This window comes from Stenotrophomonas maltophilia group sp. Smal32 (assembly GCF_030237085.1).
In the GTDB taxonomy this organism is placed as follows: domain Bacteria; phylum Pseudomonadota; class Gammaproteobacteria; order Xanthomonadales; family Xanthomonadaceae; genus Stenotrophomonas; species Stenotrophomonas maltophilia_Q.
The window spans coordinates 1-54,536 of sequence record NZ_JASJSI010000023.1 but is presented as its reverse complement, the minus strand read 5'-3'; the positions used below and the strand labels follow the sequence as shown (position 1 = coordinate 54,536).

Here is a 54,536-nt window from a genome sequence, read left to right as displayed (position 1 = left end):
CTGTTGCTTCGGCTGTTGCTTCGGCTGTTGCTTCGGCTGTTGCTTCGGCTGTTGGTTCGGCAGGTGCCGGGCGCAGCCCGGCCGGACCATCTCCGCAGGTTGCAGCAGCAACCGAAAAAATTGGCCATGATCAGGCGACCCCCACGTCGTACGGCCCGCCCGTTCCGCCAGCCATGCCCGAATATCGTTCCCGCACCTCCACCGCAGGCCGCAACATGGCCGGCGCCCGCGCCCTGTGGCGTGCCACCGGTATGAAGGATGGCGACTTCCACAAGCCGATCATCGCCATCGCCAACTCCTTCACCCAGTTCGTGCCCGGCCACGTACACCTGAAGGACCTCGGCCAGCTGGTCGCGCGCGAGATCGAACAGGTCGGCGGCGTCGCCAAGGAATTCAACACCATCGCCGTGGACGACGGCATCGCGATGGGCCACGACGGCATGCTGTACTCGCTGCCCAGCCGCGAGATCATCGCCGACTCGGTCGAATACATGGTCAACGCGCACTGCGCCGACGCACTGGTGTGCATCAGCAACTGCGACAAGATCACGCCCGGCATGCTGATGGCCGCGCTGCGCCTCAACATCCCGGTGGTGTTCGTCTCTGGCGGCCCGATGGAAGCGGGCAAGACCAGACTGTCCGAGCACAAGCTGGACCTGGTCGATGCGATGGTGGTGGCCGCCGATGACAGCGCCTCCGACGAGAAGGTCGCGGCGTTCGAGCGCAGCGCCTGCCCCACCTGCGGCTCCTGCTCGGGCATGTTCACCGCCAACTCGATGAACTGCCTGACCGAAGCACTGGGCCTGTCGCTGCCCGGCAACGGCACCACGCTGGCGACCCATGCCGATCGCGAGGCGCTGTTCCGCCGCGCCGGCCGCCTCATCGTCGAACTCTGCCATCGCTGGTATGGCGGCGAAGACCCGAGCGCGCTGCCGCGCGGCATCGCCACCCAGGCGGCGTTCGCCAACGCGATGGCCCTGGATATCGCCATGGGCGGTTCCACCAACACCATCCTGCATCTGCTGGCCGCGGCGCAGGAGGCAGAGGTGGACTTCGACCTGACCCACATCGACGCGCTGTCGCGGCGCGTGCCGCAGCTGTGCAAGGTGGCGCCGAACACGCCGAAGTACCACGTCGAGGACGTGCATCGCGCTGGCGGCGTGTTCGGCATCCTCGGCGAGCTGGACCGCGCCGGCCTGCTCGATACCTCGGTACCGACCGTGCACAGCACCAGCCTGGCCGACGCGCTGGAACGCTGGGACGTGGTGCGCAGTGACAACGACACCCTGCATACCTTCTTCAAGGCCGGCCCGGCCGGCATTCCCACCCAGGAGGCCTTCAGCCAGGCCACGCGCTGGCCGACGCTGGACATCGACCGCGCCGAAGGCTGCATCCGTTCGCTGCAGCACGCGTATTCGCTGGAAGGCGGCCTGGCCGTGCTGCGCGGCAACCTCGCGCTGGATGGCTGCGTGGTCAAGACCGCAGGCGTGGACGAGTCGATCCACGTGTTCGAGGGCCCCGCGCGCGTCTACGAAAGCCAGGACGCCGCCGTCGCCGGCATCCTCGCCGACGAAGTGCAGCCGGGCGAGGTGGTGGTGATCCGCTACGAAGGCCCGAAGGGTGGGCCGGGCATGCAGGAAATGCTGTACCCGACCAGCTACCTGAAATCGAAGGGACTGGGCAAGCAGTGCGCGCTGCTCACCGATGGCCGCTTCTCCGGTGGCACCTCGGGCCTGTCGATCGGCCACGTCTCGCCGGAAGCCGCCAGCGGCGGTGTCATCGGCCTGGTGGAAGACGGCGACCGCATCCGCATCGACATCCCCACCCGCCGCATTGATCTGTTGCTGGATGAGGCCACGCTGGCCCAGCGCCGCGCCGGCGCCGACGCGCGTGGCTGGAAACCGCGCGCACCGCGCCCGCGCAAGGTCACCAGTGCGCTGAAGGCTTACGCGCTGCTCGCCACCAGCGCCGACAAGGGCGCCGTGCGCAATACCGCCCTGCTCGGCGATTGATCCCGATGCGGTAGTGCCGGCCGCTGGCCGGCATCTGGGCGCATCATGTGCAACCCTGTACATGGACGTCACGATGCGCTTCGGCCTGATGCTTTTCTCATGGGTGATCGCCGCACCTGTACTCGCCGGCGAATGCCAGTTCGACAATCGCGCCGAACTGCTGGCGATGCCACCCGATGCATTCAATCAAGGGCCCGGGGAGGGCTGGGACGCACTTGTCGAGCGCGCAGGCTGCCAGTTGGAACTGGCTGACCTGTTCGCCGCATACCGGCGCCAGGCCAAGGCAAGCGGCCACCCAGAGCTGGCCTGGCACGAGGCGCAACTGCGTGCCTACGAGGGGCAACGCGATCCCGCCAGCGCACTGATGCGGTTGACGTACAAGCCTGCCGACGCCGATCCGGAGGGTTGGAACCTCTACGTGGATGCGACCATCGCCTTTCTGGATGACGACCTGCCGGCACTACGACGTGCGCGCGCGCGCTTGGCCGCCCTGCCGCTGCCACCCGGTACCACGCTCAGGGAAGGGATGGTCGAGATGCGTAGCGCGCAGGGCCTGCAGCACGTCGCATGGCCACCGCGGCTGAAGGCGGTGGACGACCTGATCCGCTGCATGTACCAGCCCTACGCACTGGCGTCCGACTCATGCCCGCAGTCGCAGGACTGAAAGGCGAAACGACCCTGCTCGCGCGACGGGGTCAGAGCCCTTCCGGCGGAAGGGATCTGACCCCGCTCCTCAGCCGATGGTGCGCTTGAACGGCGGCAGCGCGTCGATGATGCGCTTGCCGTAGCGGCGGGTCAGCAGCCGCGAATCGAGGATGACCACGCGGCCGGTATCGGTGGAGGTGCGGATCAGACGGCCGGCGAACTGGGTCAGCGTGCGCAGGGCGTGCGGAATGGCGATCAGGTTGAACGCATTGAGCCCGCGTCCCTCGAACCATTCGCTGAGCGTGGCGGTCTGCGGGTCGGTCGGCACCGCGAACGGCACCTGGGTGATCACCACCGTGGTGCAGGCCTCACCCGGCAGGTCGAGGCCTTCGCCGAAGGAGTTCAGGCCGAACAGCACCGAGCCCTCGCCCGCCGCGACGCGGCGCAGGTGTTCGTCGATCAACCGGGTCTTGGACATCTCGCCCTGCACCAGCACCTGCTTGCGGCGCGCGGCCGACATCAGGCCGGCTACCTTCTCCATCTTCCAGCGCGAGGTGAACAGCACCATCGAGCCCTTGGCCCAGTCCAGTTCGGTGTCGAGATAGCGCGCCACTTCGCGTGGATGGCCCTCGCGGTCGTCCGGGGTGACCGGGAATTTCGGCACGATCAGCTCGGCCTGGTTGGGCAGGTCGAACGGCGAGGACAGCGAGACCATCTCGGCGTCTTCGGGAATGCCGTTGTCGATCGCCAGTGACTGGAAATCGCCACCACCGGTCAACGTCGCCGAGGTCATCACCACCGAGTCCACTTCATCCCACAGCAGCTTGCGCAGCACGTGCGCGGCCGACACCGGCGAACCGTGCAGCACCAGGTCGCCGTCGCGGGTGGCGGTGACCCAGCGCGCCATCGGCGGCGCACCGTCCTTGTCCTCGCGACGCCAGGCCTGCCACAGGTTGTACTGCTGCTCGATCATCTCCAGCGCCATGCCCAGGTTGCGCTGCAGGCGCTCGCGCGCGGCGTCGTCCGGCTTGCCCTTGGCCACCTGCGCGGTAGCCGCATGCGCCCAGTTGTAGAGACTGCGGGTATCGTCGGCCAGTGCTTCGATCGGCTCGCGCCAGGCCTCGGGCAGGCGACCGTTGGCGGCGCGCCACATCGGCTCCTCGTCGGCCGGCGCCGGCATCCACACCCGCTCGATGTGGTCACGGAACGCGCGCAACTGCTTGGCCACGTTGCTGGCCACTTCGATCGCTTCGTTCGGCAGCAGGTTGCCGAGGCGATCCTTGTCGACCGCGCGGTAGGCACCAGCGATCAGGATCTGCAGGCGGCCGGTGCGCTTGGCCATTTCATCCAGCGCCAGGCTTGCCGCGCCCTGGTCGATCGCCACGCTGCCGATGTGATGGCCTTCGTCCAGCACCAGCAGCATGTCCGACGGCGGCGCGATCAACGGCTGGCCGTTGTCGCTGTCGCCGATCGACAGTGCCGACAGCAGCAGCGCGTGGTTGGTGACCACGATCTGCGCATCACGCACGGTATTGCGCGACCGCAGCACCGCGCATTGCGCCGAGTAGGCGCAGCGGCGCCCGGCGCAGCCCGAGGCCGGCGTGGTGATGCGGCTGCGCAGGCCGGGACTGATGGTTTCCGGGGCGTTGTCGATGTCACCATCCCAGCTGCCGCCGGTGAAGGCATCGGTCAGGCGCTTGGCGATGTCCATCTCGATCGGCGCCAGTGGCCGGTCGAACAGCGGCGCGTCGTCCTCGAACATGCCGCCCTGCGAGCCCTCGCCCTGCGCCTCGGCGGCATTGCGCGTGCACAGGTAGCGGGTACGGCCCTTGGCCAGCGCCACGGTCGCTTCCAGGCCGGTGGCCTTGAGGAAGTTGGGAATGTCGCGCTCGACCAACTGCGACTGCAGCGCCACGGTGCCGGTGCTGATCACCAGCTTCTTCTTGCTGGCCAGCGCGATCGGCACGCCCGCGGTGAGGTAGCCCAGGCTCTTGCCGACGCCGGTCGGCGCCTCGACCACGCCGACGCCGCCACTTTTGGACAGCGCACGCGACACCACGCCGATCATCTGGCTCTGCGAGCGGCGGGTGGAAAAGCCGGGCGTATTGGCCTGCAGCGTCGTGTACGCCTTGCGGATCGCGTCCTTCAAGGAGTCATCGAGCGCGCGCGGAGCGGCGACGGTTTCGGTCACGCCGGGAATTACCGTAGCTGGATCAGGCCGGGCATTGTCGCACGGCCGGCCGCATTCACCGCCGCTGGCACCCTGAACGGGCCAGCGACGACGCGCGCTGGCGGTCACGGTCCGGTGGCCGGACCGTCCCAGGGGCAGATACGCCGGGCATGACCCGGCGCGACCGGTCAGGCGGCCGGGAGCGTACGGGTACGCAGCAGGCGCACCAGCGCCCACACCACCAGCACCACGCCGATGGCCTCGACCATCGCCAGCGCGAAATGCAGCACGCCGAGGATGGCGCTCAGGCTCGACACAGCACTGAAATCACCGCTGCGCACCATCCACATCGGCAGGATGCCCGCCGCCATGCCGCCAAGGCTGGCCAACAGCAACAGCAGCAGGCCGACCAGGGCACCGGTGCGGGTGGCATCGCGCGGTGCGCCGACCACCCAGACCAGGCCCACGCACAGCGCGATCAGCACCGGCAGGCGCACGCCCACCATGCTCAGCACCGTGACCAGCAGGGTTGCGTTGTCCATCGATCAGTCCTCGCCGGCCAGCACGGCCGAGCCCTGGCGCAGCGACTGGTAGACCTCGTCGGTCTGCGGGCGCACACCGTGCCACTGCAGGAAGCTCTCGGCGGCCTGCTCGACCAGCATGCCCAGGCCATCGACCGTATTACGGCACTCCGCGGCGCGCGCCCAGGCCAGGAAGGCGATGGCCGCCTCGCCGTAGTTCAGGTCGACGGCAGTGGTCATCGAGTTGACCAGCGACAGCGGCAGCTTGAACTCGACGTCGCGGTCGCGGCCGGCCGAGGTGGCGTTGACGATCAGTTCGAAGTCGCCCAGCTCGCGCAGGTCTTCCCAGTAGCGGCTGATCGCGCGGCCCGGCTCGCCCATGGCATCGATCAGCTCATCGGCGCGTTCCGGCGTGCGGTTGACCACCACCAGCTCGGTGATGCCGGCATCGAGCAGCGCCGGGGCGACGCTGCGTGCCGAACCACCGGCGCCGATCAGCAGCATGCGGCGGCCGCGCAGGTCCAGGCCATGGCGATCGGTCAGGTCACGCACCAGGCCGATGCCGTCGGTGGTGTCACCGTGCCAACGGTCGCCCTTGCGCAGCAGCGTGTTGACCGAGCCGGCGCGGCGCGCGCGCGCGGTCAGCGTGGTGCACACCGAGAACGCGGCTTCCTTGTGCGGCGAGGTGACGTTGGCGCCGACACCGCCCTCGGCGGCGAAGGCTTCCAGACCGCCCAGGAACGCATCCGGAGCCAGGTCGATCGCGCGGTAGTCGATGCTGATGCCTTCCTGGCGACCGAACACCGCGTGGATCTGCGGCGACTTCGAGTGGGCAACGGGGTGTCCGAAGACGGCGTAACGGTCGGTCATGGAATCCTCAAGCTGGCTAGACTGATGCTCTTTCGTGCACGGACCCGGATGATGCGCATCACCCCGCCCCTGCTGGTGCTTGCCGCCAGTCTACTCTCTGCCCCCGTGGCAATGGCGTTGAACGAGTACGGCATCGAAGGCATGGGCGTGGTCTCGACCCGTGCCGACGAAGGCCGCGCCACGATCAGCGCCGACGGCCAGCGCATCGTGTTCGCGCGCCGCGGCGAGGCCGGCTGGGGCCTGTGGCAGGCACGCGTGGTCGATGGCCGCTGGCAGCAGGCGCAGGCGCTGCCGGTGGGCGTGGCCGGCGAGGCCCGCGATCCCTACTTCAGCCGTGATGGCCGCTGGCTGCTGTTCGCGGCCGGCCGCGAGGGCGCGCTGGCGCTGTACCGCGCCACGGTGGAAGCCGACGGCCAGCTCGGCAAGGCGCAGACCTTGGCGGGCGATGGTGGACGCCGGGAAGAGCGCGGACCGGCCCTGAGCGCGGATGGGCGACGACTGTTGTTTGCCCGCCAGCAGGGCCGGGGCGCCGGCTGGAATCTGTTCGTGTCGACGCTGGATGCCCAGGGCCAGCGCGGACCGGCCACTGCACTGAGCGCGTTGAACAGCGCCGACGACGAGACCGACGGCGACTGGCTGGGCCAGGACGGCGCCGTGGTGTTCAGCCGCGGCAGCGGCACCACCGCACAGGTGTGGAGCAGCGGTTGTGCGTGGACCGGCGTGGCCCTGCAGCCGTTGGGGCTGTCATTCAACCAGACGGGTGGCTGGACCGGCGCGCCGGTGGTCGACAACGCCAAGCCGGGCGAGATGATGGTCGCCAGCAGCGCGGCCAAGGCACCGCGTGCCGGTGGCGTGGACGTGTACCGGTTGGCGGTACCAAAGGTGGCGGCGGTGGCGGGGTGCGTGCGGTAGATCCACGCCACGCGTGGATGGCGCCCGCGAAGGGGTCAGAGCCCTTTCCTGCGGAAAGGGATCCGACCCCGGGCATTGCCCGTCAGCGCGACAACACCCTGGCGCGCTGCTGCTCGTACTCGACCTCGCTCAGCTGGCCATTGTCCTTGCGCTGGTTCAGCGCGGCCAGCTCGGCCTGCACGCTCTCCGGCAGGGCCTGCTCACGGGCCACGTGGCGGGCAGCGGAGAGCTGCTCCGGCGGGCGCTTGCCGGCCCGCCAGGCGGCGATGAAGACACCGACGATGATGGCGCCGAAAACCAGCGTACCGATGCCCCAGATCAGCCATTGCATCCATCCCAGTTCGGGCCCCATCGCGCATTCCTCCGTCTATCGTGGCGCTATTGTCAGCGCTCGCGCAGCCATCGCGCCACCTGCGGCGCGAAATAGGTCAGCACGCCATCGGCGCCGGCCCGCTTGAAGCCCAGCAGCGACTCCAGCACGCAGGCGCGCTCGTCCAGCCAGCCGTTGGCGAAGGCGGCCTTCATCATCGCGTACTCGCCACTGACCTGGTAGGCGAAGGTCGGCACGCCGAAGGTCTCCTTCACCCGGCGCACCAGGTCCAGGTACGGCATGCCCGGCTTGACCATCACCATGTCGGCGCCCTCTTCCAGGTCCAGCGCGATCTCGCGCAGGGCCTCGTCGCCGTTGGCCGGGTCCATCTGGTAGGTCTTCTTGTCGGCCTTGCCGAGGCTGGCTGCGCTGCCCACCGCATCACGGAACGGACCATAGAACGCCGAAGCGTACTTGGCCGAGTAGGCCATGATGCGCACGTTGATGTGGTTGCCGGCATCCAGCGCGCGGCGGATCGCACCGATGCGGCCGTCCATCATGTCCGACGGCGAGACGATGTCCGCACCGGCCTCGGCATGCGACACCGACTGCTTGACCAGCGCGTCGACGGTGATGTCGTTCAGCACATAGCCCTTGTCATCGATGATGCCGTCCTGGCCATGGGTGGTGTACGGGTCCAGCGCCACGTCGGTCATCACTCCCAGTTCCGGGAAGCGCGACTTCAGCGCGCGGATCGCCCGCTGCGCCAGGCCGTCTTCGGACCAGGCGGCCGATGCGTCCAGCGACTTCAGCGACGGGTCGATCACCGGGAACAGGTCGATCACCGGAATGCCCAGCTCCAGCGCCTCTTCGGCCACCTTCAGCAGCTCTTCGATCGACAGCCGTTCAACGCCCGGCATCGACGGCACCGCGGTGCGGCCGGCCTGTTCGTGCACGAACACCGGGTAGATCAGGTCGTCGGTGGTCAGCGTGTTCTCGCGCATCAGGCGGCGCGAGAACTCGTCGTGGCGCATGCGGCGCGGGCGGTACAGCGGGTGGGACATGGCAGGCTCCGAGGAGTGGCTATTGCAACAGGTAGCCCTGCGGCAGCAGGGGTTCGGGCAACGGGCGTTCGCCTAGCGCATCGAGCTGGTCGATCTCGATCGTGCGCACCAGCGCGTCCAGCGGCAGGTCGTTCGGCTCCAGGCCGAACGGGTCTTCCATTTCTTCGCCCAACTGGTCCAGGCCGAAGAAGGCATAGGCAAGCACCGCAGACAGTACCGGCGTGCCCCAGCCCAGCGAACTGGCCAGGCCGAACGGCAGCAGCACGCAGAACATCCACGCGCAGCGATGCAGCAGCAGGGTGTAGGCGAACGGCAGCGGCGTGGTGAGGATGCGCTCGCAGCCGGCCTGGATCGACGACATCGCGTGCAGGCGCTCTTCAAGCTGGGTATAGAGGATGGGGTCGAGCTGGCCGGCGCGCAGCGCCTGCGCCAGTTCGGCCGCGATCATCGCCAGCAGTGCATCGGGCACGTTCTCGCGCTGGCCCAGCTGTTCGCGCTGGCGCTTGTCCAGCCACGGTAGTGCCGCCAGGGCGACGATGCGGCCACGCAGTCGCGCCGCCAGCGCATGGGCGAACGCAGTGGTGAGGTAGGCGACGCGACGACGACGGCCCGCGTCGTCGGCCAGCAGCAGGTTCACCTGGCGCGCCAGCGAACGCGATTCGTAGACCAGCTGGCCCCACAGCTTGCGGCCTTCCCACCAGCGGTCGTAGCAGGCGCTGTTGCGGAAGCTCAGGAAGATCGACAGCACCAGGCCAAGCAGGGTGAACGGCGTGACCGAAACGCGTTCGATGCCGGTGGGCGGCGCCAGTTCCACCACCGCGGCCACGGCGATGGACAGGATCAGGATGGCCAGCACCTTCGGCGCGATCGCTTTGACGATCGAGCCGCGCAGGATGTACAGCAGTTGCCAGCCGTGGGGACGGGGTCGGATGATCATGGGGCAGCCGCGCGGGGCGCGGATTCACAGGCACGCGGGGGGCTCGCGCAGCCATTCATTGTACGCCCCCGCCCGGCCATCGGCCGTGTGCCTGCGACGCCCGGTCGCACCCGGGACCGGGCTCAGACCACGCCGCCACCTAGGCCAAGGCGCAGGATGCCGACCACCACCACGATGCCGTTCAGGACCAGGCCGGCCCAGGCCCGGCCACGCTTGCTCGGGTGGGTGAACAGGATGCCCAGCGCGGCGATCACCGCGCCCACCGCAGCGAACGGGATCAGGAACCAGTTGCCCCAGCCGAGCAGTGGAATCAGCGCCAGGATCATCCACAACAGCGCCAGTACGCCCCACAACAGACTGATCACACCCATGTCGCTCTCCCGCAGTTGGTTCCTGCCCCAACCATAGACGTTCCCGCTGCCGCCGCCTACTGCCATTGGCGGAGCTGTCACCCGCACCGTGCTAGCGTGCTGCCGTGCGTGCCCTGGCCCGGGTGTTGGCGCCGATTCAGAGTGGCCCGCCGATGATCGCAACCAGTCCTACAGGGGTCGTGCCATGAACATCCGTTGGGCCGCGTTGGCGGCCATCCTGCTGGTCGCCGCTGGCTGTGCCAGCACCTCCAAGGTGATGCTGGGCCGCGCCCGCGCACCGATCGATCCGGCGCTGGTGCAGATCTATTCGACGCCACCGGCCGGCTCCCAGGAAATCGCCCAGCTGGAATCGGCTTCAGCCGTCGGCTTCGGCACCCAGGGCCAGACCGATGCCGCCGTGGCCCGCCTGAAGCGTGAAGCCGCGGCGCTCGGCGCCAACGGCGTGGTGCTGATGGGCGTGGGCAGCAGCGGTTCGCCGGTAGGCATGTCGGTGGGCGCGGGCACGTTCGGCTCGCACGTCGGTGGCGGCGTCGGCATCGGTATTCCGACGACGCAGAAGCGCGCCGCGGGCGTTGCCATCTGGGTGCCGAATCCGGCACCGCCGGCGCGGTTGCCGACACAGGTGATCACGCCGCAACCGCAGCGGTGATGCGGCACTACCGCTGCAACCGACGCATCGCTCTGGTGGGTGCCAACCTTGGTTGGCACGACCCCACAGCGCCGACCAAGGTCGGCATCTACCCACACCGGTTGCCGGCCAGCGGCCGGCACTACCGGGTGGGATTCAGCGCTTGTACTTCGGCACGAACACCTTGTTCACTGCGTCAGCCAGCTGGTCCGGCGGCAGCAGGCCCTGGTCGAGCAGGAAGTTGTTGAACGCCAGGCGGTCGAACTTCGCGCCCAGCGCCAGCTCGGTCTGCATGCGCAGTTCCAGGATGCGGGTATAGCCGTAGAAGTAGCTGCCGGCCTGGCCCGGCATGCGCACCATGTAGCGGTCCAGTTCCTGGGTGGCCATCGCCTTGGACAGGCCGACCTGCTCCATCAGCACGCGCTCGCCGTTGGCACGGTCGGTCAGGCCGAGGTTGAGCATCGGGTCGAGCATCGCGCGCGCAGCGCGCAGCAGGCGGAACTGCAGGGCGATCATCTGCCCGTCCAGCGGCTCGTACGGCACCATCTCGGCTTCGGCATACAGCGCCCAGCCTTCCACGTTCACCGAATTGAACGCGAACATGGTGCGCGCCAGCGACACGCCGCGCTCGACCATTGCGGTGAACTGCAGCTCGTGCCCCGGGCGGCCTTCGTGCGCGCTCAGCGTCCATGCCGCCGCACCGAAGTTGAAGTCGTCGTACTGCGCGCCCGGGCCCGCGGCCGGGTTGCCCAGCGGCAGCACGAAGGTGCCCTGCTGCCCGGTGTTGTTGACCAGCGGGGCCGGCAGGAAGTGCGGCGCCGGGCTGGCCGCGCTCTCGGCGGCCGAGCCCAGGCGCATCTGCATGGCGCGCTTGGGTACGTCGACGATGGCGTGTTCACGGATCAGCGGATCGATCGCATCGATCACCTTGCGGTAGTGGCCTTCCAGGTGATCGTCGGCGATCTTGTCGGCCTTCAGCGCCCGGATCACCGCCACCGGGTCGCTCGGATCAGCCACCTTCAGGCCCTTGTCCTTCACCACCAGCGGTGCCAGCTGCTGCATCGCCGAGCGGGTTTCCATGAACTCCAGCTGCGCGCGCTGCATCAGCAGCTTCGGGTCGATGTCGATGCCGACCTGCTTGAGCTGGTAGGCGTACAGCGGCGCCGGCAGGCGTGCGTCGGCACGTGCTTTCGGCAGCACCTCCCTGCGCGTCCAGGCGGCGTAGTCCTTCATCTGCCCGGCCAGGGTCTTCATCGCCTCGTCGGCGCCGGCGATCTGGTACTTCTTCAGCAGCGACTCGATGCCGGTGACGTAGGTCTCGACGTTGTCCAGCGACTGCTGCACTTCGATCTTCGTCGGCTGCAGCAGGCTGCCGTCCTTCAGCCGCTCTTCGTAGCGCTGGCGGGCCAGCGTGGTGAAGGCGGTGCCACCCGGCTGCAGGCCGGCATAGGCTTTGAGGCGATCGATCGCCTTGGCCCGGCGCTCGGCCGGCACCTGGTCGGACAGCAGCAGGTTGAGGCCGCTGAACACGGTCTGCGGTGCGTCGCTCCACGGCAGCAGGTACTTCTCGTTGAGCTCGCTGCCTTCGATGTTCTGGTTGGCGGCGTGGATCATGATCTCCAGGTCCTGGCGGACGTTGGGATCCTTTTCGGCGGCCAGCTTTGCTTTCAGTTCGTCGCGTGCCTTGGCCATGGCAGCGCGGTAGCGCTTGGCGTTGTCCGGGCCGAGGTCGGCCACCTTGTCGTCATAGCCGGGCACGCCGAAGAAGCCGGTTTCCTCCGGCTGGAACGGGCCCTGCGCATCCAGCAGGAGCTGCGCCAGCGCATTGCTGCGGGCGACCCAGGCCGGGCTGGCCGGGGTAGCGGCCTTGGCGGCGGGTGCCGCCAGCGCCGGCGGTGCGGACAGCAGCGGTGCGGCGCTCAGCGCCAGGGCAACGGCCAACGCGATCGGCTTCATGGTGCACTCCAGGACAGGGTTGCCCGCACCCTACGCGCTCACGGCGATGGCGACAATCGGCCGGAGGTCACAACGCGGCGGTCAGCGGGCATTCGCCGCGATCGCGGCAGGCCTGCAGTTCGCATTCGCGTGCAGCCTCATCATCATCCAGCGCCGTCAGGTCGAAGGTCTGCTTGTCCTCGCCCAGCACGTACATCACCGGGTAGTCCCACACGTCATCGCGACGGGTGCCCTGCACGAACAACCGCCCATGCGCGTGCGGTCCTTCCAGGGCCACGGTCAGGCCGACATCACGCTGGCCGTTGATCGCGGTCTGCATGCTGCCCAGCGGCATCGACTCGATGTTCAGCGGCTCACCGAACGCTTCCACCAGTTCGATACTGCAACCGGCGCGCCGCAGCGCCTCGCGCATCGGCGGGCTCTCGCGTGCCGCCTCGCTCCAGCGCAGCACGCTCCAGGTCACCACACCCCCTGCCCCACCCAGCACCAGCACCACCACCAACGGCATGGCCCAGCGCCAGTGGCGGCACCACCAACCGGCGGATGCCGGGTCATGGCCGGGAATCGGCGGTGGCTGGGTCATCGGCGGGCTCCTTCCCGTGCTGGATCAGGGTTTCAGGCAACGTCCCAGGAAGGCTTCGGCCACGCGGTAGCGATGCAGTGCATCGGCGCCGGACAGGCCATGCTTGGCACCCGGGTAGGTCATCAGTTCGAACGGCTGGGCACGCTTCTGCAGCGCGCTCATCAGGCTGGTCGAATTGGTGAACAGTACGTTGTCGTCCGCCATGCCGTGGATCAGCAGCAGCGGCGAACGCAGGCCATCGATATGGGTCAGCACGCGCGCTTCGCGGTAGCCGGCTTCATTGCGCGCCGGCAGGTCCATGTAGCGCTCGGTGTAGTGGCTGTCGTACAGGCCCCAGTCGGTCACCGGCGCACCGGCCACGCCACAGGCGTAGCTGTCGGAGGCCTTGGCCAGCAGCATCAGGGTCATGTAGCCGCCATTCGACCAGCCCTGCACGCCGATGCGCGCCGGGTCCACCCATGGCTGCTGCTTCAGCCAGGCCACGCCACGCAGCTGGTCGGTCACTTCCACCGTACCCTGCTTGCCGTACAGCGCACCGCCGAAGTCGCGGCCACGGCGCGGGGTGCCACGGTTGTCCAGCGAGAACACCACGTAGCCCTGCTGGGCCAGGTACTGGTTGAACAGATGGTCGCCGCGGCCGGGCCAGCTGTCGGTGACGGTCTGGCTGGCCGGGCCGCCGTAGACATACACCGCCACCGGGTAGCGCTTGGACGGATCGAAGCCGGCCGGCTTGATCAGGCTGTAGTTCAACGGGGTCTTGCCGTCGGCAGCCATCAACGTGCCGAACTCGACCGGGCGCTGCGCATCGCGGTAGCGCGCATACGGGTGCTTGGGATCGGTCAGGTCGTTCTCGACCAGCGTGGCGATCTTCTCGCCGTTGGCGCGGAACAGTTCGATCTGCGGCGGCGTGCTGCTGTTGGACCAGCTGTCGACGTAGACGCTGGCGTTGCGCGCAAAGCTGGCGCTGTGCATGCCCGGCGCCTTCGACAGGCGCTGCGGCTCGTCGCCCTGCAGCGACACTGCGTAGATCTGGCTTTCGCGCGAGGTTTCGATGCCAGCGCGGAAGTAGGCCTTGCCGGCCTTCTCATCGACTGCCAGCAGTTCGTCCACCGGCCAGTTGCCGTGGGTCAGTGCAGTGGCCTTGCCCTTGCTGTCGATGCGGTACAGGTGCTGGAAGCCGGTGCGTTCGGACGACCACAGCACGCTGCCGTCGTCGAGGAAGCGCAGGCTGTTGTGCAGCGGCACCCAGGTCGGGCTGGTCTCGTGGGCGAGCACGCGCTGGCGGTTGGAATCGAGCGCCACTTCCACCAGGTCCAGCTGCTTCTGGTCACGCGACTGGCGCTGGAAACTCAGGTGCTGCGCATCGCGCCAGTCGACGCGGGCCAGGTAGATGTCCTGTTCCTTGCCGAGGTCGACCCAGCGCGGCTGCGCATCGGCGGCCGGTGCGATCACGCCCAGCTGCACGCGCACGTTGGCATCGCCGGCGGCCGGGTAACGCTGTTCGATCACATCAGTGCGGTCGGCATAGACCTCGTAGCGCTTCTGCACCGGTACCGGCGATTCGTCGATGCGGGCAAAGGCGATCGCAGAATCATCCGGCGCCCACCAGTATCCGGTGTGGCGGTCCATTTCCTCGTCGGCGACGAATTCGGCCACGCCGTTGCCGATAGTGGTGCTGCCGTCGCGGGTCAGCTGCAGCTGCTTGTCGCTGGCCAGGTCGATCACCCACAGGTTGCGGCCGCGGATGAAGCTGACGAAGCCGCCCTTGGGCGACAGCTTGGCATCGGTGGCGAAACCTTCACCGTGGGTCAGCTGGCGTACCGCCGCCTGACCCTGCTGCTTGAGGTCGTACAGGTACAGCTCGCCGCCCAGCGGGAACAGCAGGCGCTGCGCGTCCGGCGACCACTGGTAATCGACGATGCCGGTCATCGCGGCGATGCGCTGGCGCTCGCGGCGCGCCTTTTCCTCGTCACTGAGGGTCTCGGTGCCGGGCAGCACCACCTTGGAATCGACCAGCAGCCGGGTCTGGCCACTGCCGATGTCGTAGGTCCACAGGTCCAGCTGGTTGCGGTCGCTGTCCTTGCCACGCAGGAAGCTGACCTGCGATCCGTCCGGCGCCACCTTGGGCTTCATCAGGGTCGGGCCGGACAGCGGCAGCGGGCCGGTGATGGCTTCCAGGGTCAGCTTTTCAGCGTGGGCGGCGGTTGTGGTGGCGAGCATGAGGGCGAGCGAAGCGAACAGGTGGCGCATGGAGGATCCCGGCAAACGGCAGGTCCGCCCCCGCGATGGACGCGGAGCGGTCGTCCCCCATCCTAACCAAGCCTGTGCGGGAAGGCAGCATGACCTTCTGCCCATGGCCGGGTGCTGGGGTCAGAGCCCTTTGCGCTGCAAAGGGATCCGACCCCGAGGCGGTCAGCGCTGGCCGAACAGGTGCTTGCGCTCCTCGTCGCTGAGCGGCTTGCCGGCGTTCGGGTTCACCTGCTGGCGCAGGGCATAGGCACGCTGGGTGGCCGGGCGTGCGGCAATGGTTTCATGCCAGCGCTTGAGGTTCGGGAACGCGGTGAAATCCACCGGCAGCTTGTCGTAGGCGCCGATCCACGGGTAGCTGGCCATGTCAGCGATGGTGTACGCGTCGCCGGCCAGGAACGCGTGCTGGGCCAGGCGCTTGTCCATCACTACGTGCAGGCGACGCACTTCGTTGTCGTAGCGCTCGATGGCATACGGGATCTTTTCCGGCGCGTACACGTTGAAGTGGCCCATCTGGCCACTCATCGGGCCCAGGCCGGCCATCTGCCAGAACAGCCACTCCAGGGTGGTGACGCGGCCGCGGGGGTCGCTGGGCAGGAAGCGGCCGGTCTTCTCGGCCAGGTACAGCAGGATCGCGCCAGACTCGAACACGCTCTGGGGAGCACCGCCATCGGCCGGGGCCTGGTCGACGATGGCCGGCATCTTGTTGTTCGGCGAGATCGCGAGGAATTCCGGCTTGAACTGGTCGCCCGAGCCGATGTTGACCGGGTGGATGCGGTACTCCAGGCCGGCTTCTTCCAGCAGCAGGGTCACTTTGTGGCCGTTCGGGGTGGGCCAGTAATACAGGTCGATCATGGCGGCGGCTCGGGGTGCGGAAAGGAACCTGAAGTCTAGTGCGTGAGTTGGCTTGGCACCGTCATGGCGGGCCGGTAACCTCGCCTCTCCCCCGCAACGCAGCATCCCTCGCATGAGTGCAAACCGCCCGCCGCTCTCCCCCTTGTCCACGCTGATCTTCGCCTCGCGCTGGCTGCAGCTGCCGCTGTACCTGGGCCTGATCGTGGCGCAGTGCGTCTACGTGTTCCTGTTCGGCAAGGAACTGTGGCACCTGATCTCGCACTCGGTGTCGATGGGCGAGCAGCAGATCATGCTGATCGTGCTGGGCCTGATCGACGTGGTGATGATCTCCAACCTGCTGGTGATGGTGATCGTCGGCGGCTACGAGACCTTCGTCTCGCGCCTGCGCCTGGAAGGCCACCCGGACCAGCCGGAATGGCTGAGCCACGTCAACGCCAGCGTGCTCAAGGTGAAGCTGGCGATGGCGATCATCGGCATCTCCTCGATCCACCTGCTGAAGACCTTCATCGCCAGCGGTGCGCTGGGCGGCATCCCGCTGTGCACGCCGGAGCAGATGAGCGTCGCCGCTGCCAACATCGGTGTCGCCCGCTGCTCGATGCTGACCCAGGATGGCGTGCTGTGGCAGACCATCATCCACTGCGTGTTCATCCTGTCGGCGATCGGCATCGCCTGGACCGACAAGCTGATGTCAAACAGCCACAGCAAGCCCCACGACAAGTCGCACGACCACTGATGCGACAACCGGCAGCGGCCCTTCGCCGCTGCCCCTTCCCGGCCCCTGCCCCTTGTACGCGGCGGTGGCCGGGATGCTAGATTGCACCCTCGCCGTTGCCGGCGGTGGCGTCGGGAAACGTCACCCTGCCGCGCCCGGACCGCAGGTCCCGGCCATGCATATCAATGATTTACGTCACGTCGTCTTCTAGAGGGGAGCAGGATGTCGCACGTCTCAACGATCACCGCCGCGCGCCGGTGGCTGCCGGTTGCCCTGGCACTGGCCCTGGCCGCCTGCTCGGGCAAGGAAGAATCCGCAGCGCCTGCTGCCGCCACGGCGCCTGCCGCTGCCGCACCCGCCGCACCGGCGGTTGCTGCCAAGGTGCAGTCCATGGGCACCGAGCAGCTGCGCGAGTCGGCCAGCCAGGCGCTGCGCGAGAACCGCATGTATGCACCGGCCGGCGACAACGCCATCGAGTACTACCTCGCCCTGCGTGACAAGACGCCGGACGACGCCTCGGTGAAGAGCGCACTGACCGACCTGCTGCCGTACACCCTGATCGCCGCCGAGCAACACCTGAGCCGCGAGGACTACACCGAAGCGCAGCGCCTGGTGGCACTGATCGAGAAGGTGGATGCCTCCGCGCCGGCCCTGCCGCGCCTGAAGGACGGCCTGGCCAAGGGCGTGCAGAACGCAGCCAAGCGCACCGAAGCGGAAGCCGAGAAGGCCAAGAAGGATGCCGAGGACCGCAGCAAGCAGCAGACTGAGCAGCAGCGCCTGAGCGAGCAGCGCGCCAAGGAAGCCGACGCCGCCAAGCAGATTGCCGCGCAGCAGGATGCCGCGCGCCGCGACAACGAGCGCCAGGAAGCCGAGCGCCAGGCCGCCGCCCGCCGCGAGGCTGAGCAGAAGCAGCAGCAGGCTGCCGCCCAGCAGGCCAGCGCCGCACGCCAGGCCGCCGCACCGGCAGCGCCCACCCTGCGCCCGGTCAGCACACCGGCGCCGCGCTATCCGGGCGAAGCCCTGCGTTCGGGAACCTCCGGCGAAGTGCTGGTGGAGATCACCGTCGGCACCGATGGCTCGGTGGTGAATGCTCGCGTGCTGCGCGCGACGCCGGGACGCGTGTTCGACCGTGAAGCCCTGAACGCGGTCAAGCGTTGGCGCTTCGAGCCGGTCAGCGCGCCGGTGACCACCCGCCGTACGCTGGTGTTCGCGCCGGGCAACAACTGAGGCACGTCGAGGTAGCGCCGGGCCACGCCCGGCGACAATGGATCAAGGCCCGGCATGTCCGGGCCTTGTCCGTGTCAGGCCGCTCCATCGATCAGGTGTTGCAGTGCCGGATCGCGCGCTGTCAGCACCTGGAACAGGCCCAGCGCATGCAGGCCCGGCAGCAGCGCACGCAGATCCGCTTCGGCCGTGGCCCGGGTGGCGGGATCGCCGGCAGGATCCTGCCAGTCGCGGACGCTGGCGAGGAAAGCCCCGACACTGCCCTTGCGCACGGTCACGCCGTTCACCTGCACGTCGTTCTGATGGTCGGGGAGGATGTCGTGTGGCTGCATGGAGGATGCTCCTGTGGGATCGGAGCCCAGTGTGGCGCCCGCCGGCTGGCGTTTCTGCCGTATAACTGCCAATGGATATGGTAGATCAGACATTCATCGCGTTGATCGATCCCACCCTGGCGGACGCCGGCGATGGTCCCGCGGTGCTGTCGTCGCAACTGCGCGCAACCGGACGACGCCGTACAGCACGCCACCGGCATGTGCGCGGCCAGCTGCTGGGTGCCCACCACGGCGTGCTGCGCATCGAAGCGGGGGATCTGCAGTGGCTGCTTCCTGCGGGGCACGTCGCATGGATACCGCCCTCGCTGCCCCACGCACTGGCGGAGGCAGAGGAGTTCGATGGCTGGAGCCTGTACTTCAGCGCTGCGGCCTGCGTGGAACTACCAGCGATACCACGTATTTTCCAGCCCAGCACGCTGCTGCAGGCGGCGACGGCGCGGGCGCTGCAATGGCCCCATGCGCCACTGGATGCTGCGCAGGCACGCCTGGCCGGCGTGATCGCCGATGAGATTGCCGCCAGCACGCCGCTGCCGCTGGCCCTGCCACAACCGCGTGACCGGCGCCTGCGCCAGATCGCCGCCGCGCTGGCTCGCGCGCCGCACGACAACCGCACCGTCGAGGCCTGGGCCGCCAGCAGTGGCCTGTCGGGCCGTAGCCTGGCCCGCCACTGGCTGGCCGAGACCGGCATGACGCTGGGCCAGTGGCGACAGCGACTGCGTGTGCTGCTGGCGCTGCCACGCCTGCTGGTAGGTGATCCGGTGATCGGTGTTGCGCTGTCGATGGGGTACGACACGCCCAGCGCCTTCATCGCCGTGTTCAAGCGCGAGATGGGGGTGACGCCTGCGCGGTATGGGGAGGGGTGAGGTGTCCAACACTCCCGCTGTCTGCACTTGCGATTGGCGCCGGTGATCGCCCAGCGTTTCGCCACTTGGCAGGCAACGCGGTCCTGAAAACAACGAAGCCCGGAATGACCGGGCCTCGTTCGAAATCCGCCGGGCATGGCCCGGCGCTACCAGGTGGTCAACCGGAGATCGCCAGGCGTTCGTTGTGGTAGCGGCGCACGGCGGCGAACCACAGCACGGCGGCCAGGCCGAGGCTGGCGCCGAGGTAGATCGCCCACACCGAGGGGGTGATGGTCTCGTGGCGGATCACCTTCAGCAACATCTGGTTCTGCGACAGGAACGGTACTGCGTACTGCCACGGCTGGCTCTTCACCGGGTAGGCAATCAGCGCATAGCCCGGCAGCATCGGCAGCAGCATCAACCAGGTCATATGGCTCTGCGCTTCCTTCATGCTCTTGGCGGCTGCGGCCAGGAACGTCAGCAGCGAGGTGCCGATCAGCAGCATCGGCAACATCACCAGCAGCATCTGCACCATGGCGACGATGTTCATGTTGAGCTGGCGGCCGATGTTGCCCGGTGCAATCTGCGCGCTCACCTTGAACGCGGCCAAGGTCAACAGCAGCGAGGCAAAGCCGACCATGCAGGCGGCGGCGATCTTGCCGCTGACAATGGCGCTGCGCGATCCCGGCGTGGCCAGCAGCGGCTCCAGCGACTGACGCTCACGCTCGCCGGCGGTGGTGTCCATCACCAGGTAGGCGCCGCCGAGGAACGAGGTGAGGGTCAGCAGGATCGGCAGCAGCGCCGACAGCATCAGGCCACGCTTGGCTTCAGCACTGGCCATGTCCTGGCTGGCCACGTCCAGCGGCCGTGCAACCTGGGCGTCGATGCCACGCGCCATCAGCCGCAGCGCTCCCACTTGCCTGTTGTAGGTGGCCAACGCCGCCTGCAGGCGCGCAGTGGGCACCTCGGCGGCACGCCGCGTGCTGTCGCGGATCACCTCCACCAGCGCCGGCTTGCCATCGGCCCAGTCCTTGCCGAAGTCCGGGCTGATGCGCAGCGCCACGTCGATGTCCTGCGAGCGGATGGCCTCGGCCAGATCCTTCGGCGCCGCAGCGGCATTCAGGCCCTGGGCCGCCAGGAAGCGCACCAGGTTCGGCGCGTGCTCGGCACCGATGGTGGGAATCTGCAGCGGCTGCTCGATCTGCGTGCGGACGCGGCTTTCGGACAGCTTGCCCATGCCCAGGATCAGCAGCGGGTACAGCAGCGGACCGAAAAGCAGCGTCAGCGCCAGCGTGCGGCGGTCGCGCGAGAGGTCACGCAGCTCTTTGCGCATCACCGTCATCAAGGTCGACATCATGCTCATGCGTGCAGGCCCTCTTCGCTGCCGATCAGTTTCACGAACGCATCCTCCAGATTGGCTTCACCGGACTGCGCGCGCAGTTCATCGGCGCTGCCGGCGGCCATCACCGTGCCCTTGGCAATGATCACGATGTGGTCGCACAGCGCACCCACCTCCTGCATGATGTGGCTGGACAGGATCACGCAGCGGCCTTCTTCGCGCAGCCCCAGCAGGAACCGGCGCAGCGCGCGGGTGGTCATCACGTCCAGGCCGTTGGTGGGTTCGTCGAGGATGACGTTGCGCGGGTCGTGCACCAGTGCACGGGCGATGGCGGTCTTGGTGCGCTGGCCCTGCGAGAAGCCGTCGGTCTGGCGATCCAGGATGTCGCCCATGTCCAGTGCATGCGACAGCACTTCGATGCGTTCGCGGATGTGCTGGGCCGAGAGGCCATGCAGTTCGCCGAAGTAGGCGATGTTCTCGCGTGCGGTCAGGCGCTTGTACACGCCACGTGCATCGGGCAGCACCCCCAGGTGGCGGCGGACGTCCACCGGATTGCGTGCCGCATCGATGCCGTCGACGCTGATGCTGCCCTGGTCGGGCGTCATCAGCGTGTACAGCATGCGCATGGTGGTGGTCTTGCCGGCACCGTTGGGGCCCAGCAGGCCGGTGATCTGGCCATCGGCGGCGCGGAAGCCGACGTTGGCCACGGCCTGGATGCGGCCGGTGCGGGTATCGAAGGCCTTGTGCAGGTTGTCGGCGACGATCATGGGGTCCATCCGTTGAACGAGGTGAACGCCGGCACGTAGCTCAGCGTGTCCAGGCAGCTGGCATCGAGCGCCTTGGCCTGGGTGGTGTCGATGAACTGGCCAAGCAGGCGCGGCATGCAGCCGGCGTTGAGCGTGCCGTGGCCCTGCCCACGGGCAACCAGCGCTCGGCCGTTGGGCAGGCCCTTGAGCACCTGCTCGGCGTAGCGCGGCGGGGTGACCGGGTCCAGTTCACCGGAGAGCAGCAACACGGGCAGATCGCCCTTCAGCGCTGCGGTGCTGGCGGCCGGCGCCGGCTGGTGAGGCCACACCGGGCAGGCAGCGAAGAACGCGCGCGCTGCTTCGGCACCGAACAGCGCGTCATCGCTTTCAGGCGGGGCCTGGTAGCGCGGCGCGTCTTCGCTGCAGATCACCGACCACTGCATGCCGCGATTGATCTGGAAATCCATGCTGCGGGTGGCGCCACGCACCAGCGAGGCAAGCGGTACGTAGCGGCCCTGTGCGGCTTCATCCAGCACCAGCGGCAGCAGCGAGGAGTACTCGGGCACGTAGGAGAAGGCGAACGCCAGGCCCACCACGCTGTCCGGCGAAAGCACGTCCTGGCGCGGCGCGTTCGTACCGGGGTCGCGGTAATCGACCGTCACCGGCGTGCGGCGCAGGGTGTCGGCCACGCTGCGCAGCTGTTCACGGGTATCCACCGGGAAGCGCTTGCTGCAGGCGGCATCCTTGCGGCACTGCGCCGACTGCAGGGTGATGGCGTTGTCGAAGGTCCTGGCGAACTCGCCACCCACCACCAGATCGTTGGGCACCACGCCATCGATCACGATGCTGCGGGTGTGCTGCGGGTAGGCCATGGCATAGCGCTGGGCCACGCGGGTGCCATAGGAACCCCCGACCAGATTGATCTTTTCAGCGCCCAGCGCCTGGCGCACGGCGTCCAGATCGGCAATGGCTTCGGTGGTGGTGTAGAAGCGCGGATCGGCACGGCCTTTCAGCGAGGCCAGGCACTGCGTGGCGAAGTCGCGCATCACCGCTTCGGTGGGCGCGGCGTCTTCGTCCAGCTGCAGTTCCTTGCCGTCGGCGCCCAGGCAGCTGAGCGGGTTGGAGCCGCCGGTGCCGCGCTGGTCGATCAGGAACACGTCGCGCTGCTTGCGCACCTGGCGCAGGGCGGTATCGACAACGACGGCCACCTCGCTGGCGGCCTGGCCGGGGCCGCCGGCCAGGAAGAACACCGGATCGGGCTGGCTGCTGCCGTCGCCGGATTCCAGCCAGGCGATGCGCAGGCCGATGCTGCGGCCTTCGGGATGGGCGCGATCCTCCGGCACCTGCAGGGTGGCGCACTGGGCTTCCACGTTGGCGCTGGCGCCGACGGTGGACAAGGTGCAGGGCTGGAAGCCGATCGTGCCGAAGCGGCGGTTGGGCGCGTCGGTGCTGCCCTTCGCGTCGACCGACGACGTTTGGTTGCAACCGGCAAGCATCAGGCTGGCCAGCATTCCGGCCAGCGCGAGGTGGTGTCTTTGCATCGTGCGTGTTTCCCCTGGAGGACGTTCCTGCCGACCACGACGGGCTGCCGCGGAAGATGTGACCCAACTTACACGGGCAGCGCGTCGGCGGCGATGGGCAGAGGCGGATTCCCGGCCGGGACGGCGCAGGCCAGGCGATCGCGGCCCTCGGCCTTGGCCCGGTACAGCGCCGCATCGGCCGCCGCCAGCAGCGTGGACAGGTCGCCGTGGCCTTCGTCCATCGCCAGACCGATGCTGGCGGTGACCGTCACCGCTCCGGTGGCCAGGCGCGCCGGGCACCGCTGCAGAGCGGTACGGATCGCTGCAGCCCCTGCCATTGCTTCGCCCTGCGTGCTGCCGGCCAGCACCAGCACGAACTCCTCGCCGCCGTAACGGCCCAGCAGGGCGTCACGGCCCTGCGTACAGCGCTGCAGCACCGCTGCAAAGTGGCGCAACACCTGGTCGCCGGCCAGATGGCCCCAGCGGTCATTGATCTGCTTGAAGTGATCGACATCCACCAGCAGCAGCGCCAGCGGCCGCCCCTGTCGACGCAGGCGCTGCAGACGCGCGTGGCCATCGGCCAGCACCGCACCGCGGTTGAGCAGGCCGGTCAGGCCGTCGGTGCGCGCCGCATGGCGCAGATCGACCAGCATCCGCTCAACCAGCAGCAGCACCATCGCGAAGCAGCGCGCCAGTTCCAGCATCACTCCGGCGATGTAGGTCGCGAACATCGGCGAACCGGTGCGCATGATGTCCTCGCCGGCATCCGGGGCCACCGGCAGGAACAGGCGCACGGCATACAGGCTGGCTTGGGCCAGGAACACCGCAGCGGCCAACCGGCAACTGGTGCGTTGCTGGGCCGGGGCATGGCGCAGCAGCAGCCATGCAATCCAGCCATCGACACCCAGCGCGAACACGCTGAACACCTGCAGGCGCATGCCCAGGTTCGGCCACAGCACAAGGAAGGCGAAGATGCAGGCCATGAACGCGGCCGCCATCAACAACGGCCACCACAGCGGCAACGGCTGCTCCAGGTGCAGCGCAACGCCGCGCAGCATCATCAGCGCGCACCCGGCCATCGCCGCGTTGCCGGCCAGCACGGCCGGCACCAGTGGCAGATAGGGGCGCAGCGCCAGCAGGGTCACGCCCAGGGTCAGCAGCCACAGGCTGGCGGTCCACTGGCGCAGCACCGGCTGCCCGCGCAGCACGACCAGCAGCAGCGAGAACCCCACGGCAATGCCGATGCAGAGCAGGAAGCCAAGCACGGTGATGGTGCGGAAATCCAGGGACATGCAGCGCTCGTCGGCCGGGGCGGCGCGCGCATCTTAGCGCCTTGCAGCGCGAATCCCGTGGCGTTCCCCGGCTTCGAGGGTGATGCCGGGTCTGAAAACGGCGAGCAGGACGACCGGCGCATGCGCAGAATCCGCGCACAACCCAGGAGACGCCCATGCACGCGTGGTACCTCGGTGGCATCGACCACCGCCCCTTCCTGCCCCTGTTCGAGATGAGTGACAACGCGCTCGCTGCACTGGGAATCCAGCGTCGCTGGGCGGGCGATTCAGGAGGACACCCCTGCCGGATCAGCCTGAGCGATCCTCCCTGCGGCAGCGAACTGCTCCTGCTGTCCCACGTGCACCTGCCGTTGCACTCGCCGTATCGCGCCTCCGGCCCGATCTTCGTGCAGCGCGGCGTGACCCGTTGCGTACTGCCTGCCGGGGAGGTGCCACCTTATGTGCAGCGCCGCATGATCTCGCTGCGTGCCTACGACAGCGCAGCGCTGATGCGCAGTGCGCAGGTCTGCGCCGGCACCGAGGTTGCCACGCAGCTGGACACGATCTTCGCCGATCCAGCGGTGGCCTTCGTCCAGCTGCACAACGCGGCACACGGCTGTTTCTCATGCCAGGCAGATCGGGTCGGCACCAGCGCCACGTAGCGCCAACCTCCATGACGTGATCGATGGCACGCCGATCACGTGACCGCTGGCGCATCCATTCAGCACCGCGTGAAGCCTGCGGGAAGGGCTTCACATGCACAGTCACGGATCGGCACTTCCATGGTTCCTCCGCCCGCACCACGACTCGATACTCGCTGTGGTGCCGCCGCAAGTCCGCCGCGCAGCGCAACGCCTGCGGTCACCGTTCCCTTTCGACGACCACAAGGATGCGCCATGTCATTCCGCTCCACACCAGTGCTGCTGGCCACCGCGTTCGCCGCCGCAGGCCTCGGCCTGGCCGGCACTGCAGCCGCTCACGGCACCATGACCACGCCGGTCAGCCGCGTCTATGCCTGCTTCCAGGGCAATCCCGAGAACCCGACCAATCCGGCCTGTGCCGCCGCCAAGGCGATCGGCGGCTCGCAGGCGTTCTACGACTGGAATGGCATCAACCAGGCCAACGCCAATGGCAACCACCAGGCGGTGGTACCCGATGGCAAGCTGTGCAGCGGCAACAACCCGACCTTCCGCGGCCTGGACGTGGACCGCAGCGACTGGCAGACCACGCCGATCCAGCCTGATGCCAATGGCAAATTCACCTTCGTGTTCAAGGCCACCGCGCCGCATGCCACGCGCGACTGGCGCTTCTTCGTCACCCGCGAAGGCTGGCAGCCGGGCAGCCCCTTGCGCTGGGCCGACCTGCAGGAATTCTGCACGCTGGGCAATACACCGCTGTCGGCCGATGGCACCTACAAGCTGCAGTGCACGTTGCCGCAGCGCAGCGGCCAGCACGTGATCTACAACACCTGGCAGCGCTCGGATTCGACCGAAGCGTTCTACACGTGCATGGACGTGCGCTTCCAGGGCGGCGGCGGCACGCCAGCACCGCAATGGCAGGATGCCGGCCCGGTCACTGCGCGCGGTGAGCTGCCGGTCGGCACGACGCTGGCGCTGCGCGTGTTCAACGCCAACGGCAACGATGTCGAGCGCGTGGAGGCCACCCTGGCCAGCGGCCAGACCGCCGCGGCACAGTGGCCGCTGGTGCTGGCACGCAGGGTCAATGCCGATGCACAGCATGCGCGGCTGGGTGTGCTCAGCAACGGCGTGATCACGCCCACCGCATCGGCCACCGCCAACCGTGTGTACCTGAAGGACGGCAACCGCTTCCAGCTCGACACCAAGGTGCCGGACCCGGGTACGCCGTCGCCGGGCGGTGATTTCGACCATGTGTACCCGGCCGGTATCGGCAGCTACGTGCCGGGCCAGACCGTGGTGAAGGGCACCGACGGCAAGCTGTACGCCTGCCGCCCGTTCCCGGAAGGTGCGTGGTGCAACGTCAATGCCGATGCCTATCGTCCGGGCACCGGCTCTGCCTGGCGGGACGCTTGGATCGCGTACTGAGATGCCCTGCGGGGAACGGCGTTTTTTCGTCGTTCCCCCTCGGAATGCGAAGTTCATCGCAGCGCAGAAAACGCACCCTTACCTTTCAAACTATTCCTATGGAGCGTGCCGGGACGCATGTCGAAACTCCGCAGGGTTCCACCACCCACAGGAGATTCCTGATGCACCTGTCCCATCGGACCGTCCTTGCACTGTCCTTCATCGCGGGTCTGGCGCTGCCTGGCAGCGCCTTCGCCCATGGCACCATGTCCAAGCCCACCAGCCGTGTCTACGCATGCTATCTGGGCAACCCGGAAAACCCGACCAATCCGGCCTGCGCCGCCGCCAAGCAGCTGGGCGGTGCCCAACCGTTCTACGACTGGGCTGGTGTCAATCAGGCTCATGCCAACGGCAACCACCAGGCGGTGGTTCCGGACGGGCAACTGTGCAGCGGCGGCAACTCCACCTATCGCGGCCTGGACCTGAACCGCAGCGACTGGGCCACCTCGCCGATACGGGCCGACGCGCGCGGTCGCTACACCTTTGAATTCCTGGGTTCCGCTCCGCACGAAACCCGTGAGTGGAAGTTCTACGTCACCCGCGATGGCTGGCAACCTGGCTCTCCCCTGCGCTGGGGTGATCTGGAAGCCTTCTGCACGCTGGGCAACGTACCGTTGTCCGCCGGTGGCGTATACAAGCTGGACTGCCCGCTGCCAAAGCGCGAGGGCCAGCACATCATCTACAATACCTGGCAGCGCTCGGATTCGCAGGAGGCCTTCTACACCTGCATGGACGTGCGTTTCGAAGGCGGTGGTGGCGTCACCCCGCCGCCGCAATGGCAGGACGCAGGTCCGGTCATCGCGCGGGGCGCGCTGGACACCGGGACCACCTTGACCCTGCGGGTGTTCAGTGCCAACGGCAACGATCTGGAACGCCCGGCGCTGACACTGAGCGCTGGTCAGACCGCAGCGAATCAATGGCCCTTGGCGCTGGCACGGCAGGTCAACGCCAACGCGCAGCACGCACGTGTGGGTGTAATGAAAGACGGGATGATCACGCCGGTCGCTTCTGCCACGGATAATCGTGTCTACCTCAAGCCTGGCAACCGCTTCCAGCTCGAAACACTGGTTCCGGGACCGGGCCCGATAGACCCACCTCCAGGTGACTACGACTTCATCTACCCGGCTGGTATCGGCAGCTATAAACCCGGCGAAACCGTGGTGAAGGGCACCGACGGCAAACTGTACGCCTGCCGTCCCTTCCCGGAAGGTGCGTGGTGCAACATCAATGCCGATGCCTACCGTCCGGGCACCGGCTACGCTTGGCGGGATGCCTGGGTCGCGTACTGAGGCAGGTTCCGGAGGCGGCATGAGGCCGCCTCCGGTACATGAGGGGGTTGCCGGCCAGCGGCCGGCACTACCCGGGCCTATTTGCTGCTGACGTACTTCTCGCGGCGGATCTGCGGGTTGCCCAGTCCGGCAGCCTTGAGCAGCTCGGCGCAGGCGTCGACCATGTCCGGGTTGCCGCACAGGTAGGCGATGTCGGTGGCCGGGTCCGGCGAGAAACCGGCCAGCGCCTGCTGCACGTAGCCATGCTGCACGTCGGGATGCGGATCGGCCGGCAGTTCGCGCGACAGGCACGGAACATAACGGAAGTTAGGATGCTTTTCGGCGAAGCTGTAGAAATCTTCGCTGTACAGCAGCTCGCCCGGGCTGCGCGCGCCCTGCAGCAGCACGATCTGCACGCCCCGCTCGGCCATGGCCGTTTCCAGCAGCGGCAGCATCGAGCGGTACGGGGTGACGCCGGTGCCGGTGGCGATCAGCAGGTAGCGGGCGTTGTGGTCGCCGGGGTTCAGGCAGAACCGGCCATAGGGGCCGGACGCATTGATCTGGCCGCCCTGCTCCAGCGCCTCGAACAGGGCCGTGGCGGCGCCGCCGGGCACGAAACTGACCGCGATATCCACCGCCTCGCCCGGGCCCAGCGCGTGGTCGTGGATGGTCGCCAGCGAGTAGCTGCGCTTGGTTTCGGTGCCGTCGGCATAGCTGAAATGGACCTGGATGAACTGGCCGGGCTGGAAATCCAGCGGCTGCCCATCGTCACGCACGAACTGGTAGTGGCCGACGGTCGGGGCCAGCATGCGGCAGCCGACCAGCTTGAGGGGGAATTGAACAGGCACGACTTTTCGGGACAGTGTGTAGCCGGGGCAAGCCCTCGGGGTCTTCTATAATAGCCCCTCCCCGCCCCCTCTCCAGCGCCAGCCCATGGGCGCGAAGGCTTCGAGCTTGGCATCCCAGAACGATATGGCGCCCGCCCTGCGCGTGCGCGACCTGCGCAAGACCTACGACAACGGCACCCAGGCCCTGAAGGGTGTTTCCCTGGAAGTGGCTCCGGGCGACTTCTTCGCCCTGCTCGGCCCCAACGGCGCCGGCAAGTCGACCCTGATCGGCATCATCAGCTCCCTGGTCAACCTCAGCGAGGGCCAGGTGGAGGTGTTCGGCAGCGACCTGGTGCGCAACCGCAGCGCCACCATGCGCCTGATCGGGCTGGTGCCGCAGGAAATCAACTTCAACCTGTTCGAGAAGCCCTTCGACATCCTGGTGAACTACGCCGGTTTCTACGGTGTGCCGCGCCAGGAAGCCGAGCAGCGCGCCGAAGAGGAACTGAAGCGCGCGCACCTGTGGGAGAAGGCCCAGGTGATGAGCCGCACACTGTCCGGCGGCATGAAGCGCCGGCTGATGATCGCCCGCGCGATGATGACCCGCCCGCGCCTGCTGATCCTGGACGAACCGACCGCCGGCGTGGACATCGAGATCCGCCGCGACATGTGGCGCGTGCTGAAGGAGATCAACGCGGCCGGCACCACGATCATCCTCACCACGCACTACCTGGAAGAGGCCGAGTACCTGTGCCGGCACCTGGCGATCATCAACCACGGCCAGATCGTCGAGCAGGGCCCGATGCGCGCGTTGCTGGCCAAGCTGGACGTGGAAGGCTTCCTGCTGGACATCGACGGTGAACTGCCGGCGCAGCTGCCGGTGATCGAAGGCGCGACGTTGACCGCCCCGGACCCGCACACGCTGGACATCGACATGCCGCGCGCGATGGACCTCAACCGCGTGTTCGCCACGCTGAACGAGGCTGGCATCCGCGTGCGTTCGATGCGCACCAAGAGCAACCGCCTGGAGGAGCTGTTCGTGCGCCTCACCGGCAACCTGGAGACTTCCGCATGAGCACCACCGAGCTGACCGACGGCCAGCGCAACCGCGTCGCACTGATGACCATCGTGCGCCGCGAAGTCGCCCGCATCATGCGCATCTGGGGCCAGACCCTGGTGCCACCGGCGATCACCATGACCCTGTACTTCCTGATCTTCGGCAACCTGATCGGGTCGCGCGTGGGTGAGATGGGCGGCTACAGCTACATGCAGTTCATCGTGCCGGGCCTGGTGATGATGAGCGTGATCCAGAACAGCTACGGCAACATCAGTTCCTCGTTCTTCGGCGCCAAGTTCGGCCGCCATGTGGAAGAGCTGCTGGTCAGCCCGATGCCGAACTGGGTGATCCTGTGGGGCTACGTGGCCGGTGCCGTGCTGCGCGGCCTGATGGTGGGCGTGATCGTGCTGATCATCGCGATGTTCTTCACCCCGGTGCGCATCCCGCACCCGATCGTGATGCTGACCACGGTGATCCTGGGCGCGACGATCTTCTCGCTGGCCGGCTTCATCAACGCGGTGTATGCGAAGAAGTTCGACGACGTGGCGATCGTGCCGACCTTCATCCTGACCCCGCTGACCTACCTGGGTGGCGTGTTCTATTCGGTGAAGCTGTTGCCGACCTGGGCCGAGGCGGCCACCCACGCCAACCCGATCTTCTACATGGTCAACGCGTTCCGCTATGGCCTGCTGGGCAGCAGTGACGTTCCGCTGCCGGTGGCCTACGGCCTGATGATCGGCTTCGTGGTGGTGCTGACGGCACTGGCGCTGTGGCTGCTGCGCCGTGGCGTGGGCATGCGCAGCTGAGTTTTGCCTGCAGGGCCTGCGGCCCCGCACCCACTGAATCAACTTCAACGGCAACGGCAAAAGCTGACTATCCGTGGCATGGCGGGAGCCTGGTGGGTGTCGACCTTGGTCGACACTGTAGATCCACGCCATGCGTGGATGAAGCGATCTCTGTAGAGCCAAGCCGATGCTCGGCTCTTTTCGTTTGGGATTGCGGCTAGGCTGTGGCGATGAAGATCACTTCCATTCCGTTGGACAAGGCCGTGTCGGACGGCCCCATCGATGCCTTCAGCCACGCGCTGCTGGGCGATTCGCCCACGCTGGATGAGGTGCTGGGATACCTGGCCACACTGCACGCAGCTGATCCCCGGCACCGCTATCTGTGCACGCTCGATGATGCCGGTCAGTGCCGCTACACCAGCATGCACGCGTCAGACGACGCGCGCATCGCGCTGTACGAGGACGAAGACCCGGCAACCCCCGACGATGCGTTGGCGGCACGCGAGCGGTTGCTGGCGCATGTCATCGCGCAGCTCGAGCATTCCTTTCATCGGCTGGAATGGAGCGCGCTGGCAGGCACACTGATGTGCAGTGACGCAGACATCGAGGCGCTGGTTGCTGCCAATGCCGCGCCGGATCTGATCGTCGACGAGGTGGTCTGCGTGCAGCAGGTACCCGTGGTCCGTGACGACCTGCTGATCGCCGCCCTGCCCAATGGCTACTTCAGCGCCGACTGGGACATCTTCCAGAACCATGCCCTGATCCGGCACCTGCAGGAACACCATGGCTACCGCCTGTTCGGGCTTGGCGCATCGTGGTTGGGCTTCCAGCGCGACAGCGCGCCGTTGCCTGCGGAAGCGAGTGCTCTGGTCACGGATCTGCAGCACATCTTTGCCACAGGAAGGGACGACACCTGGTCGCACCTGGCTGCGACGCTGGCCACCCGCACCACGCTTCTGCTGGGATACACCGAAGACTTCAGCGAGCAGCTGCGCTGAGCACCGCTCTGCATGGGCGAGCGCAGCGAGCGACCCGCTTCCGCCCTTGAACTGCTTCACGCGGTGGCGGTGGCCGCGCCGGGCCAACCCCACTGAACAGTGCTTTCCGCGAACCACCACGGGGGGCACCGCCGTTGGCCGCAATCTCCGGCACAATCGCAGTTCTGATTCCCCCAGAACACGGTGAACCTGCAATGCGCATCCTGATCCTCGGCGCCGGCGGTACCGGCGGTTACTTCGGTGGTCGACTGGCCCAGGCCGGCGTGGACGTGACCTTCCTCGTGCGCCCCGCCCGCGCAGCGCAGCTGGACCGCGATGGGCTGGTCATCCACAGCCCGATCGGCGATGCCTGCTTCCCGGTGCAGCACGTGACCGCCGAGGCACTGCCCGCGCTCGCCGCGGAGAAGCCGTTCGATCTGGTCATTCTCAGCTGCAAGGCCTATGACCTGGACAGCTCGATCGATGCCATCGCGCCGGCAGTCGGTGCGAACACCACCGTGCTGCCGATCCTCAACGGCCTGCATCACTACAACGCACTGGATGCGCGCTTCGGTCGTGAGGCGGTGCTCGGCGGCCTGTGCTTCATCAGCGCCACCAAGGCCGCCGACGGCGCCGTGCTGCATCTGGGCAAGCCGGCCAAGCTCACCTTCGGCGAGCGCGATGGCGGCGCGATCTCCGCGCGCGTGCGCGCCTTCGCTGCCGCCTGCGCACAGGCCAATCTTGATCACCTGGCCAGCGAGCACATCGGCCAGGAGCAATGGATCAAGTACACCTTCCTGACCGCGCTGGCCGCAGCCACCTGCCTGCTGCGTGCGGACATCGGCACCATCGTCGCTACCCACGATGGCGAGGCGATCGTGCGTGGCCTGTACGACGAGTGCCTGGCCGTGGCCGAGGCCGCCGGTGAACCGATTCCCGAAGCCGCGCAGGACAACGCGCGCGGCACCTTGACCCAGGCCGGATCTGCGCTGAAGGCATCGATGCTGCGTGACCTGGAGGCCGGCCAGCAGGTGGAGGCCGAGCAGATCGTCGGCGACATGCTGGCGCGTGCGCGCAAGGCCGACCAGGAAGCCCTGCTGCTGCAGGTCGCCTACAGCAGCCTGCAGGCCTACCAGGCACTGCGCAGCGCGTGAGCTTCGCGTTGCAGGCCAACGCACTGCCAGCGCGGGTGCTGATCCTCGGCCTGGGCTGGAGCGGATGCGTGCTGGCCACGCAGTTGCAGGCACGTGGCGTGCAGGTTGCTGGGACGGTGCGCGATCCGGCAGCGGCGCCCGATGACGGTCTTCGTCGGTATCGGTTGCAGGCCGACACCGCACCTTCGCCCGATCTGCTCGAGGAGATCGCACACGCCGATGCCGTGCTGTGCAGCGTGCCGCCCGATGCCGAGGGCGATCCTGCCTTGCGCCTGCTGCTGCCCGCGCTGTTGGCCAGCCCAGCACTGCGCTGGGTCGGCTATCTGTCGTCCACCTCGGTGTATGCCGATCGCGCCGGAGGTTGGATCGACGAGCGCAGCGCGGCCGACGCCACCGACGCGGCCGGCGTGCAGCGCCTGCTCGCGGAAGCACAGTGGCGTGCACTGGCCGGACAACGCGGCATCGCCTCGGCGGTGTTCCGCCTGCCAGGCCTGTACGGACCGGGCCGCAATGCGCTGGTGCAGTTGTCACAGGGCCGTGCACGCCACGTGGTTCGCCCGGACCAGGTGTTCAACCGACTGCACGTGGATGACCTGGCAACCGTCATCATAGCCGCAATGCGGCGACCGGCCCGGCAGGGTCTCTACCTGCCCAGCGACGACGAGCCCGCACCGCCGCAGGATGTGCTGGCCTTCGCCGCGAAGCTGGGCGGGTTTGCGCTGCCGCCCGCCGTGGCCTGGGATGACCCGGCACTGAGCCCGACGCTGCGACGCTTCTACGAGAGCAACAAGCGCATCGACAGCCGGGGCACGCGTGAAGCGCTGGGGTGGGCGCCACGGTTTCCGACGTATCGGGAAGGGCTGAAGGACCTTGCCGCTTCGCTCGCCGGGCATGGCCCGGCGCTACCGGACAGCGCTTTGTAGAGCCGAGCCCATGCTCGGCTGCTCTCCGTGTCCGTCGCGCTGCGCGCGATGAGCCGAGCATGGGCTCGGCTCTACGGATCAACCCGCGTCGGGCAGACGGAAGAACGTGCGCGCGGCCGCCGTGGCATTGGCCGCGGTCAACGCAACGTCCTCGCCACGGTCACGTGCCAGCTCTTCCACGATGTGCGACAGGAACATCGGTTCGTTGCGGCGATCCTTCGGCATCGGCTTCAGTGTGCGTGGCAGCAGGTACGGCGCGTCGGTCTCGATCATCAGGCGGTTGGCCGGGATGTTCTTCACCAGTTCGCGCAGGTGCGCTCCACGGCGCTCATCGCACAGCCAGCCGGTGATGCCGATGTACCAGTCCTGGTCCAGGTAGTCGAACAGTTCATCGCGTTCGCCGGTGAAGCAATGCACCACCGCCGGGCCGATGCGACCTTCGAAGTTCTTCATCTGTGCCATGAAATCGGCATGCGCGTCGCGCTGGTGCAGGAACAGCGGCTTGCCATTGTCCGCGGCCAGCTGCAGCTGGCGCTCGAACGCACGGTGCTGGGCCGGGCGCGGCGAGAAATCACGGAAGTAGTCCAGCCCACACTCCCCCACCGCCACCACTTCCGGATGGGCGTGCAGCGCGCGCATCTCGGCATCGCATTCGTCGGTGTATTCCACCGCATGATGCGGGTGCACGCCGGCGGTGGCATACAGGAAGCCCGGATGCTGCTGCGCCAGCTGTACCGCCAACGGCGAGTGCTCGCGGCTGGCGCCGGTGATGACCATCTGCACCACGCCGGCCTGGCGCGCACGGTCCAGCACGGCATCGCGGTCGCGGTCGAAGGAGTCGTGGGTCAGGTTGGCGCCGATATCGATCAGGTGCATGGTCATCGCGGGGGAAAAGTGCCCGCGCATTGTACCTGCGCCGGCCGTGGCCCCTTATCCTTTGCACAATGAACGCCCCGCTCTTCCCGATTTCCCCGCTGCTGCCACAGATCCAGCAGCACCTGGCTGCGCAGCCGCGGCTGGTGCTGGAAGCCCCACCCGGCGCAGGCAAGACCACCCAGGTGCCGCTGGCGCTGCTGGACGCACCGTGGCTGCAGGGCCGGAAGATCATCCTGCTGGAACCGCGCCGGGTGGCTGCGCGCAGCGCGGCGCTGTTCATGGCACGACAGCTCGGTGAAGAGGTCGGTGGCACGGTCGGCTACCGCATCCGCTTCGAGAACAAGATCTCGGCACGCACCCGCATCGAGGTCGTCACCGAGGGCATTCTCACCCGCATGCTGCAGGACGACCCGATGTTGGAAGAGGTCGGCGCGATCCTGTTCGACGAATTCCACGAACGCCACCTCAGCGGCGATCTGGGCCTGGCACTGGCGCTGGACGTGCAGGCACAGCTACGCGATGACCTGCGTCTGGTGGTGATGTCGGCAACGTTGGATGGCGAGCGCTTGGCACGCTTCCTCGATGCGCCGCGACTGAGCAGCGAGGGCCGCAGCTACCCGGTGGCGATCAGCCATTTCCCGGCGCGCCGCGATGAGACGCTGGAACTGCAGGTGCGCCGCGCGGTGCAGCAGGCCCTGGCCGATCACCCCGGTGACCTGCTGGTGTTCCTGCCCGGCCAGCGCGAGATCGCGCGGGTGCAGGCCGGCCTGCAGGAATCGCTGGATGCCGGCGTCGAAGTACTGGCCCTGCATGGTGAGCTGCCGGTGGAACAGCAGGCGCGCGTGCTGCAGGCCGCCAGCGACGGCCGCCGCCGCGTGGTGCTGGCCACCAACGTGGCCGAGTCGTCGGTGACCCTGCCCGGCGTGCGCGTGGTGATCGACAGCGGCCAGGCACGCGAACCGCGCTACGACCCCAACAGCGGCTTCACCCGGCTGGACGTGGTCTCCATCGCCCAGGCGTCGGCCGACCAGCGCGCCGGTCGCGCCGGTCGCGTGGCCGAAGGCGTGGCCTGGCGGCTGTGGCCGCAGTCGCAGCGATTGGAGCCGCAGCGCCGGGCCGAGATCGACCAGGTGGAACTGGCCGGACTGGCACTGGAACTGGCCGCTTGGGGCAGCAGCGACCTGCGCTTCCTCGATCCACCACCTGCCGGCCCGATGGGCGCCGCCCGCGAACTGCTGCAGCGGTTGGGCGCATTGTCCAGCAGTGGTGCGATCACCGCACTCGGCCGCCGCGTACTGGCGCTGGGTACGCACCCACGGATGGCGGCGATGCTGCTGGCCGCGCCCGATGCACGTTCGCAGGCGCTGGCCGCCGATCTGGCCGCGCTGCTGGAAGCGCGCGATCCGCTGCGCCAAGGCGGTGACGCGCTGGCGAGCCGCTGGCGCGCACTGGCCGCGTTCCGCAATGGCCGCACACCGGGCGATGCCAACCGTAGCGGGCTGGCCGCCATCGATGCCGCCGCCAAGCAGTGGCGTCGCCGCCTGCGCTGCGAAGCCACGCCGCCGGCCAGCATCGAGGCCCATCAGCTGGGTGACCTGCTCGCTCACGCCTTCCCTGATCGGATCGGCTTCCAGCATCCCGGCGATCCACTGCGTTACCTGCTGGCCAATGGGCGCAGCGCGCGCCTGCACGAGCTGAGCGACCTGCGTGGCGAACCGTGGCTGGTGGCCAGCGAGCTTCGCTTCGAGGCACGCGATGCGCTGCTGCTGCGTGCCGCACCGGTGGACGAAGGCCAGCTGCGCAAGGCGTGGCCGGAGCGCTTCGTCACCGAAGATGTGGTCCGCTGGGACAGCGAGCGCCGCGCCCTGGTGGCCCTGCGCGAGACCCGTTTCGACCGCATCGTGTTGGACAGCCGCTCGGCCGGCCGGGTCGATCCGCAGCACGCCGCGCAGGCGCTGACCGACGCGGTGGCCGAGCTAGGCCTGCAGGCGCTGCCATGGACCGAAGGCCTGCGCCAGTGGCAGGCACGGGTGGAATCACTGCGGCGCTGGATGCCGGAGTTGGATCTGCCCGACTGCAGCGACGCGGCCCTGCTGGCCAACCGTGCGCAGTGGCTGCAGCCCGCGTTCGCCGGCAAGAGCCGTCTGGATGCGCTGGACGAGTCCAGCTTCGGCGAGGCGCTGAAGTCGCCGCTGGAGTGGTCGCAGCGGCAGCTGGTCGAGCGCCATGCGCCGACCCGCATTACCGTGCCGTCCGGACTGGAGCGGCCGATCACCTACGAGTTGGACAGCGAAAGTGGCGAGCCCTTGCCACCGGTGCTGGCGGTGAAGCTGCAGGAACTGTTCGGCCTGGCTGATACGCCGCGCATCGCCGATGGGCGCGTGCCGCTGACCCTGCACCTGCTCTCCCCCGGCGGCCGCCCGTTGCAGGTCACCCAGGACCTGCGCAACTTCTGGGAAAGCACCTACGCCGAAGTGAAAAAGGAAATGAAGGGGCGCTACCCGCGGCATCCGTGGCCGGATGATCCGTGGACCGCGACGGCCACGCACCGGGCCAAGCCGCGCGGAACCTGAAGGGCGGGGTCAGAGCCGTTTCCCAACGGAAAGGGATCCGACCCACCCTGCCTGATCCTGAATGGCTACGCTAAAGTCACACCGCCTGCGGCCCCGACTGACATACCGTTTACGGGCAACACGCGACACTGGACTTCGACCCGAGGCAAAGGACCCCCGCATGAGCAAGCTCACCGTAATCACCGACCGCGCTCTGGAGCGCGCCCTGGAACTGGCCCACACCGCCGGCGATGGCCTGAAGAGCGCCGGTGGCAGCCTGCGCAATGCGGACTGGATCAAGACCGGCGCCGCCATCGGCGCAGTGAAGACCGGCGGCAAGGTCGCCACCAAGTTCGCACGCCGCAACCCGGCCGTGACCATCGCCGCTGCTGCCGTCGGTGTCGGCCTGCTGGGCTATGCGCTGTACCGCAAGCAGCAGAAGAAGAAGGCTGCCAATGGCCACGTGGTGAATGGGCAGGCGCAGCGCATCAACGCACGTGACCGCCGCAACGACACCGTGGTGGACGAGCACAGCGATATCGGCAGCGACGCCTGAGTGTGACCGACCGGGTCAGAGCCCTTCCTGCGGAAGGGATCTGACCCCGAGCCAGGGCCGGATGCCGCGAGGTATCCGGCCCTTTCTGTTTCAGCCGATCTGCCGCCACTGCCCCGGCTGCAGGTCGTCCAGCCGGTAGGGTCCCATCGAAACGCGGACCAGGCGCAGCGTCGGCAGGTTCACCGCCGCGGTCATCCGCCGCACCTGGCGATTGCGGCCCTCGCGGATAGTGATCGCCAGCCAGGCATCGGGGACGGTCTTGCGGAAGCGCACCGGCGGATCGCGTGTCCACAGCGACGGCGCCGGATCGAGGCGCTCGATCTTCGCCGGCAAGGTCGGCCCGTCATTCAGCTCCACCCCATCGCGCAGCCGTTGCAGCTGCTCATCGCTGGGCGTGCCTTCCACCTGCACCCAGTAGGTCTTGTCGGCCTTGTGCCTGGGGTCGGTCAGCTTGTGCGCCAGCGTGCCGTTATCCGTCAGCAGCAGCAGGCCTTCGCTGTCATGGTCCAGACGACCGGCGGCATACACGCGCGGCGGCAGGCCGAACCCGGCCAGGGTCGGCCGCGGCGGCACGCTGCGGTCGGTGAACTGGCAGAGCACGTTGAAGGGCTTGTTGAAGGCGATCAGCATTGCGGGCACGGCAGTCGGCGGATGAGGTATTGTCCCATGCCGCGCCATGCGCCACGTCCCTGTCGCGCTACGCACGATGAGCCGAGCATGGGCTCGGCTCTACAGAGTCAGCATGCGCCAGCAGGGCCCCCCCCTTACGGCTTGATGAAGCGCAGGGTCATGCGGTCGCTTTCGCCGATCGCCTGGTACTTCGCATCATCGGCCTTGTCGTGCTGGTTGGTCGGCGGCAGCGTCCACACGCCGTTCGGGTGGTCCTTGGTGTCGCGCGGATTGGCGTTGATCTCGCTGCGCGCATCCAGTTTGAAACCAGCCGCCTCGGCCATCGCGATCACCTGCTGCTGGCCGACATAGCCGGTGTCATCGTCGTCGGCCACATCGGCCTTGGCGCGATGCTCGACCACGCCCAGCACGCCGCCCGGCTTGAGCACGTTGTAGAAGCCCTGGAACATGCCCTGCGCCTGGCCGGCCTTGCGCCAGTTGTGCACGTTGCGGAAGGTCAGGACCACGTCGGCTGAATTGGCCGGGCCGAAGACCGGCTTGGCTGGATCGTAGGCGACCACGGCGGTCTTGCCGAACTGTGCCGGGGCGCCGGCGTACTTCTTCTCCAGGCTGTCGCGGCTGCGCTGCTGGTAGTCACGGCCGCGGCCTTCGGGCACGGCCATCGGGTCGACCACGGCGGCGACGTAATGACCCTTGTCATGCAGCAGCGGCGCCAGGATCTCCGAGTACCAGCCGTTGCCGGGGGTGATCTCGATGACGGTCTTTTCCGGAGCCACCTTGAAGAACGACAGCGTCTGCGCCGGATGACGGAAGCCATCGCGCTTGATGTTGTTGGCATCGCGGGTGGGCGCCTTCACCGCCGCCTCGATGGCCGGCGAGACCTGAATCTTCGCCGGCGCCACCGTGGCCGGTGCGGCGAACGCGGGAACAGCAGCAAGCAGGGCCGAAGCAAGCAGCAGGCGGCAGCCACGCAGGGACGAAGCAGGCATCATCGGGACGACTCCAACGGAAGATGCGGCGAGACTAGCAGTCGCAGCGTCCAAGGTGTTCACAAAACGTTAGCGGCGTGCGCATCGCGGAACACTGTTTTGTGGTCGCCGCCGCAGCACGGTCACACATCGCGTTCTATTCTGGAGCACTTCCCCCAAGGAGTCCGTGCCCATGACGGCAACCCGCGAACTGGGCCGTTCCGGCCTGCATGTACGTCCGCTCGCCTTCGGTGGCAACGTGTTCGGCTGGAGCGCCGATGAGAAGGCCAGCTTCGCCCTGCTCGATGCCTTCGTCGATGCCGGCTTCAACCTGGTCGATACCGCCGATGTGTATTCGGCCTGGGTACCCGGCAATGCCGGCGGCGAATCGGAAGCGCTGATCGGCAAGTGGTTCGCCCGCAGCGGCAAGCGCGACAAGGTGGTGCTGGCGACCAAGGTGGCCAAGTGGGCCGAGCGTCCCGGCCTGACCCCGGACAACATCACTGCGGCGGTCGAGGATTCGCTGCGCCGCCTGCAGACCGACGTCATCGATCTTTACCAGGCCCACGAGGATGACGAGTCGACGCCGCTGGAAGCCACGCTGGCTGCGTTCGGACGCCTGATCGAAGCCGGCAAGGTACGCGCCATCGGCGCCTCCAACTACAGCGCCACGCGCCTGGCCGACGCGCTGAAGGTCTCCACCGACTACAAGCTGCCGCGTTACGAAACCCTGCAGCCGGAGTACAACCTGTACGACCGCGCCGGCTACGAGAAGGAACTGGAACCGCTGGTGCAGCGCGAACAGATCGGCGTGATCGGTTACTACGCCCTGGCCAGTGGCTTCCTCAGCGGCAAGTACCGCACGCCGGCTGATGCGGCCAAGAGCCCGGCGCGTGGCGAGACAGTAGTGAAGCGCTATCTGAACCCGCGCGGCCTGCGCATCCTGCAGGCGCTGGATGACGTGGCCAGCAAGCACGGCGCCAGCGCTGCGCAGATCGCACTGGCCTGGCAGATCGCACGGCCGTCGATCACCGCGCCGATCGTCAGCGCTACCAGCGTCGAACAGCTGCACGATCTGCTGGCGGCGGCGAACGTGTCGTTGAGCGTGCAGGATGTCGCGCAGCTGGATGCCGCCAGCACGGAAGCCTGAGTTGCAGTGCCGGCCGCTGGCCGGCATTGCACAACAGCGAAGAAAATAATTGAACAAAATAGTTGCGCACGACTAAATCGTGGTTTATCGTGCGCACCTCGTTTCAACAACCACTGGAAACTTCCCTTGAACGCGCATTCCGTCGCCATCGCCAAACTGCTGCCATGCCTGCGCATGGACGTGCTGGCGCGCGCGTTCTGCAAGGAAGTCCAGCTGACAACGGCCTGATACCCGCCCTGCGGAGATCGGCCACCCCGATCTCCGAGGCCTGACGACGCCCTCGGAACGCAAGTCCCGGGGGCGTTTTCATTTGCGTCGGCGCAAGGACCCGCGATGCCAGAACTGCACCCCACGCGGCAACCCGCCGCTCACTGACCCAGGTTTTTCCGCCCCACCGGAGGATTTTCTCCGCGTGCACGGCAACGCCTGGACATTATCTGCATCGCACCCAAACATTATCGCTCGCGATAATGTCGGTGGCCTGCACCCTCGACTACCAACGGTCCCGTTTCAACCACGGGCTGGTGCGCGCGGCATTGCCGTGGCGTATGCCGGAGGTCGCGGACATGCCATCGCCTGGATCGCCTGCTGGAGGCAGGCGCCGGTTCGCCGGCACGCGGTTCGATTCCGCGCGGTTCACCACTGGATAGCTCAGTCGGGTAGAGCAACGGACCCTGATTCCGTCTGTCGTGGGTTCGACTCCCACTCCAACCACATGACCTTCCACGTCATGACGTAAAGCAACACCCGGGGCGCACGCCCCAGCGGCCATCGTCGCCGGTCCTGCGAACGCCTTCGGGCGTTACAGGAAGGGCAACGGACCGCACGCCGGGCCTCGGCCCGCCGTCAATGCCAGCCACGTTCCGCCCCGGTGCTGCCTGCCGGGAACGACGACGGCAGCACTGCCGGTGCACCGAAGGCTCCGCGCGTGGACCGTCCGCCGATGGCCGCCCTCTTCCGCTGCCTGCACGTGGTGTGCACGCGGCCTCGCCACGACCTGATCGACCCGGGTCCTGGCGATTCATCCGCAACGGGTCGAACCACCAGAGCCATACAAGGAGAGACTCCCATGTTCTGGACCATCAAGGTCGTGATCGGCGACGGCGAGCGCGGCCTGGTGTATCGCAACCGTCGTTTCCAGCAGATCCTGCTGCCGGGTGTGCACCGCCTGTCGCTGTTCGGCGGCCGCCCACAGGTGGACATCCACAACGCATCGAAGGGCGCGGCCTACTCCGGCAGCGACCAGGACAGCCTGATCGAAGCGCTGGGCGCGACGCTGGACACGCACTTCGTGCTGGCCAACGTCGGTGCCGGCGAGGTCGGCCTGCTGCTGCGCAACGGCCGCATCGACGAGGTGCTGCCGCCGGGCAGCCGCCGCCTGTACTGGCGCGGTTCTGTCGACACTCAGGTGCGCGTGATGGCACTCGGTGACGAGCCGCGCGTCCCGGCGGACGTGCAGCAGCGGCTGGGCCAGCTGGGCGTGCTGCCGCGTGTGGCGGTGATCAGCACCGTGCCGAGCGAGTCGGTGGGCCTGCTGTTCATCGATGGCACGCTGCGGCAGACGCTGGACGCCGGCCTGCACGCGTTCTGGAACTTCAACGGCAACGTGTCGGTGGAGCGTGTGGAGCTGCGTGCGCGTTCGCTGGACGTATCCGGCCAGGAGCTGCTCAGCCGCGACAAGGTGACCCTGCGGGTGAACCTGGCCGCGACCGTGCAGGTGGTCGACCCGGTGCGGGCACACCGCTCGCTCAGCAATGCTGATGAGTTCATCTATCGGCAGCTGCAGTTCGGCCTGCGCCAGGCGATTGCCGTGCGCAGCCTGGACGAGCTGCTGGGTGACAAGGCGGCACTGGACGGTGAGATCGCCGCCCATGTGCAGGCCGCGATCGAGGGCCACGGTGTACGTCTGCTTGGCGTGGGCATCAAGGACGTGATCCTGCCGGGCGAGATGAAGGAGATCCTCAACGGCGTGGTGCTGGCCGAGAAGCAGGCCCAGGCCAGCGTGATCCGCCGCCGCGAGGAGGCCAATGCCACGCGTTCGCAGCTCAACACCGCAAAGCTGATCGAGGACAACCCGGTGCTGATGCGCTTGAAGGAGCTGGAGGCGCTGGAGAAGGTCACCGAGAAGATCGACAAGCTCACCGTGTTCGGCGGCCTGGATGGCGTGCTGAAGCAGCTGGTGACGATCAGGTAGGGGGTAGCGGCGGCGCAGGGACGCGCCGCCGGCCCATCAAGGACATACACGAAGACATGGACACTCAACACAACTATCAATGGCTGCACGCCCAGGGCACCACGCCGATCAAGGGCTGGGTCAACGGCGTTCCGCTGGAAGCGCAGGCGCATGAGCAGCTGCGCAACATCGCTGCGATCCCGTTCGTCGGGCCGTGGGTGGCAGTGATGCCGGACGTGCACCTGGGCAAGGGCGCGACCGTGGGCTCGGTGATCCCGACCCGTGGCGCGATCATTCCGGCCGCGGTCGGCGTCGACATCGGCTGTGGCATGGCCGCCGTGCGCACCACACTGCGCGCCAACGACCTGCCCGATGACCTGCGGCAGCTGCGCAACAGCATCGAGCGCAGCATCCCGGTCGGCAACGGGCGCGGCGGCGAGCACCAGCGCATGCCCGACAGCATCCACACCCGGTTGGTGCAGTCCGGGCTGGCCGCCGGGCTGGAGAAGATCAAGGACAGGCACCGCAGGATCCGCACCGACAAGCTCGACCGTCAGCTGGGAACGCTGGGCGGTGGCAACCACTTCATCGAACTGTGCCTGGACGAGACGGATACGGTGTGGGTGATGCTGCACAGCGGCTCGCGCGGCACCGGCAACCTGATCGGCACCTACTTCATCGAAAAGGCGCGCGAGGAGCTGGCACGGCGCGTGCTCGGCTTCCACCTGCCGGACAAGGACCTGGCGTTCTTCATGGAAGGCGAGCCGCTGTTCGATGATTACGTCGAAGCCGTGTCGTGGGCGCAGGACTACGCCCGGCAGAACCGCGAGGCGATGATGTCGCGCGTGCTGGCCGAGATGCGCCACCGCTTGCCGAAGTTCCAGCTGGCGGCGATGGCGGTGAACTGCCACCACAACTACGTGCAGAAGGAGACGCACCACGGCCAGGAACTGCTGGTGACGCGCAAGGGCGCGGTCAGTGCGCGCGAGGGCGAGCTGGGCATCATTCCCGGCAGCATGGGCACGCGCAGCTACATCGTGCGCGGCAAGGGCAACGCGGACAGCTTCCACAGCTGCAGCCACGGTGCCGGCCGGGTGATGAGCCGTGGCGCTGCACGCCAGCAGATCACGCTGGCCCAGCACCGCGAGGCCACCGCGCATGTGGAATGCCGCAAGGACAGCGGCGTGCTGGACGAGTCACCGGCGGCGTACAAGTCGATCGATGATGTAATGGCCGCCCAGCTGGACCTGGTGGACGTGGTGCACACGCTGCGGCAGGTGCTGTGCGTGAAGGGATGATGGAACGGTGCCGGCCAGGGCCGGCACCCACCGCGCTCGATTGCGGTAGATCCACGCCATGCGTGGATCGAACGGCGCCGGGCAAGGTCGGCAGCTACCGGCGCAGCGATCAACGCGGCACGCTGTCCTCGCCCACCAGCGCATGGTGCACACCAATGCCCGCACGCACGCCTTCGGCAGCGGCCAACGTGATGTTGCCGACCGTCGTCGCATCGCCTGCGGCATACACGTTCGGCACCGAGGTCTGCTTCATCATGTCGACCTCGATCAGCACCCCCAGCGGGCTCTCGACCAAGGTGCAACCGAGCTGCTGCACCAGCGGCGTGGCCATCGCCTGGGTGGCCGGTACGAACAGCGCACGCTGGGCGATGCGGCGGCCATCGGCCAACTCCACTTCCAGCCAGGTCGGCTGGTCACCCTGCACGCCCACCACCGGCGCGGTCTCGATCTGCACGCCGCGCTGCTGCATGGCGGCCTGCTCCTCATCGGTGATCGGCAGGCCTTGGCTGAAGAAGGTGACATTTCCCCAATCGGCGAACAGCGGCGCCTTGCTGGCGGACATCGGGTGACCACCAAGCAGGCCGATGGCGCCACCACCCACTTCGTAGCCATGGCAGTAGGGACAATGCAGCACGGTACTGCCCCAGCGCTCGGCCAGCCCCGGCAGGTCCGGCAGCTGGTCGGCGATGCCACTGGCCAGCAGCAGCTTGCGTGCGGCCAGGACCTGGCCATCGGCGGTACGCAGTTCCACGCCTTCAGCGCTGGCGGTGGCCTGCACGGCTTCGGCATGCACCCAACGCACCGTGGGGTAGTCCAGCAGCTGCTGGCGCGCGGTCTTCAGCAGCTCGGCGCCACTGATGCCATCCAGCCCGAGCACCCCGTGCGAATGACTGGCGAAACGGTTGCGCGGCGAACCGGCATCGATGACCGTAACCGGGCGACGGGCACGGGCCAGGATCAGGCCGGCGGCAATGCCGGCATAGCTGCCGCCGACGATGAGCACATCAGGATTCATGCGGACCTTCCAGGGAACGGTGATGGGCGAGATGGCGGGCGAAGTCGGCGCCGAGCTGGTCCAGCGTGGTCGCTTGCAATCGCTGTTCAAGCATCCGTTGTGCCTCGCGCGCGCCCTCCAGCAGGGCGCTGTTGACCAGCTGCTGGATCGGGCAGCCGCCGCTGGCGTCGCGGGTACCGACCTGCACCAGCGGCGGCGCTCCCACCGCCAGATAGATGTCGTGCAGGGTGATCGCTGCGGCATCGCGGGCCAGCTGGCTGCCGCCGCCATGACCACGGGTGCTGCGCACCAGGTCGGCCTTGTGCAGCTGTGCCAGCAGGCGGCGGATCACCACCGGATGGGTCGGCAGGCACGACGCCAGCTGCTCGGAGGTGCGCGGGGCGGCATGGCCGACCAGATGCGCCATCACGTGCAGGGCGTCGGAAAGGGGATTCGCGGATTTCATGTAACAACTATAGTTACATTTAAATCCTCTGTCGAGGGTCTTCTTTCGTTCCATATGGACACATTTGTCCTATGAAATATCTCCTTCACATCACTAAACGAAACGGGAATGTGATCCAAGTCGCACTTCAGAGAGAAGTGGCACCGGTCGATACCGAATCGCCCCTTCCCGAGAGTCCCTCCCCATGAATGCGTCTGTCCGTGCTCCGCGCCTGCAGTCCAAGCTGCTCGGCGCGGTTTCCGTTGGTCTTGCCGTGGTCCTGCTGTGCGCTCTGGCGGGCCTGGCCTCCGCCTGGTTGAAGCTTTCCACCGAGGTTCCGCCCGAAGTCGCGCACAGCCGCGACGCCGAACGCCTGCAGCGCGAGTTCCGCGGCCAGGTGCAGGAATGGAAGAACGTGCTGCTGCGCGGCCACGACGACGCGCTGCGCCAGCGCCATCTGGACGCCTTCGACAGCGAGGGCCGCCTGGTCGAGCAGCTGGCCAAGAGCCTCACAGCCAGTCCGGACGCGCGTACGCGTGAACTGGCACAGGCCTTCATCGGCCTGCACACACAGCTGCAGAAGGACTACCACGCCGCCCTGCAGGCGTTTGCGGAGGCCGGCTACGATCCCGCCGCCGGCGACAACCTCGTGCGCGGCAAGGATCGCCCGGTGGCTACGGCACTGGATGCACTGAGCACGCATGCCACGCAGGTGGCGGAGACGGCCGTGGCGGCACGGTCGCAGCAGGCGCGGCAGACCCTGCTGCTGTGTGCCTCGTTGACCGTGCTGGCCGCCGTGCTGCTGCTGATGGGCCTGGCCTGGTGGCTGCGACGCGCGGTGGTGCAGCCGGTGCTGGCGGTGGAAGCCGCCGCCCGCGCGGTGGCCGCCGGCGACCTGCAGCACGTGGTGCAGGTGCGCAGCCGCGACGAGATTGGACGCCTCGCGCAAGCCATGCAGGCGGTGCAGTCCACGCTGCGCGGCGTGCTGGATGCGCAGACTGCGATGGCACAGGCACACGAGGCCGGCACCATCAGCCATCGCATGGACGCCAGCGCGTTCCCCGGCGCCTTCGGCACCATGGTGGCCGACTGCAACACGCTGGTCGACGCACATATCCAGGTGAAGATGCGCGCGATCTCGATCATGGGCCGCTATGCCGTCGGCGACCTCAGCCAGGACATGGAACGCCTGCCCGGCGAGAAGGCCGTGATCACCAACGCACTGGATACGGCCAAGGCTAATCTCGGCGTGATCAACGGCGAGATCCGCCGCCTGGCCGAAGCCGCTGCCGCCGGTGACTTCAGCCAGCGCGGCGACAGCGCACGCTTCGAGCATGATTTCCGCGCGATGGTCGATGGCCTCAACCGTCTGATGCAGACCACCGAGCTGAACCTGGGCGAGGTTTCCAGCATGCTGCGCGCGATAGCCGACGGCCGCCTCGGCGCACGCATGCACGGTGATTTCCAGGGCGTGTTCGCGCGCATCGCCGGTGACGCCAACACCACCGCCGCGCAGCTGGCGACCATCGTCACCGACATCAAGCACGCCTCCGGCAACATCCACACCGCCGCCGCAGAGATCGCCGCCGGCAACAATGACCTGTCGCGCCGTACCGAGCAGCAGGCGGCCAATCTGGAAGAGACCGCTGCCTCGATGGAGGAACTGACCTCCACCGTGCGCCAGAACGCCGAGCATGCGCGCCAGGCCAACCAGCTGGCCATCGGCGCGCACACGGTCGCCTCGCAGGGCGGCAGCGTGGTCGGCCAGGTGGTGGCGACGATGGGCGCGATCGAGACCTCGTCGAGGCGGATCGCCGAGATCATCAGCGTGATCGATGGCATCGCGTTCCAGACCAACATCCTGGCGCTGAACGCGGCGGTTGAAGCGGCACGCGCCGGTGAGCAGGGTCGCGGCTTCGCCGTGGTGGCCAGCGAAGTGCGCACGCTGGCACAGCGCTCGGCCGGTGCCGCCAAGGAGATCAAGGCGCTGATCGAGGCCTCGGTGGAACAGGTCGGCCTCGGCGCACAGCGCGTGCGCGAGGCCGGCGACACCATGGCCGAGATCGTGGCGTCGGTGCAGCGCGTGACCGACATCATGGCCGAGATTTCCGCGGCCTCGCAGGAACAGAGCGCAGGCATCGAACAGGTCAGCCAGACGGTGATCCAGATGGATGGCACCACCCAGCAGAATGCGGCGCTGGTGGAAGAAGCCAGTGCCGCCGCACGCAGCCTGGAACAGCAGGCGAACCGATTGATCGATGCGGTGGATGTGTTTGATCTGTCGACCACCGCCGCAGCGAAGGATGCGCTGGCGCGCGCAGCCTGATCCTTTGCAGGCAGCCGAGCGTGGGCTCGGCTCTACACCGGGCCGTCAATCGTTCCGGGCTCTGTAGAGCCGAGCCTGCGCTCGGCGCACCTCAACGCAGGTAATCGCTCCGCGCCATCGCTTCACCCAGGTAATCCAGGAACGAGCTGATCCGCGCCGATACTGCGGTGTTGCGGTAATACACCGCATGGATCGGCTGGTACACGTCCAGCGTCTGTGCCGCCAGCACCGGCACCAAGGTGCCGGCGGCGCGGTCGCGGTCGGTCACGAAGTCGGACAGGCAGGTGATGCCCACCCCTTCCACCGCCAGCCGGCGCAACGTCTCGCCGCTGGACACCGCGATGTCCGGGCGCACCCGCAGCAGGCCATCGGCATCGCCCGGCAGCGGCCAGTGATTCAGCGATTCCGGCTCGTTGAAGCTGAGCAGGGTGTGCTGGCCCAGCGCCGCCACGCTGGCCGGTTCGCCATGTGCGGCCAGGTAGGCCGGGCTCGCCACCAGGCGCAGCTGGCAGCGGCCCAGCGGTCGGGCATGCAGGGTGGAATCGGCCAGCGGACCAATCCGGATCGCCAGGTCGGTGCGCCGTTCCAGCAGGTCGATGTAGCGCTCGGAGCTGTTCAGCTCCAGCTGTACTTCCGGATAGCGCGCACGATAGCCGGCGACCAGCGGCGCGATCACATGCAGCACGAACGGCATCGCCGCATCCACGCGCAGGCGTCCGGCCGGGCGTTCGCGGCGCGCCGCCATCTGCTCCTCGGCTGATTCCACCGCGTCGATGATCGCCCGCGCATGGCGCAGGTAGGCCTCGCCTTCGGCAGTCAGGTGCAGGCGGCGCGTGGTGCGGGTCAGCAGGGTGGTACCCAGCTTGTCCTCCAGCCGCCCCAGCGCACGGCTGACGCCGGAGGGCGTCTGCCCCAGCTGCTCGGCCGCGGCACTGATCGAACCGCTGTCGATCACCGCCAGGAACGCCTGCATTTCATCGAGGGTGGTTTTCATGGCGCCATTATTGACCACGCGGCAAGAGTGATTGGCGTGAAGATGGGTGTTTAGGCAAAGGTTCGACGCGCACACTGCGCGCCTTCCTTCCCTCTGGAGCCTGCCATGATCCGTGGCATTCCCCTCGCCCTGCTGGCCCTGACCCTCGGTGCCTTCGCCATCGGCACCACCGAGTTCGTCATCGTCGGCCTGATTCCAACCATCGCCGCCGACCTGCAGGTCAGCCTGCCCTCGGCCGGCCTGCTGGTCTCGCTGTACGCGCTGGGCGTGGCGATCGGTGCGCCGGTGCTGACCGCGCTGACCGGCCGCGTGCCGCGCAAGACCCTGCTGGTGGCGCTGATGGTGCTGTTCACGCTCGGCAACGTCATCGCCTTCCTGGCGCCGGGCTACACCTCGCTGATCGCCGCGCGCATCCTCACCGGCCTGGCACATGGCGTGTTCTTCTCGATCGGTTCAATCATCGCCACTGCGGTGGTACCGAAGGAGAAGGCGGCCAGTGCCATCGCCATCATGTTCACCGGCCTGACCGTGGCACTGGTGACCGGCGTACCGCTGGGCACCTTCATCGGCCAGCACCTGGGCTGGCGCGCCACCTTCCTGGCCGTGGCCGGGCTCGGCGTGATCGCGCTGCTGGGCGCGCTGCTGTTCGTGCCGCGCAGCGTGCCGCAGAGCGCGCCGTCCAGCTTCCGCCAGCAGATGGCCGTGCTGGCCCAGCCACGCCTGCTGCTGGTCTATGCGATGACCACGCTGGGTTATGGCGGCACCTTCCTGGCCTTCACCTACCTGGCGCCGATCCTGCAGGACGTCACCGGTTTCTCGGCCAACGCGGTCAGCCTGGTGTTGCTGGTGTACGGCGTGTCGGTGGCGATCGGCAACCTGTGGGGCGGCCGCATGGCCGACCGCATGGGCCCGGTGCCCGCGCTGAAGCGCATCTTCGCCCTGCTGGCGGTCGTACTGTTCGTGCTCACCTTCACCGCCTGGAACATCTGGCTGATGCTGCTGACGGTGCTGGCGCTGGGCGCGGTGGCATTCGGCAACGTGCCCGGCCTGCAGGTCTATGTGGTCAAGCAGGCGCAGCGCTATGCACCGCAGGCCACCGACGTGGCCTCGGGCTTGAACATTGCCGCCTTCAACATCGGCATCGCGCTGGGCGCCTCGCTGGGTGGCCTGGTGGTGGAGCACGTCGGCCTGATGCACACGCCGTGGCTCGGCGCGCTGGTGGTACTGGCCGCCTATGCGCTGACCGTGCTCAGCGGGCGCCTGGACCGTCGTGATGGCATCGATGATCGTGCCGACGGCATCGCCGTGGCCGCGCACTGATCCATGCAATGCAGCGTTGCCGGCATGCATACGGCACCTGTCCTACCCTCTTTCCCTTGCAACTCCCTCCCCCCTTGGAGCTTTCAATGACTGTTCCCGCCTTTGGCCTTGGTACCTTCCGCCTGAAGGACCAGACCGTGATCGATTCGGTGCGCAATGCACTGGATGTCGGCTACCGCGCCGTCGATACCGCGCAGATCTATGGCAACGAAGCCGAAGTCGGCCAGGCCATCGCCGAGTCCGGCGTGCCGCGTGATGATCTGTACCTCACCACCAAGGTGTGGATCTCCGAGTTCAAGCACGATGCGCTGCTGGCCAGCCTGCGTACCAGCCTCGAAAAGCTGCGCACCGACCGCGTCGACCTGGCGCTGATCCATTGGCCCTCGCCGAACGACAAGGTCGACGTGCCGATGGAGGAGTACCTGCCGGCGCTGGCCGAAGCCAAGGCGCAGGGGCTGACCAGGGCGATCGGTATCTCCAACTTCACCATCGCCCAGACCCGCAAGGCGATCGAGATCCTCGGCGCCGATGCGATCGCCACCAACCAGATCGAGATCCATCCGTACCTGCAGAACCGCCTGCTGGTGAAGTTCCTGCAGGACAACGGCATCCACATCACCGCCTACATGAGCCTGGCCTATGGCGAGGTGATCAAGGACCCGGTGATCCAGGCCATTGCCGGCCGGCACCAGGCGACGCCCGCGCAGATCGCACTGGCCTGGGCCCTGCAGCAGGGCTTCTCGGTCATTCCATCTTCGACCAAGCGCGAGAACCTGGCCAGCAACCTGGAAGCGGCCGCTATCCGCCTGACCGACGAAGACATGGCACAGATCGCCAAGCTGGATCGTGGGCACCGCCTGGCCAATCCGGAAGGCATTGCGCCGGCCTGGGATTGAGGCCCTGTTGTTGTAGAGCCGAGCCCACGCTCGGCTGCCGTATCCCTGGAGCCGAGCATGGCTCGGCTCTACTGAATGGATCCCCGGGACCCCACCTCATGCAGCATCCGCAGCACCTCGTGCACGTCCAACGGTTTGCACAGGAAGCCGGCAGCGCCCATTGAACGCGCCCTCTCGATGACCTGCAGACGCGTGTCCGCACTCATCACCAGGATGGGCGGATCTTCCGTTCTGGAGCCGATCGCTTCAAGTACGTCCCAACCGCTGCAACCCGGCATATGAAGGTCCAGCAGCACCACGTCCGGCGCAAGCGAGGCCATCGCAGCCTGCGCATCGCGCCCGTCGTTCCGGCAACTCAGCCGATGGCCCGCGCATTCCATCAACCGCTCGACCACCTGCCGGTTGGTCTCCACATCTTCGAACAGCAGGCAATGCAGGGATCGCACCGATCTCGAATGCGCCTTGAAAACCTCCTCAAGCGACGGTGACGATGCCTCGCCGATGATGGCGGGAGCAGTGAAGCGCCACGTGAACGAGGCACCGCCCCACGCACTGCGACCCACCTCGATCGTCGCGCCCATGGCATCGGAAATCAGCCGCACGATGTAGAGCCCAAGCCCAACCCCCTGCTCGCAACGTGCATCCCCCTCGCTCACCTGCACAAACGGCGAGAAGATCGATTCCTGATCGCTCTCGTCAATGCCGCGGCCGGAATCGGAGACGATGACACGCACCTGCCATTGCTCATCGATTCGGGTGCAATCAACACGCACTCGGGTTTCCCCACCCATCGGGCTGAACTTGATCCCGTTGCAGACGAGATTGCTGATCACCTGTTCGATGCGGCCCGCATCGGCCAGCATCCACACCGCAGGATCGCACTCATCGACCGTCAGCAACACGCCCTTCTCTGCAGCGGCCGCTGCGCAGCTTTCCTGCATTGCATCGAGCGTGGCCGCCAACGAACAGGGCTGGGGACGAAGCCGCAGCTTTCCACCCTCGATACTCGCCACATCAAGGACATCGTCAATGCGATGCCGCAGCGCTCTCGCCTGACGGGCCACCATCGCAAGTGCGCCGCGCCGGGCCGCCGTGGCGGTCTCCATGTCCAGCAACTGGATGCCGTTGATGATGGCGTTCAGGGGAGTTCTCAGTTCGTGGCTCATCGTTCCCACGAACCGCCCCTGGGCCTCACGCGAGGCGACGGCACGCAGTGCGATATCGCGCATGGCAGCGACCATGGTGGCGACGACGGCAGGCAGCAGGACAGTCAGCGCCAAGGCGTACGCCAGGTACGCCGGCCGCGAGGTCCAGTAACCCTCGGGCGCAGCCCACAGCAGGCCCAGCGTCGCCGCAGCGATGGCCGGAGCCATTGCCTTCCGCCCGTAGACCGTTGTCGCTGCGATCACGAGGAAAGGCAAGGTTGCATTGAGCGTCATCAGAAGAATGAAGGCCGCATCGACCTGCACGGTGACCATCATCAGGCTCAGAAGCAGGCCCGCCGCGTCGCGCCATGCCACACCGCGGTCCTTGTACAGATTCACCCACGCCGCCCATGCCACGGAAGCGAAAAGCAGCGCAATGGACGCGGGCAACACCCTCGCCGCATCGTTGGCCAGCACGGGTTGCGGTCCATCCATCCAGAGCCAGCACCACAACACCGTCAGCGCCTGCAATACCACCCTGAACAGACTGGCCCTCGGCTCCTGCAGGCAGGACAGCAACAATGCGAGTCGATTCATCTCCAGTGAGCGGGCCGCCTGGAGCAGGGCGTCGGGGCCAGGCTCGAGCAGGCCAGAGCGGGCATTGGACATGGCTGGATTCCTTCAGCTGTGAGGAACGATGGAACGTTGCAGAAGACGCTGCGCGGCGGCCGCCACCCTTTGGGAGCGCCGACGTATGTGCTCCACCGTCGCCCCCGATCGAACGCACTCACCCAGGTCATCGCAGGCTTTGGCGATCATCGGGCTGCCCAGCGCCGAGGTGATGCTCTTGAGCGCATGCAGGCGCGTCAGTTCCGCATCCGGATCGCCGCAAGGCGCACTCACAGCCTCGCTCGTCCACCGCGAAATCGCTTCGTCCAATGCAGAGACAAAGCGCGGAAGCTCGCGTGGCGACATCGCTGCAATCATCCGCAGCATTGAATGCGGTCCGAGCTCTGGACCAACGCTCCCGGCCGCTGGGATTTCCGGTTCATCCATCCGTTCGGTTGTGTGCATCTGCCTCCGCCCCGTGTCGCATTCGACCTGTTGCCGCCGATCGCTCGCGGCCAGAAACGACTTAGTGCAAGGCCATTTGCGACAACCGATCCTCCGCAAGAACTACTGCATCCGCTCGTGAATGAGCGCGGCCAACCCGGGGAAATGCCTGGAAAGCACGTATCCCAGCGCTATTCCAAGCAATATTCCGGCAAGGATGACGCTCACTCTCAAGAAGGGTGACAGTCGTTTCAGATCCATGGCATCCAGCATCCATGCAACGACGGCCATGCGCCATCGGAATCCATTCAATCTTTCCTGAGGTGCACTGTGCTGGTGTTCATCCTTCTTCTTCTGCTGGCATGTGCTGCACTGATCGCCTCACGCCGATTCCGCACCGCGGCGCTCCTGTCGGTGCTGCCCTTCATGGCCTTGTCCAGTGCAACGGGCCCGATCACGCAATGGATGCTCGACCGGGCCCAGGCCAGCCCTGCGTTCACGACACCTGCAGATCGGCCGAAGACAACGATCGTGCTGCTGGGCGGTGGCATCGAGCACCATCCCGAGGGCTCCAGCCCGGGACTGGCGGGGTACAGCCGATTGCTGGTGACGGCGCAGCGCTATCTGCTCTGCCAGCGGAAGTACGAGATCTGCAGGGTGATCGTGAGCGGAGGTGCCTCAAGAAACCGTAAGACCAGCGAGGCCTACGTCTACGCGCGCGAGCTGGCCCGTCTGGGTGTGCCGAGGGATCGCATCGAGCAGGAGGACGCCAGCGCCAACACCTGGGAGAACGCCCGGAACAGCAGCGCGATGCTCCGCCACGATCCATCGCGCGTGGTGATCGTGACCTCGGGTCTTCACCTCAGGCGAAGCCTGCTTTATTTCCAGCATTTCGGCGTGATTGCCGAAGGCCTGCCCAGCGACCGACTACGCGCCACGCCCGGCTGGCTCCCCTCGACCTTCAACCTGCTGCTGGCCGAGGTGATGTTGCACGAACGTATCGGCGTGATTCGTTACCACGCCTACAACAGACTGGGGTGGAACGAACCGCCGATGCCACCGATCCCCTTCAATCCACAGACAGCCACCCACGCATCGCCGCACTGACCTCGTCCGGCTTTTCCATCGGGGCCAGGTGACCGCAATCGGCCACCACCACCAGCTGCGAATGCGGCACCAACGCATGCATTTCCTCGCTCACTGCCAGCGGCGTGATGCGATCATTGGCACCACAGATGATCAACAGCGGATCACGGTAGCCGGCCAGCACGTCATGGCCGTCGCGGCGTTCCAGCGCGCTCTGGCGCAGGAACACTTCCGAACCCAGGCGGGCGGTCATGTCGCGCACGCGCTGCACCAGCACGTAATCGTCCAGCCGCGAGGCATCGATGTAGCTGCGCATCAGCGTATCGCCGAAGCCATGGAACCTGCCCGGCAGGCGTACGCTGGCGCGCTGGCTGCGGCGCTGCTCGGCGCGCTCCGGTGAGTCGGCGTGGATCGAGGTATCAACCAGCGCCAGCTGCAGTACGCGTTCCGGGGCGATGCGCAGGATCTGCTGGGCGACGAAGCCACCCAGCGAGAAACCGGCCAGGGCGAAGCGCTCCGGTGCCTGTGCCAGCACATCCTCGGCCACTGCCTGCAGGGTCTCGCCACGGGTCTGGTCACCTACGGTGCAATCGGCGATGTCGGCCAGGTCGGCCAGCTGTGCGCGCCACAGCTCGGCGTCGTTGAGCAGGCCGGGCAGCAGCAACAGGGGAATACGTTCGGTCATGCGGGTATTGTCGCGCTGGTGCGGTGACAGAACCATGCCGCAACGGGCGATTGCGCTGTAGAGTCGCGGCCCGCGCGCCCCCGCGCCCCCCCCGCCCGCCCCGCCGCCCCCCCGCAAAACCCCCCCCCCCCCACCGGCCCCCCCCCCCGCCCCCCCAAACCCGCGCGTTTAAAACTTATCTGCCAGCGCCTGCCACCCCACCGGCTATTAACTGCGGCGGGGGCGGCTA

Annotated in this window: 51 protein-coding genes and 1 tRNA gene; 25 read left to right on the top strand and 27 right to left on the bottom strand. The window is 67.5% G+C overall.

Annotated elements, in window-relative coordinates; genetic code table 11:
• Positions 1-173: 173 nt before the first annotated feature.
• The gene (gene ilvD, locus QRO91_RS08145) at positions 174-2,012 is read left to right on the top strand and encodes a dihydroxy-acid dehydratase (protein WP_049428555.1); all 1,839 of its coding nucleotides are present in this window, start codon (positions 174-176) and stop codon (positions 2,010-2,012) included.
• 61 nt (positions 2,013-2,073) lie between these two features.
• A complete protein-coding gene (locus QRO91_RS08140; protein ID WP_049428556.1) occupies positions 2,074-2,676 on the top strand; it encodes a hypothetical protein in 603 nt (200 codons plus the stop codon).
• 69 nt (positions 2,677-2,745) lie between these two features.
• Here QRO91_RS08140 and dinG read toward each other — a convergent pair whose 3' ends face one another.
• From dinG to aroE, 3 genes are all read right to left on the bottom strand, one after another.
• Positions 2,746-4,848, bottom strand: coding sequence for an ATP-dependent DNA helicase DinG (gene dinG, locus QRO91_RS08135; RefSeq protein ID WP_049428557.1), 2,103 nt, complete (start codon positions 4,846-4,848; stop codon positions 2,746-2,748).
• A gap of 167 nt (positions 4,849-5,015) precedes the next feature.
• Positions 5,016-5,369, bottom strand: a complete 354-nt coding sequence (locus tag QRO91_RS08130) for a hypothetical protein (protein WP_049428559.1) — start codon at positions 5,367-5,369, stop codon at positions 5,016-5,018.
• Between the two features lie 3 nt (positions 5,370-5,372).
• The gene (gene aroE / locus QRO91_RS08125; protein WP_049428561.1) at positions 5,373-6,218 is read right to left on the bottom strand and encodes a shikimate dehydrogenase; all 846 of its coding nucleotides are present in this window, start codon (positions 6,216-6,218) and stop codon (positions 5,373-5,375) included.
• Positions 6,219-6,266: 48 nt separating this feature from the next.
• Here aroE and QRO91_RS08120 point away from each other — a divergent pair, with 48 nt between their 5' ends.
• Positions 6,267-7,130 (top strand): PD40 domain-containing protein, encoded by an 864-nt coding sequence (locus QRO91_RS08120; protein WP_100443714.1) that lies wholly within the window; start codon positions 6,267-6,269, stop codon positions 7,128-7,130.
• An 82-nt stretch (positions 7,131-7,212) separates the two neighbouring features.
• Here the strand turns inward: QRO91_RS08120 and QRO91_RS08115 are convergent, their stop codons facing one another.
• From QRO91_RS08115 to QRO91_RS08100, 4 genes are all read right to left on the bottom strand, one after another.
• Positions 7,213-7,482 carry a hypothetical protein gene (locus QRO91_RS08115; protein ID WP_049428564.1) on the bottom strand — a complete coding sequence of 90 codons (270 nt, stop codon included), beginning with the start codon at positions 7,480-7,482 and terminating at the stop codon, positions 7,213-7,215.
• A 32-nt stretch (positions 7,483-7,514) separates the two neighbouring features.
• A complete protein-coding gene (gene hemB, locus QRO91_RS08110; protein ID WP_049428566.1) occupies positions 7,515-8,504 on the bottom strand; it encodes a porphobilinogen synthase in 990 nt (329 codons plus the stop codon).
• 19 nt (positions 8,505-8,523) lie between these two features.
• Positions 8,524-9,441, bottom strand: coding sequence for a bestrophin family protein (locus QRO91_RS08105; RefSeq protein ID WP_049428569.1), 918 nt, complete (start codon positions 9,439-9,441; stop codon positions 8,524-8,526).
• Positions 9,442-9,563: 122 nt separating this feature from the next.
• Positions 9,564-9,812, bottom strand: a complete 249-nt coding sequence (locus QRO91_RS08100) for a hypothetical protein (RefSeq protein ID WP_005411548.1) — start codon at positions 9,810-9,812, stop codon at positions 9,564-9,566.
• A 184-nt stretch (positions 9,813-9,996) separates the two neighbouring features.
• On the opposite strand from QRO91_RS08100, the gene QRO91_RS08095 reads away from it, so the two are divergent.
• Entirely contained in the window at positions 9,997-10,461 is a 465-nt protein-coding gene (locus tag QRO91_RS08095) for a hypothetical protein (RefSeq protein WP_014038879.1), read from the top strand.
• A gap of 135 nt (positions 10,462-10,596) precedes the next feature.
• Here the strand turns inward: QRO91_RS08095 and QRO91_RS08090 are convergent, their stop codons facing one another.
• The 4 genes from QRO91_RS08090 to QRO91_RS08075 all read right to left on the bottom strand — a co-directional run bounded on the left by QRO91_RS08090 (position 10,597) and on the right by QRO91_RS08075 (position 16,081).
• Positions 10,597-12,396 (bottom strand): DUF885 domain-containing protein, encoded by a 1,800-nt coding sequence (locus QRO91_RS08090; protein WP_049428571.1) that lies wholly within the window; start codon positions 12,394-12,396, stop codon positions 10,597-10,599.
• Between the two features lie 67 nt (positions 12,397-12,463).
• Positions 12,464-12,979 carry a cytochrome c oxidase assembly factor Coa1 family protein gene (locus QRO91_RS08085; RefSeq protein ID WP_049428574.1) on the bottom strand — a complete coding sequence of 172 codons (516 nt, stop codon included), beginning with the start codon at positions 12,977-12,979 and terminating at the stop codon, positions 12,464-12,466.
• 24 nt (positions 12,980-13,003) lie between these two features.
• A complete protein-coding gene (locus QRO91_RS08080; RefSeq protein WP_285310360.1) occupies positions 13,004-15,229 on the bottom strand; it encodes a S9 family peptidase in 2,226 nt (741 codons plus the stop codon).
• A gap of 162 nt (positions 15,230-15,391) precedes the next feature.
• Positions 15,392-16,081, bottom strand: a complete 690-nt coding sequence (locus QRO91_RS08075; RefSeq protein ID WP_285310359.1) for a glutathione binding-like protein — start codon at positions 16,079-16,081, stop codon at positions 15,392-15,394.
• A gap of 112 nt (positions 16,082-16,193) precedes the next feature.
• Here QRO91_RS08075 and QRO91_RS08070 point away from each other — a divergent pair, with 112 nt between their 5' ends.
• Both QRO91_RS08070 and QRO91_RS08065 read left to right on the top strand, forming a co-directional pair.
• Entirely contained in the window at positions 16,194-16,814 is a 621-nt protein-coding gene (locus tag QRO91_RS08070; protein ID WP_049427182.1) for a TIGR00645 family protein, read from the top strand.
• 201 nt (positions 16,815-17,015) lie between these two features.
• A complete protein-coding gene (locus QRO91_RS08065) occupies positions 17,016-18,020 on the top strand; it encodes an energy transducer TonB (RefSeq protein ID WP_197619410.1) in 1,005 nt (334 codons plus the stop codon).
• 74 nt (positions 18,021-18,094) lie between these two features.
• Here QRO91_RS08065 and QRO91_RS08060 read toward each other — a convergent pair whose 3' ends face one another.
• A complete protein-coding gene (locus QRO91_RS08060) occupies positions 18,095-18,349 on the bottom strand; it encodes a hypothetical protein (protein ID WP_049427185.1) in 255 nt (84 codons plus the stop codon).
• 77 nt (positions 18,350-18,426) lie between these two features.
• Here QRO91_RS08060 and QRO91_RS08055 point away from each other — a divergent pair, with 77 nt between their 5' ends.
• Positions 18,427-19,212 carry a helix-turn-helix domain-containing protein gene (locus tag QRO91_RS08055; RefSeq protein WP_197650644.1) on the top strand — a complete coding sequence of 262 codons (786 nt, stop codon included), beginning with the start codon at positions 18,427-18,429 and terminating at the stop codon, positions 19,210-19,212.
• A 157-nt stretch (positions 19,213-19,369) separates the two neighbouring features.
• Here QRO91_RS08055 and QRO91_RS08050 read toward each other — a convergent pair whose 3' ends face one another.
• The 4 genes from QRO91_RS08050 to QRO91_RS08035 form a co-directional block, all read right to left on the bottom strand.
• On the bottom strand, positions 19,370-20,554 hold the full coding sequence (locus QRO91_RS08050; RefSeq protein ID WP_197650641.1) for an ABC transporter permease: 1,185 nt from the start codon (positions 20,552-20,554) through the stop codon (positions 19,370-19,372).
• Complete coding sequence (locus QRO91_RS08045) at positions 20,551-21,297, bottom strand: ATP-binding cassette domain-containing protein (RefSeq protein ID WP_197650640.1); 747 nt, start codon at positions 21,295-21,297, stop codon at positions 20,551-20,553. Before QRO91_RS08045 ends, QRO91_RS08050 begins: the two co-directional genes overlap by 4 nt.
• Complete coding sequence (locus QRO91_RS08040) at positions 21,294-22,817, bottom strand: alpha/beta fold hydrolase (protein ID WP_049427195.1); 1,524 nt, start codon at positions 22,815-22,817, stop codon at positions 21,294-21,296. The genes QRO91_RS08045 and QRO91_RS08040 overlap by 4 nt, the downstream gene beginning before the upstream one ends.
• Positions 22,818-22,885: 68 nt before the next feature.
• Positions 22,886-24,088, bottom strand: a complete 1,203-nt coding sequence (locus QRO91_RS08035) for a GGDEF domain-containing protein (protein ID WP_049427197.1) — start codon at positions 24,086-24,088, stop codon at positions 22,886-22,888.
• Between the two features lie 155 nt (positions 24,089-24,243).
• On the opposite strand from QRO91_RS08035, the gene QRO91_RS08030 reads away from it, so the two are divergent.
• The 3 genes from QRO91_RS08030 to QRO91_RS08020 all read left to right on the top strand — a co-directional run bounded on the left by QRO91_RS08030 (position 24,244) and on the right by QRO91_RS08020 (position 27,458).
• The gene (locus tag QRO91_RS08030) at positions 24,244-24,729 is read left to right on the top strand and encodes a DUF1203 domain-containing protein (protein ID WP_049427198.1); all 486 of its coding nucleotides are present in this window, start codon (positions 24,244-24,246) and stop codon (positions 24,727-24,729) included.
• A 234-nt stretch (positions 24,730-24,963) separates the two neighbouring features.
• Positions 24,964-26,130 carry a lytic polysaccharide monooxygenase gene (locus tag QRO91_RS08025; RefSeq protein ID WP_049427199.1) on the top strand — a complete coding sequence of 389 codons (1,167 nt, stop codon included), beginning with the start codon at positions 24,964-24,966 and terminating at the stop codon, positions 26,128-26,130.
• 161 nt (positions 26,131-26,291) lie between these two features.
• Complete coding sequence (locus tag QRO91_RS08020) at positions 26,292-27,458, top strand: lytic polysaccharide monooxygenase (RefSeq protein ID WP_049427201.1); 1,167 nt, start codon at positions 26,292-26,294, stop codon at positions 27,456-27,458.
• Between the two features lie 77 nt (positions 27,459-27,535).
• Here the strand turns inward: QRO91_RS08020 and QRO91_RS08015 are convergent, their stop codons facing one another.
• Positions 27,536-28,285: a ferredoxin--NADP reductase gene (locus QRO91_RS08015; RefSeq protein ID WP_080354965.1), complete on the bottom strand. Its 750-nt coding sequence runs from the start codon at positions 28,283-28,285 to the stop codon at positions 27,536-27,538.
• An 85-nt stretch (positions 28,286-28,370) separates the two neighbouring features.
• Between QRO91_RS08015 and QRO91_RS08010 the strand changes: the two genes are divergently transcribed.
• The 5 genes from QRO91_RS08010 to QRO91_RS07990 all read left to right on the top strand — a co-directional run bounded on the left by QRO91_RS08010 (position 28,371) and on the right by QRO91_RS07990 (position 33,160).
• The gene (locus QRO91_RS08010) at positions 28,371-29,339 is read left to right on the top strand and encodes an ABC transporter ATP-binding protein (RefSeq protein ID WP_049427206.1); all 969 of its coding nucleotides are present in this window, start codon (positions 28,371-28,373) and stop codon (positions 29,337-29,339) included.
• The gene (locus QRO91_RS08005) at positions 29,336-30,127 is read left to right on the top strand and encodes an ABC transporter permease (RefSeq protein ID WP_049427207.1); all 792 of its coding nucleotides are present in this window, start codon (positions 29,336-29,338) and stop codon (positions 30,125-30,127) included. Before QRO91_RS08010 ends, QRO91_RS08005 begins: the two co-directional genes overlap by 4 nt.
• Positions 30,128-30,336: 209 nt before the next feature.
• Positions 30,337-31,104 (top strand): hypothetical protein, encoded by a 768-nt coding sequence (locus QRO91_RS08000; protein ID WP_197650638.1) that lies wholly within the window; start codon positions 30,337-30,339, stop codon positions 31,102-31,104.
• Between the two features lie 194 nt (positions 31,105-31,298).
• Entirely contained in the window at positions 31,299-32,237 is a 939-nt protein-coding gene (gene panE / locus QRO91_RS07995; RefSeq protein WP_197632942.1) for a 2-dehydropantoate 2-reductase, read from the top strand.
• Positions 32,234-33,160, top strand: coding sequence for an NAD-dependent epimerase/dehydratase family protein (locus QRO91_RS07990; RefSeq protein WP_197632940.1), 927 nt, complete (start codon positions 32,234-32,236; stop codon positions 33,158-33,160). Before panE ends, QRO91_RS07990 begins: the two co-directional genes overlap by 4 nt.
• A gap of 78 nt (positions 33,161-33,238) precedes the next feature.
• On the opposite strand, the gene QRO91_RS07985 is transcribed toward QRO91_RS07990, so the two are convergent.
• Positions 33,239-34,036, bottom strand: a complete 798-nt coding sequence (locus tag QRO91_RS07985) for a TatD family hydrolase (RefSeq protein WP_049427229.1) — start codon at positions 34,034-34,036, stop codon at positions 33,239-33,241.
• Between the two features lie 68 nt (positions 34,037-34,104).
• Here QRO91_RS07985 and hrpB point away from each other — a divergent pair, with 68 nt between their 5' ends.
• Both hrpB and QRO91_RS07975 read left to right on the top strand, forming a co-directional pair.
• Positions 34,105-36,609, top strand: a complete 2,505-nt coding sequence (gene hrpB / locus QRO91_RS07980; protein ID WP_049427213.1) for an ATP-dependent helicase HrpB — start codon at positions 34,105-34,107, stop codon at positions 36,607-36,609.
• A 160-nt stretch (positions 36,610-36,769) separates the two neighbouring features.
• Positions 36,770-37,144 carry a hypothetical protein gene (locus tag QRO91_RS07975; protein ID WP_049427214.1) on the top strand — a complete coding sequence of 125 codons (375 nt, stop codon included), beginning with the start codon at positions 36,770-36,772 and terminating at the stop codon, positions 37,142-37,144.
• A gap of 90 nt (positions 37,145-37,234) precedes the next feature.
• On the opposite strand, the gene QRO91_RS07970 is transcribed toward QRO91_RS07975, so the two are convergent.
• Together QRO91_RS07970 and QRO91_RS07965 are read right to left on the bottom strand one after the other, a co-directional pair.
• Positions 37,235-37,774 carry a pseudouridine synthase gene (locus QRO91_RS07970; protein ID WP_019336761.1) on the bottom strand — a complete coding sequence of 180 codons (540 nt, stop codon included), beginning with the start codon at positions 37,772-37,774 and terminating at the stop codon, positions 37,235-37,237.
• Between the two features lie 134 nt (positions 37,775-37,908).
• Complete coding sequence (locus QRO91_RS07965; protein WP_197619400.1) at positions 37,909-38,766, bottom strand: class I SAM-dependent methyltransferase; 858 nt, start codon at positions 38,764-38,766, stop codon at positions 37,909-37,911.
• Positions 38,767-38,935: 169 nt separating this feature from the next.
• Here QRO91_RS07965 and QRO91_RS07960 point away from each other — a divergent pair, with 169 nt between their 5' ends.
• The 4 genes from QRO91_RS07960 to QRO91_RS07945 all read left to right on the top strand — a co-directional run bounded on the left by QRO91_RS07960 (position 38,936) and on the right by QRO91_RS07945 (position 43,363).
• Entirely contained in the window at positions 38,936-39,892 is a 957-nt protein-coding gene (locus QRO91_RS07960) for an aldo/keto reductase (protein ID WP_197650635.1), read from the top strand.
• Positions 39,893-40,535: 643 nt separating this feature from the next.
• A tRNA-Gln gene (locus QRO91_RS07955) sits at positions 40,536-40,606 on the top strand.
• 355 nt (positions 40,607-40,961) lie between these two features.
• Entirely contained in the window at positions 40,962-42,086 is a 1,125-nt protein-coding gene (locus QRO91_RS07950) for a slipin family protein (protein WP_049427220.1), read from the top strand.
• 56 nt (positions 42,087-42,142) lie between these two features.
• Positions 42,143-43,363, top strand: a complete 1,221-nt coding sequence (locus QRO91_RS07945) for an RtcB family protein (RefSeq protein ID WP_049427222.1) — start codon at positions 42,143-42,145, stop codon at positions 43,361-43,363.
• A 109-nt stretch (positions 43,364-43,472) separates the two neighbouring features.
• Here the strand turns inward: QRO91_RS07945 and QRO91_RS07940 are convergent, their stop codons facing one another.
• Complete coding sequence (locus QRO91_RS07940) at positions 43,473-44,378, bottom strand: NAD(P)/FAD-dependent oxidoreductase (protein ID WP_049427223.1); 906 nt, start codon at positions 44,376-44,378, stop codon at positions 43,473-43,475.
• The gene (locus QRO91_RS07935; protein WP_197650633.1) at positions 44,368-44,823 is read right to left on the bottom strand and encodes an Rrf2 family transcriptional regulator; all 456 of its coding nucleotides are present in this window, start codon (positions 44,821-44,823) and stop codon (positions 44,368-44,370) included. Before QRO91_RS07935 ends, QRO91_RS07940 begins: the two co-directional genes overlap by 11 nt.
• Before the next feature lie 184 nt (positions 44,824-45,007).
• Between QRO91_RS07935 and QRO91_RS07930 the strand changes: the two genes are divergently transcribed.
• Positions 45,008-47,128, top strand: a complete 2,121-nt coding sequence (locus QRO91_RS07930) for a methyl-accepting chemotaxis protein (protein ID WP_100443717.1) — start codon at positions 45,008-45,010, stop codon at positions 47,126-47,128.
• Between the two features lie 91 nt (positions 47,129-47,219).
• On the opposite strand, the gene QRO91_RS07925 is transcribed toward QRO91_RS07930, so the two are convergent.
• Positions 47,220-48,122, bottom strand: a complete 903-nt coding sequence (locus QRO91_RS07925; RefSeq protein ID WP_049426727.1) for a LysR family transcriptional regulator — start codon at positions 48,120-48,122, stop codon at positions 47,220-47,222.
• Positions 48,123-48,227: 105 nt separating this feature from the next.
• Here QRO91_RS07925 and QRO91_RS07920 point away from each other — a divergent pair, with 105 nt between their 5' ends.
• Both QRO91_RS07920 and dkgB read left to right on the top strand, forming a co-directional pair.
• Entirely contained in the window at positions 48,228-49,442 is a 1,215-nt protein-coding gene (locus QRO91_RS07920; protein ID WP_197632927.1) for an MFS transporter, read from the top strand.
• Between the two features lie 86 nt (positions 49,443-49,528).
• Entirely contained in the window at positions 49,529-50,338 is an 810-nt protein-coding gene (gene dkgB, locus QRO91_RS07915; RefSeq protein ID WP_010482282.1) for a 2,5-didehydrogluconate reductase DkgB, read from the top strand.
• 68 nt (positions 50,339-50,406) lie between these two features.
• Here dkgB and QRO91_RS07910 read toward each other — a convergent pair whose 3' ends face one another.
• From QRO91_RS07910 to QRO91_RS07900, 3 genes are all read right to left on the bottom strand, one after another.
• Positions 50,407-52,152, bottom strand: a complete 1,746-nt coding sequence (locus tag QRO91_RS07910) for an ATP-binding protein (RefSeq protein ID WP_197619386.1) — start codon at positions 52,150-52,152, stop codon at positions 50,407-50,409.
• A 12-nt stretch (positions 52,153-52,164) separates the two neighbouring features.
• A complete protein-coding gene (locus QRO91_RS07905) occupies positions 52,165-52,479 on the bottom strand; it encodes a hypothetical protein (RefSeq protein WP_285310358.1) in 315 nt (104 codons plus the stop codon).
• A gap of 180 nt (positions 52,480-52,659) precedes the next feature.
• Positions 52,660-52,827 carry a hypothetical protein gene (locus QRO91_RS07900; RefSeq protein ID WP_157804702.1) on the bottom strand — a complete coding sequence of 56 codons (168 nt, stop codon included), beginning with the start codon at positions 52,825-52,827 and terminating at the stop codon, positions 52,660-52,662.
• A 39-nt stretch (positions 52,828-52,866) separates the two neighbouring features.
• Here QRO91_RS07900 and QRO91_RS07895 point away from each other — a divergent pair, with 39 nt between their 5' ends.
• Positions 52,867-53,643, top strand: a complete 777-nt coding sequence (locus QRO91_RS07895) for a YdcF family protein (RefSeq protein WP_197619384.1) — start codon at positions 52,867-52,869, stop codon at positions 53,641-53,643.
• Here the strand turns inward: QRO91_RS07895 and QRO91_RS07890 are convergent.
• Complete coding sequence (locus QRO91_RS07890) at positions 53,606-54,307, bottom strand: alpha/beta fold hydrolase (RefSeq protein ID WP_197619499.1); 702 nt, start codon at positions 54,305-54,307, stop codon at positions 53,606-53,608. The two genes, QRO91_RS07895 and QRO91_RS07890, sit on opposite strands and share 38 nt — an antisense overlap.
• Between the last annotated feature and the right edge of the window lie 229 nt (positions 54,308-54,536).

Bases quoted from the DNA above. Each gene is read 5' to 3' on its own strand.
- QRO91_RS07890 (WP_197619499.1), bottom strand. From the start codon at position 54,307: ATGACCGAACGTATTCCCCTGTTGCTGCTGCCCGGCCTGCTCAACGAC.
- QRO91_RS07960 (WP_197650635.1), top strand. From the start codon at position 38,936: ATGACGGCAACCCGCGAACTGGGCCGTTCCGGCCTGCATGTACGTCCG.
- QRO91_RS08090 (WP_049428571.1), bottom strand. From the start codon at position 12,396: ATGAAGCCGATCGCGTTGGCCGTTGCCCTGGCGCTGAGCGCCGCACCG.
- QRO91_RS08115 (WP_049428564.1), bottom strand. From the start codon at position 7,482: ATGGGGCCCGAACTGGGATGGATGCAATGGCTGATCTGGGGCATCGGT.
- panE (WP_197632942.1), top strand. From the start codon at position 31,299: ATGCGCATCCTGATCCTCGGCGCCGGCGGTACCGGCGGTTACTTCGGT.
- QRO91_RS08070 (WP_049427182.1), top strand. From the start codon at position 16,194: ATGAGTGCAAACCGCCCGCCGCTCTCCCCCTTGTCCACGCTGATCTTC.
- ilvD (WP_049428555.1), top strand. From the start codon at position 174: ATGCCCGAATATCGTTCCCGCACCTCCACCGCAGGCCGCAACATGGCC.
- QRO91_RS07970 (WP_019336761.1), bottom strand. From the start codon at position 37,774: ATGCTGATCGCCTTCAACAAGCCCTTCAACGTGCTCTGCCAGTTCACC.
- QRO91_RS07925 (WP_049426727.1), bottom strand. From the start codon at position 48,122: ATGAAAACCACCCTCGATGAAATGCAGGCGTTCCTGGCGGTGATCGAC.
- QRO91_RS08060 (WP_049427185.1), bottom strand. From the start codon at position 18,349: ATGCAGCCACACGACATCCTCCCCGACCATCAGAACGACGTGCAGGTG.
- QRO91_RS08130 (WP_049428559.1), bottom strand. From the start codon at position 5,369: ATGGACAACGCAACCCTGCTGGTCACGGTGCTGAGCATGGTGGGCGTG.
- QRO91_RS08035 (WP_049427197.1), bottom strand. From the start codon at position 24,088: ATGTCCCTGGATTTCCGCACCATCACCGTGCTTGGCTTCCTGCTCTGC.
- QRO91_RS08010 (WP_049427206.1), top strand. From the start codon at position 28,371: ATGGGCGCGAAGGCTTCGAGCTTGGCATCCCAGAACGATATGGCGCCC.
- QRO91_RS08080 (WP_285310360.1), bottom strand. From the start codon at position 15,229: ATGCGCCACCTGTTCGCTTCGCTCGCCCTCATGCTCGCCACCACAACC.
- QRO91_RS08025 (WP_049427199.1), top strand. From the start codon at position 24,964: ATGTCATTCCGCTCCACACCAGTGCTGCTGGCCACCGCGTTCGCCGCC.
- QRO91_RS07950 (WP_049427220.1), top strand. From the start codon at position 40,962: ATGTTCTGGACCATCAAGGTCGTGATCGGCGACGGCGAGCGCGGCCTG.
- QRO91_RS08000 (WP_197650638.1), top strand. From the start codon at position 30,337: ATGAAGATCACTTCCATTCCGTTGGACAAGGCCGTGTCGGACGGCCCC.
- QRO91_RS07945 (WP_049427222.1), top strand. From the start codon at position 42,143: ATGGACACTCAACACAACTATCAATGGCTGCACGCCCAGGGCACCACG.
- QRO91_RS08140 (WP_049428556.1), top strand. From the start codon at position 2,074: ATGGACGTCACGATGCGCTTCGGCCTGATGCTTTTCTCATGGGTGATC.
- QRO91_RS07910 (WP_197619386.1), bottom strand. From the start codon at position 52,152: ATGTCCAATGCCCGCTCTGGCCTGCTCGAGCCTGGCCCCGACGCCCTG.
- QRO91_RS07900 (WP_157804702.1), bottom strand. From the start codon at position 52,827: ATGGCCGTCGTTGCATGGATGCTGGATGCCATGGATCTGAAACGACTG.
- hrpB (WP_049427213.1), top strand. From the start codon at position 34,105: ATGAACGCCCCGCTCTTCCCGATTTCCCCGCTGCTGCCACAGATCCAG.
- QRO91_RS07985 (WP_049427229.1), bottom strand. From the start codon at position 34,036: ATGCACCTGATCGATATCGGCGCCAACCTGACCCACGACTCCTTCGAC.
- QRO91_RS07975 (WP_049427214.1), top strand. From the start codon at position 36,770: ATGAGCAAGCTCACCGTAATCACCGACCGCGCTCTGGAGCGCGCCCTG.
- aroE (WP_049428561.1), bottom strand. From the start codon at position 6,218: ATGACCGACCGTTACGCCGTCTTCGGACACCCCGTTGCCCACTCGAAG.
- QRO91_RS08065 (WP_197619410.1), top strand. From the start codon at position 17,016: ATGTCGCACGTCTCAACGATCACCGCCGCGCGCCGGTGGCTGCCGGTT.
- QRO91_RS07965 (WP_197619400.1), bottom strand. From the start codon at position 38,766: ATGATGCCTGCTTCGTCCCTGCGTGGCTGCCGCCTGCTGCTTGCTTCG.
- hemB (WP_049428566.1), bottom strand. From the start codon at position 8,504: ATGTCCCACCCGCTGTACCGCCCGCGCCGCATGCGCCACGACGAGTTC.
- QRO91_RS07920 (WP_197632927.1), top strand. From the start codon at position 48,228: ATGATCCGTGGCATTCCCCTCGCCCTGCTGGCCCTGACCCTCGGTGCC.
- QRO91_RS07935 (WP_197650633.1), bottom strand. From the start codon at position 44,823: ATGAAATCCGCGAATCCCCTTTCCGACGCCCTGCACGTGATGGCGCAT.
- dkgB (WP_010482282.1), top strand. From the start codon at position 49,529: ATGACTGTTCCCGCCTTTGGCCTTGGTACCTTCCGCCTGAAGGACCAG.
- QRO91_RS08095 (WP_014038879.1), top strand. From the start codon at position 9,997: ATGAACATCCGTTGGGCCGCGTTGGCGGCCATCCTGCTGGTCGCCGCT.
- QRO91_RS08030 (WP_049427198.1), top strand. From the start codon at position 24,244: ATGCACGCGTGGTACCTCGGTGGCATCGACCACCGCCCCTTCCTGCCC.
- QRO91_RS07940 (WP_049427223.1), bottom strand. From the start codon at position 44,378: ATGAATCCTGATGTGCTCATCGTCGGCGGCAGCTATGCCGGCATTGCC.
- QRO91_RS08085 (WP_049428574.1), bottom strand. From the start codon at position 12,979: ATGACCCAGCCACCGCCGATTCCCGGCCATGACCCGGCATCCGCCGGT.
- QRO91_RS08020 (WP_049427201.1), top strand. From the start codon at position 26,292: ATGCACCTGTCCCATCGGACCGTCCTTGCACTGTCCTTCATCGCGGGT.
- QRO91_RS08005 (WP_049427207.1), top strand. From the start codon at position 29,336: ATGAGCACCACCGAGCTGACCGACGGCCAGCGCAACCGCGTCGCACTG.
- QRO91_RS08075 (WP_285310359.1), bottom strand. From the start codon at position 16,081: ATGATCGACCTGTATTACTGGCCCACCCCGAACGGCCACAAAGTGACC.
- QRO91_RS08105 (WP_049428569.1), bottom strand. From the start codon at position 9,441: ATGATCATCCGACCCCGTCCCCACGGCTGGCAACTGCTGTACATCCTG.
- QRO91_RS07905 (WP_285310358.1), bottom strand. From the start codon at position 52,479: ATGCTGCGGATGATTGCAGCGATGTCGCCACGCGAGCTTCCGCGCTTT.
- QRO91_RS07930 (WP_100443717.1), top strand. From the start codon at position 45,008: ATGAATGCGTCTGTCCGTGCTCCGCGCCTGCAGTCCAAGCTGCTCGGC.
- QRO91_RS08040 (WP_049427195.1), bottom strand. From the start codon at position 22,817: ATGCAAAGACACCACCTCGCGCTGGCCGGAATGCTGGCCAGCCTGATG.
- QRO91_RS08045 (WP_197650640.1), bottom strand. From the start codon at position 21,297: ATGATCGTCGCCGACAACCTGCACAAGGCCTTCGATACCCGCACCGGC.
- QRO91_RS08050 (WP_197650641.1), bottom strand. From the start codon at position 20,554: ATGAGCATGATGTCGACCTTGATGACGGTGATGCGCAAAGAGCTGCGT.
- QRO91_RS08100 (WP_005411548.1), bottom strand. From the start codon at position 9,812: ATGGGTGTGATCAGTCTGTTGTGGGGCGTACTGGCGCTGTTGTGGATG.
- QRO91_RS08055 (WP_197650644.1), top strand. From the start codon at position 18,427: ATGGTAGATCAGACATTCATCGCGTTGATCGATCCCACCCTGGCGGAC.
- QRO91_RS08120 (WP_100443714.1), top strand. From the start codon at position 6,267: ATGATGCGCATCACCCCGCCCCTGCTGGTGCTTGCCGCCAGTCTACTC.